At 62.9% G+C, this 57,317-nt stretch carries 49 protein-coding genes and 1 tRNA gene (1 of these 50 running past the window's edge); 15 read left to right on the forward strand and 35 right to left on the reverse strand.

What is annotated here, in order from left to right:
- A partial coding sequence (locus tag FFS21_RS12150; protein WP_137925098.1) for a polysaccharide biosynthesis protein occupies positions 1-1,541 on the forward strand: 1,541 nt, incomplete at its 5' end.
- Between the two features lie 37 nt (positions 1,542-1,578).
- Positions 1,579-2,754, forward strand: coding sequence for a hypothetical protein (locus FFS21_RS12155; RefSeq protein ID WP_137925099.1), 1,176 nt, complete (start codon positions 1,579-1,581; stop codon positions 2,752-2,754).
- A gap of 39 nt (positions 2,755-2,793) precedes the next feature.
- On the opposite strand, the gene FFS21_RS12160 is transcribed toward FFS21_RS12155, so the two are convergent.
- Genes FFS21_RS12160 through FFS21_RS12180 form a run of 5 tightly spaced genes read right to left on the reverse strand, consistent with a single transcriptional unit; the run spans position 2,794 to position 8,756 of the window.
- Positions 2,794-3,900 (reverse strand): glycosyltransferase family 4 protein, encoded by a 1,107-nt coding sequence (locus tag FFS21_RS12160; protein WP_137925100.1) that lies wholly within the window; start codon positions 3,898-3,900, stop codon positions 2,794-2,796.
- On the reverse strand, positions 3,897-5,147 hold the full coding sequence (locus FFS21_RS12165) for a lipopolysaccharide biosynthesis protein (protein WP_137925101.1): 1,251 nt from the start codon (positions 5,145-5,147) through the stop codon (positions 3,897-3,899). Before FFS21_RS12165 ends, FFS21_RS12160 begins: the two co-directional genes overlap by 4 nt.
- Positions 5,147-6,298, reverse strand: coding sequence for a glycosyltransferase (locus FFS21_RS12170; RefSeq protein WP_502705170.1), 1,152 nt, complete (start codon positions 6,296-6,298; stop codon positions 5,147-5,149). The genes FFS21_RS12165 and FFS21_RS12170 overlap by 1 nt, the downstream gene beginning before the upstream one ends.
- Positions 6,298-7,617, reverse strand: coding sequence for an exopolysaccharide biosynthesis polyprenyl glycosylphosphotransferase (locus tag FFS21_RS12175; protein WP_370459292.1), 1,320 nt, complete (start codon positions 7,615-7,617; stop codon positions 6,298-6,300). The genes FFS21_RS12170 and FFS21_RS12175 overlap by 1 nt, the downstream gene beginning before the upstream one ends.
- A complete protein-coding gene (locus tag FFS21_RS12180) occupies positions 7,614-8,756 on the reverse strand; it encodes a glycosyltransferase family 4 protein (RefSeq protein ID WP_137925103.1) in 1,143 nt (380 codons plus the stop codon). Before FFS21_RS12180 ends, FFS21_RS12175 begins: the two co-directional genes overlap by 4 nt.
- 293 nt (positions 8,757-9,049) lie before the next feature.
- On the opposite strand from FFS21_RS12180, the gene FFS21_RS12185 reads away from it, so the two are divergent.
- The 4 genes from FFS21_RS12185 (at position 9,050) to FFS21_RS12200 (ending at position 14,601) form a co-directional block, all read left to right on the forward strand.
- Positions 9,050-10,435 (forward strand): phosphomannomutase/phosphoglucomutase, encoded by a 1,386-nt coding sequence (locus FFS21_RS12185; RefSeq protein WP_137925104.1) that lies wholly within the window; start codon positions 9,050-9,052, stop codon positions 10,433-10,435.
- Positions 10,416-11,507 carry a lipopolysaccharide heptosyltransferase I gene (gene waaC / locus FFS21_RS12190; protein WP_137925105.1) on the forward strand — a complete coding sequence of 364 codons (1,092 nt, stop codon included), beginning with the start codon at positions 10,416-10,418 and terminating at the stop codon, positions 11,505-11,507. Before FFS21_RS12185 ends, waaC begins: the two co-directional genes overlap by 20 nt.
- On the forward strand, positions 11,507-12,781 hold the full coding sequence (gene waaA, locus FFS21_RS12195; protein ID WP_137925106.1) for a lipid IV(A) 3-deoxy-D-manno-octulosonic acid transferase: 1,275 nt from the start codon (positions 11,507-11,509) through the stop codon (positions 12,779-12,781). Before waaC ends, waaA begins: the two co-directional genes overlap by 1 nt.
- A gap of 77 nt (positions 12,782-12,858) precedes the next feature.
- The gene (locus FFS21_RS12200) at positions 12,859-14,601 is read left to right on the forward strand and encodes an alpha-L-rhamnosidase-related protein (RefSeq protein WP_137925107.1); all 1,743 of its coding nucleotides are present in this window, start codon (positions 12,859-12,861) and stop codon (positions 14,599-14,601) included.
- A 32-nt stretch (positions 14,602-14,633) separates the two neighbouring features.
- Here the strand turns inward: FFS21_RS12200 and FFS21_RS12205 are convergent, their stop codons facing one another.
- On the reverse strand, positions 14,634-16,616 hold the full coding sequence (locus FFS21_RS12205) for an acyltransferase family protein (protein ID WP_137925108.1): 1,983 nt from the start codon (positions 16,614-16,616) through the stop codon (positions 14,634-14,636).
- Between the two features lie 229 nt (positions 16,617-16,845).
- Between FFS21_RS12205 and FFS21_RS12210 the strand changes: the two genes are divergently transcribed.
- Both FFS21_RS12210 and FFS21_RS12215 read left to right on the forward strand, forming a co-directional pair.
- Entirely contained in the window at positions 16,846-17,667 is an 822-nt protein-coding gene (locus FFS21_RS12210) for an META and DUF4377 domain-containing protein (RefSeq protein WP_137925109.1), read from the forward strand.
- A 62-nt stretch (positions 17,668-17,729) separates the two neighbouring features.
- Positions 17,730-19,013 carry an O-antigen ligase family protein gene (locus tag FFS21_RS12215; protein ID WP_137925110.1) on the forward strand — a complete coding sequence of 428 codons (1,284 nt, stop codon included), beginning with the start codon at positions 17,730-17,732 and terminating at the stop codon, positions 19,011-19,013.
- A gap of 50 nt (positions 19,014-19,063) precedes the next feature.
- On the opposite strand, the gene FFS21_RS12220 is transcribed toward FFS21_RS12215, so the two are convergent.
- The 4 genes from FFS21_RS12220 to FFS21_RS12235 form a co-directional block, all read right to left on the reverse strand.
- Entirely contained in the window at positions 19,064-20,542 is a 1,479-nt protein-coding gene (locus FFS21_RS12220; protein ID WP_137925111.1) for a TolC family outer membrane protein, read from the reverse strand.
- Positions 20,543-20,662: 120 nt separating this feature from the next.
- Entirely contained in the window at positions 20,663-20,986 is a 324-nt protein-coding gene (locus tag FFS21_RS12225; protein ID WP_137925112.1) for a rhodanese-like domain-containing protein, read from the reverse strand.
- A 13-nt stretch (positions 20,987-20,999) separates the two neighbouring features.
- On the reverse strand, positions 21,000-21,653 hold the full coding sequence (locus tag FFS21_RS12230; RefSeq protein ID WP_137925113.1) for a protein-L-isoaspartate O-methyltransferase family protein: 654 nt from the start codon (positions 21,651-21,653) through the stop codon (positions 21,000-21,002).
- A 238-nt stretch (positions 21,654-21,891) separates the two neighbouring features.
- Positions 21,892-22,662, reverse strand: coding sequence for a TetR/AcrR family transcriptional regulator (locus FFS21_RS12235; RefSeq protein WP_137925114.1), 771 nt, complete (start codon positions 22,660-22,662; stop codon positions 21,892-21,894).
- Between the two features lie 209 nt (positions 22,663-22,871).
- On the opposite strand from FFS21_RS12235, the gene FFS21_RS32460 reads away from it, so the two are divergent.
- The 3 genes from FFS21_RS32460 (at position 22,872) to FFS21_RS12250 (ending at position 24,723) form a co-directional block, all read left to right on the forward strand.
- Positions 22,872-23,165: a YkgJ family cysteine cluster protein gene (locus FFS21_RS32460; protein ID WP_137925173.1), complete on the forward strand. Its 294-nt coding sequence runs from the start codon at positions 22,872-22,874 to the stop codon at positions 23,163-23,165.
- A gap of 13 nt (positions 23,166-23,178) precedes the next feature.
- On the forward strand, positions 23,179-23,745 hold the full coding sequence (locus FFS21_RS12245) for a DUF1439 domain-containing protein (protein ID WP_137925115.1): 567 nt from the start codon (positions 23,179-23,181) through the stop codon (positions 23,743-23,745).
- A gap of 96 nt (positions 23,746-23,841) precedes the next feature.
- Entirely contained in the window at positions 23,842-24,723 is an 882-nt protein-coding gene (locus FFS21_RS12250) for an undecaprenyl-diphosphate phosphatase (RefSeq protein WP_137925116.1), read from the forward strand.
- 68 nt (positions 24,724-24,791) lie between these two features.
- Here the strand turns inward: FFS21_RS12250 and trmB are convergent, their stop codons facing one another.
- Complete coding sequence (trmB, locus tag FFS21_RS12255) at positions 24,792-25,574, reverse strand: tRNA (guanosine(46)-N7)-methyltransferase TrmB (RefSeq protein ID WP_137925117.1); 783 nt, start codon at positions 25,572-25,574, stop codon at positions 24,792-24,794.
- 73 nt (positions 25,575-25,647) lie between these two features.
- Positions 25,648-25,722: transfer RNA gene (locus tag FFS21_RS12260), tRNA-Gly, on the reverse strand.
- Positions 25,723-25,875: 153 nt separating this feature from the next.
- Here FFS21_RS12260 and FFS21_RS12265 point away from each other — a divergent pair.
- A complete protein-coding gene (locus FFS21_RS12265; protein WP_137925174.1) occupies positions 25,876-26,265 on the forward strand; it encodes a DUF5594 family protein in 390 nt (129 codons plus the stop codon).
- A 27-nt stretch (positions 26,266-26,292) separates the two neighbouring features.
- Here the strand turns inward: FFS21_RS12265 and FFS21_RS12270 are convergent, their stop codons facing one another.
- A complete protein-coding gene (locus FFS21_RS12270; protein ID WP_249359342.1) occupies positions 26,293-27,207 on the reverse strand; it encodes an aldose epimerase family protein in 915 nt (304 codons plus the stop codon).
- Positions 27,208-27,415: 208 nt separating this feature from the next.
- Here FFS21_RS12270 and FFS21_RS12275 point away from each other — a divergent pair, with 208 nt between their 5' ends.
- A complete protein-coding gene (locus FFS21_RS12275) occupies positions 27,416-28,072 on the forward strand; it encodes a glutathione S-transferase family protein (RefSeq protein WP_137925118.1) in 657 nt (218 codons plus the stop codon).
- Between the two features lie 36 nt (positions 28,073-28,108).
- On the opposite strand, the gene FFS21_RS12280 is transcribed toward FFS21_RS12275, so the two are convergent.
- The gene (locus tag FFS21_RS12280; protein WP_137925119.1) at positions 28,109-30,118 is read right to left on the reverse strand and encodes an acetoacetate--CoA ligase; all 2,010 of its coding nucleotides are present in this window, start codon (positions 30,116-30,118) and stop codon (positions 28,109-28,111) included.
- A gap of 105 nt (positions 30,119-30,223) precedes the next feature.
- Positions 30,224-31,741 (reverse strand): 4-hydroxy-3-polyprenylbenzoate decarboxylase, encoded by a 1,518-nt coding sequence (gene ubiD / locus FFS21_RS12285; RefSeq protein ID WP_137925120.1) that lies wholly within the window; start codon positions 31,739-31,741, stop codon positions 30,224-30,226.
- 643 nt (positions 31,742-32,384) lie between these two features.
- Between ubiD and FFS21_RS12290 the strand changes: the two genes are divergently transcribed.
- Complete coding sequence (locus FFS21_RS12290) at positions 32,385-33,452, forward strand: lytic transglycosylase domain-containing protein (protein ID WP_137925121.1); 1,068 nt, start codon at positions 32,385-32,387, stop codon at positions 33,450-33,452.
- 77 nt (positions 33,453-33,529) lie between these two features.
- Here FFS21_RS12290 and FFS21_RS12295 read toward each other — a convergent pair whose 3' ends face one another.
- The 4 genes from FFS21_RS12295 to ribBA all read right to left on the reverse strand — a co-directional run bounded on the left by FFS21_RS12295 (position 33,530) and on the right by ribBA (position 37,058).
- The gene (locus tag FFS21_RS12295; RefSeq protein ID WP_137925122.1) at positions 33,530-34,711 is read right to left on the reverse strand and encodes a pyridoxal phosphate-dependent aminotransferase; all 1,182 of its coding nucleotides are present in this window, start codon (positions 34,709-34,711) and stop codon (positions 33,530-33,532) included.
- A 153-nt stretch (positions 34,712-34,864) separates the two neighbouring features.
- On the reverse strand, positions 34,865-35,362 hold the full coding sequence (gene nusB, locus FFS21_RS12300) for a transcription antitermination factor NusB (RefSeq protein WP_137925176.1): 498 nt from the start codon (positions 35,360-35,362) through the stop codon (positions 34,865-34,867).
- A complete protein-coding gene (gene ribH, locus FFS21_RS12305) occupies positions 35,355-35,855 on the reverse strand; it encodes a 6,7-dimethyl-8-ribityllumazine synthase (protein ID WP_137925123.1) in 501 nt (166 codons plus the stop codon). The genes nusB and ribH overlap by 8 nt, the downstream gene beginning before the upstream one ends.
- Before the next feature lie 87 nt (positions 35,856-35,942).
- Positions 35,943-37,058, reverse strand: coding sequence for a bifunctional 3,4-dihydroxy-2-butanone-4-phosphate synthase/GTP cyclohydrolase II (gene ribBA, locus FFS21_RS12310; RefSeq protein WP_137925124.1), 1,116 nt, complete (start codon positions 37,056-37,058; stop codon positions 35,943-35,945).
- A 209-nt stretch (positions 37,059-37,267) separates the two neighbouring features.
- Here ribBA and FFS21_RS12315 point away from each other — a divergent pair, with 209 nt between their 5' ends.
- Complete coding sequence (locus tag FFS21_RS12315) at positions 37,268-38,299, forward strand: CaiB/BaiF CoA transferase family protein (protein WP_137925125.1); 1,032 nt, start codon at positions 37,268-37,270, stop codon at positions 38,297-38,299.
- 9 nt (positions 38,300-38,308) lie between these two features.
- Here the strand turns inward: FFS21_RS12315 and FFS21_RS12320 are convergent, their stop codons facing one another.
- From FFS21_RS12320 to FFS21_RS12395, 16 genes are all read right to left on the reverse strand, one after another.
- Entirely contained in the window at positions 38,309-38,935 is a 627-nt protein-coding gene (locus tag FFS21_RS12320) for a riboflavin synthase (RefSeq protein WP_137925126.1), read from the reverse strand.
- 34 nt (positions 38,936-38,969) lie between these two features.
- Positions 38,970-40,091 (reverse strand): bifunctional diaminohydroxyphosphoribosylaminopyrimidine deaminase/5-amino-6-(5-phosphoribosylamino)uracil reductase RibD, encoded by a 1,122-nt coding sequence (gene ribD, locus FFS21_RS12325; protein ID WP_137925127.1) that lies wholly within the window; start codon positions 40,089-40,091, stop codon positions 38,970-38,972.
- Between the two features lie 37 nt (positions 40,092-40,128).
- Positions 40,129-40,710 (reverse strand): pilus assembly FimT family protein, encoded by a 582-nt coding sequence (locus FFS21_RS12330; protein ID WP_137925128.1) that lies wholly within the window; start codon positions 40,708-40,710, stop codon positions 40,129-40,131.
- A 1-nt stretch (position 40,711) separates the two neighbouring features.
- Positions 40,712-41,188, reverse strand: coding sequence for a type IV pilin protein (locus tag FFS21_RS12335; RefSeq protein WP_249359344.1), 477 nt, complete (start codon positions 41,186-41,188; stop codon positions 40,712-40,714).
- Positions 41,185-43,023 carry a pilus assembly protein gene (locus FFS21_RS12340; protein WP_137925129.1) on the reverse strand — a complete coding sequence of 613 codons (1,839 nt, stop codon included), beginning with the start codon at positions 43,021-43,023 and terminating at the stop codon, positions 41,185-41,187. Before FFS21_RS12340 ends, FFS21_RS12335 begins: the two co-directional genes overlap by 4 nt.
- Positions 43,020-43,586 carry a pilus assembly PilX family protein gene (locus tag FFS21_RS12345; protein ID WP_137925130.1) on the reverse strand — a complete coding sequence of 189 codons (567 nt, stop codon included), beginning with the start codon at positions 43,584-43,586 and terminating at the stop codon, positions 43,020-43,022. Before FFS21_RS12345 ends, FFS21_RS12340 begins: the two co-directional genes overlap by 4 nt.
- Positions 43,580-44,512, reverse strand: a complete 933-nt coding sequence (locus tag FFS21_RS12350; RefSeq protein WP_249359346.1) for a PilW family protein — start codon at positions 44,510-44,512, stop codon at positions 43,580-43,582. The genes FFS21_RS12345 and FFS21_RS12350 overlap by 7 nt, the downstream gene beginning before the upstream one ends.
- Positions 44,509-44,916, reverse strand: coding sequence for a type II secretion system protein (locus FFS21_RS12355; protein ID WP_137925131.1), 408 nt, complete (start codon positions 44,914-44,916; stop codon positions 44,509-44,511). The genes FFS21_RS12350 and FFS21_RS12355 overlap by 4 nt, the downstream gene beginning before the upstream one ends.
- A 132-nt stretch (positions 44,917-45,048) precedes the next feature.
- Positions 45,049-45,591 (reverse strand): GspH/FimT family pseudopilin, encoded by a 543-nt coding sequence (locus tag FFS21_RS12360; protein ID WP_137925179.1) that lies wholly within the window; start codon positions 45,589-45,591, stop codon positions 45,049-45,051.
- 5 nt (positions 45,592-45,596) lie between these two features.
- Positions 45,597-46,049, reverse strand: coding sequence for a type IV pilin protein (locus FFS21_RS12365; protein WP_137925132.1), 453 nt, complete (start codon positions 46,047-46,049; stop codon positions 45,597-45,599).
- Positions 46,050-46,066: 17 nt separating this feature from the next.
- Complete coding sequence (locus tag FFS21_RS12370) at positions 46,067-49,930, reverse strand: pilus assembly protein (protein WP_137925133.1); 3,864 nt, start codon at positions 49,928-49,930, stop codon at positions 46,067-46,069.
- Between the two features lie 51 nt (positions 49,931-49,981).
- Complete coding sequence (locus tag FFS21_RS12375) at positions 49,982-50,632, reverse strand: pilus assembly PilX family protein (RefSeq protein ID WP_137925134.1); 651 nt, start codon at positions 50,630-50,632, stop codon at positions 49,982-49,984.
- Positions 50,623-51,561 carry a PilW family protein gene (locus tag FFS21_RS12380; protein ID WP_137925135.1) on the reverse strand — a complete coding sequence of 313 codons (939 nt, stop codon included), beginning with the start codon at positions 51,559-51,561 and terminating at the stop codon, positions 50,623-50,625. Before FFS21_RS12380 ends, FFS21_RS12375 begins: the two co-directional genes overlap by 10 nt.
- Positions 51,562-52,164, reverse strand: a complete 603-nt coding sequence (gene pilV, locus FFS21_RS12385) for a type IV pilus modification protein PilV (protein WP_137925136.1) — start codon at positions 52,162-52,164, stop codon at positions 51,562-51,564. It lies immediately after the preceding gene.
- 444 nt (positions 52,165-52,608) lie between these two features.
- The gene (locus FFS21_RS12390; protein WP_160473290.1) at positions 52,609-53,085 is read right to left on the reverse strand and encodes a type IV pilin protein; all 477 of its coding nucleotides are present in this window, start codon (positions 53,083-53,085) and stop codon (positions 52,609-52,611) included.
- Positions 53,086-53,116: 31 nt separating this feature from the next.
- A protein-coding gene (locus FFS21_RS12395; RefSeq protein ID WP_137925138.1) for a pilus assembly protein crosses the window boundary here: on the reverse strand, positions 53,117-57,317 show its 3' portion. Its footprint extends 587 nt past the window's final position; 4,201 of the gene's 4,788 nt are visible here — the last part of the coding sequence; its start codon lies off the right edge, out of view — the gene reads right to left on this strand; the stop codon is at positions 53,117-53,119.

Below are 57,317 nucleotides of genomic sequence, written 5' to 3' on the forward strand. Positions count from 1 at the left end.
TTGGCGAGGGACGCATGCTGATTTACGGGGCGGGTGAGGCGGGCGTGCAAACCGCGTCCGCACTGGCCGTGTCGAGGCAGTTTGTATTGTTCGGCTTCATCGATGATGACCGTGCGAAGATTGGCGGGACGATCAATGGCCTGGACATCATGGGCCCCGAGGATGTGGAGAGTGCGGTGGAGCGGATGGGCATCACCGACATCCTGCTGGCTATTCCGTCGATGGATCGTGGCGGGCGCAACGCGATCATCGGACGCCTGCGCGATTTGCCAGTGCATGTCCGTACGCTGCCCGGCATGGCCGATCTGGCATCCGGACGGACTACGGTGCATGATTTCCAGGAACTCGATGTCGAGGATCTGCTGGGCCGGGCACCCGTCGCGCCAAATCCGCATCTGCTGGCCCGCAATCTCGCTGGCAAGGTGGTGCTCGTCACGGGCGCAGGCGGCAGCATCGGCAGCGAATTGTGTCGTCAGATCGTGCTGGAGCGTCCGTGCCAGTTGGTGCTGGTGGAACACAATGAATTCGGGCTGTACGCGATTCATCACGAACTCGTCACACTGTGTGCGGACCATGGGCTGGAAGTGGAACTGTTGCCGCTACTCGCCAGCGTCGGCAACCATGGGCGCATGCGTGAGATTTGCGAGCTGTATCGGCCAGCCACCGTTTATCATGCGGCAGCCTACAAGCACGTACCGCTCGTGGAGTGCAATCCGTCGGAAGGCGTGATGAACAACGTCTTCGGCACGCTGACTGCCGCACGGGTGGCCATGGAGACGGGGGTGTCCCTGTTCGTCCTAGTGTCTACAGACAAGGCGGTACGCCCTACCAATGTAATGGGAGCCACCAAGCGCGTTGCGGAAATGGTGCTCCAGGCAATGTCGGACAGTCCGGTCGTGGCGTTTCCGATACCGGGGGAGGCAAGCGAGCAGGAAGTGTCGAACCAGACGCTGTTCGCCATGGTGCGTTTCGGCAATGTGCTGGGGAGCAGCGGCAGCGTAGTTCCGCTGTTCCGCAAACAGATCCGTCTGGGAGGCCCGGTCACGGTGACGCACAAGGAAGTCACGCGTTATTTCATGACGATTCCGGAGGCTGCCCAACTCGTGCTGCAGGCCGGCGCGATGGCGCACGGCGGCGATGTCTTCGTGCTGGACATGGGGTCACCTGTCAAGATCGTGGACCTGGCGCGCCGCATGGTAAAGCTGTCCGGCCTTACCGTTCGGGACGAGTCCAATCCGGACGGCGATATCGAAATCAGCGTGACGGGTTTGCGCCCGGGCGAAAAGCTCTACGAGGAACTGCTGATCGGCAATAGTCCGGGCGGTACGGAGCACGAGCGGATCATGAAGGCGCACGAGGATTTTGTACCTTGGGCGAAGCTGATGCCGATACTGGCCGAGATGCGCCAGGCGGCGCTGGACAACAATCAGGAAAAAATGAAAAGCCTGCTGCGCACCCTTGTGCAGGGCTACGCTCCGGAGCTTGCAGGTGTGCCGGCCAACGTAGTACCCATCGAGTCCCGCAAGGCGGGGCGCGTGTAAGCAGGTAATGGGTCGACAGTATTAGTGGAGAGCAGGCATGCAGGTGAGCAAGAAGCTGATCGCGGTGTTGGTGACGACGGCGGTTGGAGCCGCCATCGGCGCCGCATTGGGCTATGGGCCGTTGATCAAGTACAAGTCGGTGGGTGTCATTCACGTGGAGATGACTACCGGCGAATACAAGCGGATCGCCGAGCTGGCGAGTGACGCCGAGACGCTGCGCGAATTCGCCTCGGTGGTGCCCCCGAAAGATGTGACAGGCTACGATCGGGAAAAGCTGGTGCGATCGGTGGTCACCAGCGATTGGCAGACGCCGGTGCCGAAGATCAGCAAGATCGATTCGCGTGAACTGCCCGATCTGATTATCCAGATGGAGCAGGAGCGTTCGCGACAGCGCCAGCGACAGCGAGACAATCCCGATCAGGAACAGGAAGATAAGATTGTAGTCCCGACCTCCTACCTCGGTGTTCGACTTGCCGCGTTGGGTCCGACTCCGACGGAAGCCGCTGCCATTGCAAACTGGCTGGGCAGCTATTTTAAGGATATCGCCACGCGAGAGGCTGTGCGTGACCAAGTGTATCGTTGGTCGGCTCAGAGCCAGGAGTTTTCCGAGCGGGCCGCCGAGCGCGCACTGCAATTCGAATTTGCGATCGAACAGGCGAAGGTGCGTGCCGCTGCGCTGAAGCGAGTGGTTGCCGAGTATCCGGAAGCCGCGCGCCGTGAAGGGTCACAGGTCGTACAGTTGCGACGCGAGAATGAGAAGTTCATTTCTCCGCTTGCACAACTGGTGGGTGCTGAGTCGGAGATCATCGACTATCAGGCCAAACTCAAGGCCCTGGATCGGGAGCAGCAGCAGCAGGCGTTCTTCCGGACGATGTTGAGTGACGTGCAGAGTTCCATTGCTTCGGCGGCCAGTGGCGCCGATAGCGTCGTCAAGCTGTCGGCAGTGCTTGCTGCCCATGCGAAGAACGCGAAGACCGACGCCGAGCGTGAGAAAGCCGCAGCGCTCTCTGCGGATATTTCGCATATCGTGGCGCGCTTCCAGTCGCAGGCACAGTTCCTCGCAAAGCCTTCGATCCCCGGGCGTCCGGAAATGCCGACGCCGCCTCTGGTTTCGTTCGCCTTCGCGGTCTTATTCGGCCTGGTCGGCGCTGCATTCTTCTGGCGCAGAGAAGTCGTTCGATTTATCTCGTCTGGAAGTTTCCGGAAAGACTGACGCATGGTGACCGCATTGCATGCATGCGTGCGGTCACTCTCATAGCTCAAGCAGTGAAAGCCACGATTCGCGAATCCGTTCCAGCGTGAAGGCCGCGGCCGTCTGATGCGCTTTTGCCGACAAGTTCTGCCGCAACGGCTGCGCGTCGGGGCTGGAGAGTTTGATTAGCGCCGTGGCCAGGGCTGTGGTGTCTTCCACGGGCACCACCCAGGAATTTTCCTGATCGCACAGCAGCACTTTCGGCCCGGTTTCACAGTTGGTTGAAATGACGGGCAGGCCGTAGGCCATGGCCTCGATCAACACCAGTCCGAATCCCTCGTATCTAGAGCTCAGGCAGAAAAGCGATGCGGCCTCGTACTCGCGGGGCATGTCATCCGTGGTGCCGGGGAAGATCACCGAACCGTCGGTGATGCCGAGTTCTGCAGCAAGCGCTTCAAGAGCGTGCCGACATTCTCCTTCGCCAACGATCCGCAACTGCCACCCGGGCATGGAACGGCGGGCACTCGCCCATGCGCGCAACAGGACATCGAAGCCTTTGGACGAAGTCAGCCGTCCAACTGCCAGTACAATGCGGCTGTCACCCCCGGGGTCCGGCAACCGAGGGGGCGGCAGCGGAAAAGGCAACGGATTCGGTATGGCCACGAGACTCGCGCGAATCCGGCCGAGGCCGGCTTGCCAGAGCGCCTTGTCCCGTTCGGTGAGCACCACGACTGCCTGCGCCGACATGCCTGCCAGGCGGCGCGCAAATCGTCGTGCCGGCTTGCCAAGATCCTCATTGAAATGACAGTGCTCCCACGCAATCCTCCGCACGTTCAGTCCGAGCGTTGCGGGTAACGTGAACAGTGTCAGCATGGTGTCTACCTCTACCAGAACATCGACGTCGAGCTGCCGAAGAAATCGTCGAATCTGCGTGACGGTGGTCAGGTAGTGTCGCTTGAACGATGGTCGGATATCGAACACGGAGTGATGCACGATATCGGGATGCAATGGAAACACGCTCGCTCGGTCCCACAGGCTCAGTATCAGCACGCGATACCCCCGTTCCGCCAGCGCATTCGCAATGACTGCCGTCATGCGCTCAGCACCGGCGAAGGCGTTCAGCGTGCCGGTCAGGAAGCAGACGGTAGGGTGGCCGGATGCTTTCATGCCGATGCCATTTCACGAGCGGGGCGGTAGCGCCACCAGAATGCCGCACCGAATATCACTGCTACGGCGTTGCCGAGTGCATAGCCGGCGATGGCGCCCCAGCTTCCCATGCGCGGGATCATCATCAGGTCCCATGCGAGGATTGTTGCCAGCACGAGCGCCCACTTGATGGCTACCCAGCGAGGCTTGCGCAAATGCACGAACAGCAGGGTCAGTGCCACATCCGCAAAGACAAGCGCGGACGCCAATGCCGCGACGCGCAGCAACCCCACCGTGGCGCCAAAGGCATGTCCGTACAGCAGCGTAACGATCCACGGTGCGCAAGCGGCGATGGCGAGTCCGCCGGCCAAGCCCAGTCCGCCCAACGCCAATGCGATGCGTCCGATGTTTGCGTGCGCATCGTCCAACCGCTGCTGCGCATAGACATAGCTCGGCGCGATACCCGCCGCGAGAATCGTTGCCAGCATCGTGAAGTTGTCGAGAATCTGCATGCATGCCGCGTAGGCGCCGAACTCGGCGGCGGGTACGGCGGGCTGCAGGATCAATTGGTCCACGCGTCGCGCGCCCATCATGACGATAAAGCTAACCCAGAATAGTGCGCCGGCGCCGAATAGTTGCCTTGCCAGTTGCGGCTCCCATTGGGCGGCGGTGGCGGGTGTCTGCCGGAGATAGTAGCCGGCGAGCAGCGCGGCGAGCACGACCGCTTCCACCGCGAATGCCACCGCGTAGCCGTCTGCGGCTGTGACGTGCATGGCGAACAATGTGCCCACGAGCACCGCCTTGATGGCCAACGCGCCTAGGCTGAACAGAGTGCCGGGCCGATTGTTCGTATGGGCCTGCATCCAGGCGGTGAACACGCCGAAGGGCTCGCGCAGAAGGACGGCGATGCCAAGCCACAGAGCAACATGCCAGCTCTCCGCCACAGGCCCGGTGACCGCGAGGTATGCGCACATCAACATGTAGCCCGCGATGCCACCGGCAAGCCGCAGCACGAATGCGTGCCACAACAGCTGATGCTGCGCAGCGGGGGCGGGTGATGCCACAAGGCGGGGGACGATCACTTCGGCACTGCAGACGAGTGCAAACGATGCGGCAACCAGCACGATCGATTGCGCGTACTGGAAGTGCGCGAAGCCTTCCGGCCCCAGGGCTCGCGCAAGCATGGCCACGACGCCGATACCGACGCTCACCTGCAGGCCGCGCTCGGCCAGCATCCAGAGCAGATTGCCTGCCACGCGCTGGCGCATCAGGCGGTCTCCGTTGCCGGCACTACGGCACCCGAAGGCAGCCGCGCGTAAAGTGCCAGCCAGCGTTGTGCAACCGTGTCGATCGAGAACGTTAAAAGAACGCGGTCCCGGCGCGCGGCTTGCTCGGCATGTGTGCCGCGGCCGTCGCGTAGCGTCTTCGCCAAGGACATGGCCAGCGCTCGTACGTCGCCACGCGGCACCACGGTTCCGAGTTCGCCGACGACTTCGGCTACGCCGGGTGCGTTTGTCGAAACGACAGGGCATCCGCAGGCCAGCGCCTCCACGAGCACCATGGGCAGCCCCTCGACGTTGGATGACAGCGCGAAGGCGTCAGCAGCGTTGAGCAGCGCGGAGATGTCATCGCGCCGCCCCAGCAGGGTCACGCTCGACGCGAGACCGAGCGATGTCACCAGTTCGGATAGCGGCTGCCGCAGCGCGCCGTCGCCGGCGATGAACAGTCTGGCGCGGACAGCGGGATCGATCTGCGCAAACGCGCGGATCAACGTCTCCTGCGACTTCTCCGGCGCCAGCCGGCCAACATTGAGAAGGAGGCGGGTGTTGCCATCGATGCCGAGTTGTGCGCGTGTCGCGTGCCGCAGCGCCGGGTCCGGTTGGAAATGATAGGTGTCGATGCCATTGGGCATCACGACGATGCGCTGCGCGGGCACGGCGCCTGTCGCGATCATGCCCTGACGGCCATCGCTGCTGACATGGGTCGTCAGGCGGGTCCAGCGATCTGTGGCGCGGTACGCCAACATGCGCAGGCGGCCGCCCTCCCGGAAGCTGTGTCCGGTGCAGACCAGTGGCGGACATCGCGTGATGCGGGTCAGCGCACGGGCGAACAGATTTGCATGCACCATGTGGGCGTGCATGACATCGGGCCGCCAGTTGTGGATCAGCGCACGTGCCTGACCCAGGGCCCGGACCATGCCGGCCGGCGTCTTGCGCATGTTGAGTTCCACGACATGCGCATCGACTGGTGGCTCGATCTCACGTCCCGGAGACAAGCTGAGAATGGCAACAGTATGGCCGAGCCGCAGGAACTCGCGGGCCAGCGCCACGACCTGATGCTCGGCGCCACCCACTTTCAATCCGGTGACAACCAGGAGGATGCGCATGGGTGAGTTTGACGAGTGCGGAACGGCTGCCATCAACGCGCGCCGTAGCCGGTCAGCAACGTCCGTACGGTCTTCACTGCGATCAGCAGATCGAGCGCGAACGAGCAATGCTTGACGTAGTACAGGTCATAGCTGAGCTTGGTGACCGTTTCTTCATGCGTGCCGACGTAGCCTTGCTGGACCTGCGCCCAACCAGACAGGCCGGGGCGGACCAGGTGCCGATAGGGGTAGTAGGAAATCGACTCGGTGAACGATTCCACCAACGGTACTTGCTCGGGACGCGGGCCAATGAAGCTCATGTCGCCAACCAGCACGTTCCATAGTTGCGGAATTTCGTCTAGTCGGTACTTGCGGATGACGCGGCCTACACGGGTCACGCGTGGATCCTGCCGTGCGGCGAACTGGGCTGGTCCATGCTTGTCCACGCCCATGCTGCGGAACTTCAGCATGGTGAACGGCTTGCCAAACAGGCCAGTGCGGCGTTGGCGGAACAGTGCGCCGCCATGGCTCTCCATACTTACGGCCACTGCCACCGCAAGGCCCACTGGCACGGCCATCGGCGCAAGCAGCAGGACGGCTACGATGTCGATCAGCCGTTTGACGTTGTCGAACAGGTAATGGTCGGCGTAGTCGTCGAAGAAGTTCTCGTCGATATGGTCCAGCCCAACGCGGCCCGTCAGCATCTCGCCGATCCGCTCCACGGAATACATCCGAAGATGACCCAGGCGATATTCGGTGAGCAGCCGTGTACGCGCGGGATCGGCGGTCATGCCGCGCTCCACCAGGATGCCGTCGCAGTGCATCGCATCCTCGATCGAGCCGATCTGTTCGAAGCGAGTCTTGGTGGGCGGTGTGGCACCGGGCATTGCGATGATGCGATTCAGGTGCTGCAGGGTTTCAGGATCGAGGTAGCCGAACACTGGCACATATTGCTGAACGAAACGGCGATAGCCGAACCAGATCCACGCCAGTGTGGTGAGGTATCCCACCAGCACGGCTCCGCGTGAATACTCGATGTGAAAACCCGCGTAGACGATCAGCAGCACCGCAAAGGGCAGGCTGGTGGCCATGCCAACGATGCTGGTGCCTTCCATGGACGGAAGATGAAGCGCGCGATGCAACAGCAGGAAGGCCGCGAGGTAAGGCAGGATCGACCACAGCAGTGTACGCGGGAACACATATGTGACAAGGCCTGCCTGATGCGCGGCTTCGGACAAGGCCGCGTTGATGCCGAACAGCACCAGCCCAATGGCAGCCCAGCCCAGCATGCGGCTGGCGCGCCGGATCGTCTCCGAGCGCGCAGGGGTGCCTGAACCATGGCGCCGCAAGGATCTGCCGTGCAGGGTATTCATGATGCGGAAACGCGAGGATCGGCACGGCGGATTCCCGCCAGCACGTGTTGATAGACGGCCCAGGTCGCGTCAGCCATGCGCTCCAGGCCATACGCTTGTTCCCACCTGCGCCGGCTGGCCTCACCCGCGACGGCGCGTGCCGACGCATTGCCGGCTGTCTGGAGAATCGCGTCGGCAAAGCCGCGCCGATCGTTGCCCTTCACAAGCACCCCGCACAACCCGTCGCCAACCTGTTCGCGAATACCCGGAAGGTCGCTGGCGATGACAGGGAGACCGGCGCGCATGGCTTCCAGGATCGAAATGGGAAATCCCTCGTGGTCGGAAGCCAACAGGAAAAGCTGCGCACTGGCGAGCAGGGCGGGGATGTTGTCGACGCCGCCCGCAAAACGCACACGCCCCGGCGCCAGTTGGCTGGCGAGTCGCTCAAGGCTGGCGCGCTGCGGTCCATCGCCAGCGATTACCAGTTCGCAGTCGGGCAATTGCGCCGCGGCAAATGCTTCGATCAGGATGTCGGGTCGCTTCGGAGATGCCAATCGCATGACGGTCACCATACGGCGAAGCGGATCGGCCGGATGCGCGCGTTCCGCCACATCGGCAATGCCATTGGGGATCACGCTGATGCGGTCTTCGCGGATCGGCAACCGGTTTGCCATGGCCCGTTCCGCCTCCGCCACGCAGATGAAGTGGCTGGTCAGGGGCGCAAGCAGCCATTCGGCAACGTGCGCGATGGTGCGCTGCTTCCATGGTGCAGCGGGCTTGAAGGCGAAGCCGTGCACCGTATAGACGACGGGTATGCCGAGGAGCCTGCCGGCGATGCGTCCCAGGGCGCTGGCCTTGGCGCTGTGCGTATGCATGAGGTCCGGGGCTGCATCGCGCAGCGCACGCACGAGTTCCCGCAGGGCAGCAACGGCCTTGACCGGCGACAGCGCATTGTCCATGGTCGCCAGCCGGATGGCAGGAATGCCCAACTCGCCAGCCAGATCGAAAAGGGGGCCGTCACCGCCCGCCAGCAGCGTGATATCGGCCTGCCCGCGCAGGGCGCGCAGCAGGTCGGCAACATGGCTCTGGGCGCCGCCAGTCTCGGAATTGGTGATCAGACAGGCGATGCGTGGCCGTTCAGTCGGCGCAATCAAGGGCAAGGGTGGAGGTCTCTGACAGGGGGCATGCGCGGCCGATGCGACGTTCGCCTTCAGCCGCCACGTGACTGGATCGGTTGTTCCGAAGTTGTCCGAAGAAACGTGCGCAGGCGGACCGAAAACCGCTTGAATGGGACGAAAAATTCCTCCAGTAGGGCGGCTGACGGCGATTATAGCGCCTGCGCCACGCGCAATCCGGCACAATACGGTTTTTTGGCGCCCTGCCCGCGCCCCGTCCCGTATTTTTCTTGCTGCGGACGGTATCGCACGATGAACTCTGTCCTCGGGAAGCCACAATGCAAATTGAACCCTCGATCTTCAAGGCCTATGACATTCGCGGCATTGTCGGCAAGACGCTGACGCCGGAAGTGGCCCGTTTCATTGGCCTGTCATTTGGCTCGGCCGCCGTAGAACTTGGCGAAAAGGCCGTCGTGGTCGGCCGCGATGGCCGGCTGTCCGGCCCCGACCTGCTGGGCGGACTGGTGGAGGGCCTGCGGGCCGCCGGGCTGGACGTGATCGATGTTGGCATGGTTGCCACGCCGATGGTGTATTTCGGCACCAACATCGAGCTCGATGGCCGTCGCGCCACATCGGGGATCATGGTCACCGGTAGCCACAATCCACCCGACTACAACGGTTTCAAGATGGTGCTTGGTGGCAAGGCCATCTATGGCGACCAGATCCAGGCACTGCGCCAGCGCATCGAGGCCGGCAATTTCACGAAGGGTGGCGGCAGCTACAAGCTCGTCGATATCCGCCAGCAGTATCTCGACCGTATCCTCGGCGACATCAAGCTGGCCCGTCCCATGAAGATCGCCCTCGATGCCGGTAACGGCGTGGCGGGTGCCTTCGTGGGCGACCTGTTCCGGGGTCTCGGTTGCGAGGTGGTGGAGTTGTTCTGCGATGTCGATGGTCATTTCCCGAACCACCATCCGGACCCGGCGCATGTGGAGAATCTGCAGGATTTGATGCAGAGCCTGCGCGAGACTGACTGCGAGCTTGGGCTGGCCTTCGATGGCGATGGCGACCGGCTGGGCGTGGTGACCAAGGATGGCCAGGTCATTTTCCCCGATCGTCAGTTGATGCTGTTCGCCGAGGAGATCCTTTCTCGCAATCCCGGTCAGCAGGTCATCTACGACGTGAAATGCACGGGCAAGCTGGCACCGTGGATTCGCGAGCATGGCGGCGAGCCGCTGATGTGGAAGACGGGCCATTCGCTGGTCAAGGCCAAGCTCAAGGAAACTGGCGCGCCAATCGCCGGCGAGATGAGCGGCCACGTGTTCTTCAAGGACCGCTGGTACGGTTTCGATGATGGCCTGTACACGGGCGCGCGCCTGCTGGAAATTCTCTCGCGCCACGCCGATCCGAGCGCTGTGCTCAATGCGCTGCCGAACTCGAACTGCACGCCTGAGTTGCAATTGAAGGTGGCCGAGGGCGAGGCGTTCACGCTGCTCGACAAGATCCGCGCCAATGCCAAGTTCGACGGTGCGAAGGAAGTCATCACCATCGATGGCGTGCGCGTGGAATATCCCGATGGCTTCGGCCTGGCCCGACCCTCCAACACAACGCCCGTGGTGGTTATGCGCTTCGAGGCGGACAACGATGCCGCGCTGGCCCGTATCCAGGCCGAATTCAAGCGCGTAATCCTTGCAGAAAAACCGGATGCAAAGCTCCCGTTCTGAGTCCGTGGGACAGACTTCGGTGACGTCGCCGGCGCCAGTGGCGCCGGTTTCGTCATTTGCCTTGCCCGCACGGCCGCGCATCCTGATCGTCAAGGTCTCGTCGCTGGGCGATGTCGTGCACAACATGCCGCTCGTGCATGACCTGCGCGCACGCTGGCCCGAGGCCGAGATCGACTGGGTGGTGGAAGAGGGCTACGTCGATCTCGTGAAGCTGTTGCCCGAAGTGCGCCGCGTGATTCCGTTCGCGCTGCGCCGCTGGCGCAAGGGTTTCTGGAAGGGTGAGACCTGGGCGGAAGTTGGTGCGATGCGCGCGGCCATTCGCGAACACGCTTATGACGCCGTGCTCGAAACCCAGGGTTTGCTGAAGACCGCCATCGTTGCGCGCAGTGCGTCGCGCACGCGTAGCGCGCCGATCGTCGGTTTGGGCAATGCGACGCAAGGCTCCGGTTACGAGCCTGCCGCGCGGCTGTTCTATACCGCCCCGGTCAAGGTTCCGCGCCAGACGCATTCCGTGCAGCGCTCGCGTTTGCTCGGCGCGGCCCTGACCGGTGCCACGCCCGCCGAACCGCCCGCGTTCTTCGGACCATCGGCGCAAACGCTGCATGTCGATGATCCGCTGTGGGCCGATCTGCCTGCGCGATTCGCGGTCTGCTTTCATGCCACGGCGGGCGCGAAGAAGCGCTGGCCCGTCGCGCATTGGCATGACCTCGGCAAAAAGCTTCACGCCGAAGGACTGACCGTGCTGCTGCCGTGGGGCAGCGAATCGGAGCGGCGCGATGCCGAGGCACTGGCCGCAGGCATGCCCGGCGCGCAGGTGCTGCCGCGTTTCTCGGTGATGCAGGGATTCGGGCTGATCAATCGGGCCGAGGTCGTAATCGGCGTGGATACGGGTCTCGTGCATATCGCGGCTGCGCTCTGCCGGCCGACCGTCGAAATCTACACCGCCACCTGGCGATGGAAGACCGAAGGCTACTGGTCCGACCGCATTGCCAATGTGGGCGACGACGGTCAGGTGCCGTCAGTCGATGATGTCTACGCCGCTGCGCGGCGCGTGCGCGGAGCGAGTGTTTGATGTTGCGCTGGATTTATACATTGCTGTGGCTGGTCATCCTGCCCGTGGCGCTGCTGCGTCTGGTCTGGCGCTCGCGCAAGGAACCCGGTTACGTGCATCACGTGGGCGAGCGGCTGGGGCAGTACGAAGGCATCCCTGCTGCAGGACCGTGGCTCTGGGTGCATGCGGTATCCGTCGGCGAGACGCGCGCCGCGCAACCGCTGATCGATTCGCTGCTGGCCGCCTATCCGGGCCACCGTCTGCTGCTCACACACATGACGCCGACGGGCCGCCAGACCGGCGCGCAACTCTATGGCGACAATCCACGCGTGCAGCAGTGCTACCTGCCTTATGACATGCCGTGGCTGGTGCGCCGTTTCCTGTCCTACTTCCGGCCCGAAGCGGGGATGATCATGGAGACCGAGGTGTGGCCGAACCTCGTTCACGTGACCCGTCGCGCTGGTGTGCCGTTGTTTCTGGTCAATGCCCGGTTGTCGCCGCGCAGCTATCGACGGACGGCCCGTTTCGGCGGCGCGGCGGCGGCGTTGTATAACGATTTCTCGATGGTGCTGGCGCAGACCGCAAGCGATGCCGAGCGGTATCGCGCGCTCGGCGTCAGGTCCGTGCAGATCACGGGCAACCTGAAGTTCGACATGCAGCCGCCGGACACCGGCATCGCGCGTGGCCAAGCGTTGCGACAGGCGCTGGGTGGCCGTCAGGTGCTCGCGGCAGCGAGTACGCGAGAGGGCGATGAACCGTTGATTCTCGAAGCGTTCTCGCGCTGGCCCGGCAAGCAGCGGCCGCTGTTGTTGCTGATACCGCGCCATCCGCAACGGTTCGATGAAGTGGCTGGCATGGCAACGCGCTCGGGCTTCTCCGTGCAGCGACGCAGCGCCCTCCACATCGACAGCGCCGGGGCAGAAGTCAATGCAGACGTGCTGCTGGGCGACTCCATGGGCGAGATGGCGATGTACTACGCGGCATCTGACATTGCCTACATCGGCGGTAGCCTGATTCCGCTCGGCGGACAGAATTTGATTGAAGCTTGCGCCATTGGCACCCCCGTGTTGATGGGGCTGCATACGTTCAACTTCGCACAAGCTACCGAGGATGCCATTGCGGCCGGCGCCTGCCTGCGCGTGGCCAATGCCGACGAACTCATGGCCGCTGCGGCCGGCGTGCTGGACGACCCATCGCGCCTCGCGGAGATGCGCGCCAATGCCCTGACATTCGCTGGTCTGCACCGCGGTGCGACGGCCAGGACACTTGGGATGCTCGCGCGAGTGTTGCGCTAAGACCCGCTAAGTCCCGGACACATTGAGTCGATCCGCTACAATTGCCGGTCGGTGTAAATGCATCAAACATAAGACAAATGAAAATGATGGGCGGAAAGACGCTTCGTAAGCTGGTATTGACTTCCCTTTCGTTGGCGATGCTCGGCGGAGCCGAGGCAGGTGTCGGGCTCGTTAATGTCGAGCCTGCCTCGATCCGGCAAAACGGCAGCCGCGTCAGCATCGATCTGGGCAAGGTATGGTTTGGCAATATCGAGATCAATGCGGGGATCTCGAATGCGGGGCGTTCCGTGTCGCTGATCATGAAGGAAAGCAGTCAGCCGGGACCGCTTCCGAGCACCGGCCCAGAAGCCATTGGCGTGCGTTTCTTCAAGTCCGACCTTACGCTGCGTGAGGGGACGAACAAGCCAGTGCTGCGTGAAGAGGACAAGCGCCTCATGCCGCCGGAAGTGGGCGCGGTCATGCCGTTCCGGTATATCGAGATCGACGGGTGGCAGGGTGCTTTCTCGAAGGCGAATATCCAGGTCAAGGCAGCCGTAGCAGACACGTGGCAGGAACGTGGCAGGATGGTCTTTTCAGGAAGCGCCGACGCCTACTGGCTGAACCGGATCTGGAGCCTTTCGTCCCACACGATGGCGGCCACGAGTTTTGCGGACATCTTTGTCGATGGAGACCGTGAGCGCCTTCCCTACGAGGCGGATGGCTACATCAATCAGCTTGGCTGGTATGCCACTGCCGGGGAATCATCGGTGCCCCGACGTACATTCGAATGGTTGATCGAGAATCCCAACTGGCCGACCGAATGGCAGTCCCACATGATCTTCATGGCCTGGGCGGACTACATGCACACGGGGGACATCGCATTCCTCCGAAAGCACTACGACCGTCTGGGTTTTCTGACGCTGCACGACCTCATCGGCCCGAACGATCTGATCAGCACGAAGAATATTACCGAGCGCTTCAAGAAGGAGTCGCGTCTGACTTATCCGATGGGCGATATCGTCGACTGGCCCAAGAACCAGCGCGACGGTTATGTCATGGGGGACGTGAACGCGGCTACAAATGCCATGGCGTATCAGGGCTTCGTGCTCATGGCGAAAATTGCGAAGGTGCTTGATAAGTCCGAAGATGAGCAACGCTGGCAAGCCGATGCGAAGCGAATCCGAACTGGATTGGAAAGATTGAGGCTTGCAAACGGATTTTATGCGGATAGTCCGGGTACGCAGCATACCTCCGCGCATAGCATTTTCTTGCCGCTGGCCTACGGTCTCGTCGAGGGAGCAGACAAGGCGCGGTATATCCGTAGACTCAACACAGTGATCAACGGGAAATTTCGCGGTGGTTTTCCCGGTTCGGTCTATACGGCGCCATATCTCCTGGAAGCACTGTTCGAAAACGGCCAGGATGACCTGGCAGTGGCGCTCATTCTGAACAACTCGGATCGCGGATGGCGGAACATGCTCCAGAAGTACGAGGCAACCGTGGCTCACGAAGCATGGGATGTGAAATTCAAGGATAACGAAGACTGGACGCATGCCTGGGGTGCCGCGCCAGCGTACATCCTTCCGCGGTATTTGCTTGGCGTTCAGCAACTGGTGCCGGGATGGGCGCGGTGGCGCATTCGTCCGTCCAAGGCGCTCAATGCGAGCGTGGAAGCGTGGCTGCCACTGCCCCAGGGCACGGCGTACGTGAAGCTCGACAAGAACAACGGCACGGCTACTGTGCGGGTGCCTGCGGGAACGGTTGCGGAATTCGTCGACGGTGGCGAGACCCGGAACCTTACGGCAGGTGAGCACGAGGTCCGCTGGAAATCGTATCGCTGAGATTAGCACGGCGCCACGGCCATGCATCGGACTCAGTGGTTGGTGCCGCTTACCAAATCACCAGAAATCTGGGACATGACGAGGCGGGCGCCACTCACACTCAGGTGATCGGCATCGAAATACATGGAGGTTCCGCCGATCACCGCGTTGCATTCCTTCGGGTCGCAGAGGATTGCAGCGGGATCGATGAGCGTCAGGTCGCTGCCCCATGGCAGCTGCCTCAAGTGGTCGAGCACATAGCGATTGCGCTGCTCGTACCATTGGCGCGTGACGCCTGCAAAATTGCCGGTGGTCGCCATACGCGGCGAGGCCGCGATCTCCTGCTGTAGCGGGCGAGGTATTTCGGGAATTGGCGCCAGGACGAATACGTGTTTCCCCGACTTTTGCAGTTCCGTGATGGTGGCGACGAGGTCGTCCCACATCAGTTGGCGCGACTGTGCCGTGTCCAGTCCGCCAATATGCAGTGGCCGGTCTGGAATGGCTGGGTAGCCGGGCAGATGGTCACCGAACAGATGCATGCTGTAGCGGAACGCGACAAGCACGTTCTTGATATGGGGAGATTGCTCGATGCGCGTTATCGCTTCACGTTGCCACTTCGAGCATCCGGGCGCGGGACTTTCGTAACGCGCCGCAGGCGCGCACGCGCTGAAGGTCAGATGCAGCAAGCCCTGGTCACGCATCGCCAGGGCTTCAGCCAGTGCGTAGGCCGGCTCGACGGCGTGGCTGTCGCCAATGACGGCCCAAGTGACGTTGTCTTTGAAGTACGTGCATGCCGCGGAAGGTGACTTGAAGTCCTTGCCCCAGGTATGGCATGCATCGCGCTTGCTACTGAACACGGCAGTTTCCAGGAGTTTTTGCCTGGCTGCATCGAACCGGTTCGGAAAGCCGTTTGCCACGATCGTGACTGCCCCCACTGCGACCATTGTCGCAGTGCCAATCGACGTCAGCGTGACGATCCCTTTCCTGGCTACCTGACGGGAATTCCGGAAATAGGTCTCGATGTATCGCCATGTCGGATATGCGAGCACGAATGACAGAAGCACCAGCATCCAGGACATGGAATGCGCGAGTTCGGTGGTCTGGAAATGCAAGCGTGCAAATGCAAAGATCGGCTGGTGCCACAGATAGGCGCTGTACGACATCAGCCCAATGACGATCAGGACTCTATTCGACAGTATCCGCGTCACTGCGGTTTGCGAGCTCGCAAATGCCAGAATCAATCCAGCGCCGACGGTGGGCAGCAAGGCCGCTACACCGGGAAACCGGGCGTCGTGCAGGCCGAATATTGAAATAAATATCAGCAGAAGGCCGACTGCCGAAAGCATCTGTTCATGCCGGCCGATCCAGCGAGGAACATCTCCCTGAAGTTTCATGCTGGCCACTATCGCGCCCACAAGCAACTCCCAGCTTCGGGTCAGTGGTGAATAGAATGCGGATTGGGGGCTGCTATGCAACGCCCATTCGGCGTAGATCAGGGAAATTACGCCGAGAGCGAGAAATATTTCGGTTTGCCGGGATTTTCCGTAGCGCCAGATCAATGCAATGACCAGTGGGCAGACGAGATAGAACTGTTCCTCCACGCCAAGACTCCAGGTATGTACCAGGGGCTTTTCGTCTGTCGTGGAATCGAAATAACTGGTGGTCAGTCCAAAGTATATATTCGAGGAAAAAGTCGCGGCTGCCATCACGCTTTTTCCAAATGCCAGAAATTCTGCGGGCGCCATCGAGATCCACGCCAGCGGCACTGTCCCTAGTACCACCAGGAACAATGCGGGAAGGATGCGTCGGGCACGGCGTTCGTAAAATTCCCGGATACTGAAAGTACCGTTCGCTCGTGCCTCGACCATCATGTAGGTAACCAAATAACCGCTGATCACGAAAAAGATATCCACACCAGAAAAACCACCGCCGATCCATTTGAAGCCCGCATGAAACAGAATGACGGAAACAACTGCGATTGCGCGTAGACCGTCAATCTCAGGGCGATACTTCAGGTGTTTTATCTGGTTGTTCATATCGCCGACGGCTGGTACCAGTCACTTTGCGAAACGGTGTTCAAAGGCTGGTAATCATAACATAGCCCTTACGCAATACCGTCGGCGCTGGCCTCGCAACGATTAATTGTCAAGCGGCGGGCGTCCTATATTTCAGTCAGGAAGGAAACGAATTGCGTCTAAACGTTTACTTGCAAATTGAAACGTGTAAATTGAGGGGAATGATGGTTCGAATCGAAGGAAATCCGGCATGTCGAGATATCGCTTGTCCCGTCTCCTCGCAGCCTCGCTGGGCGCGGTTGCAATCACCGTAGCCACAGCTTGCGCCACGGGGCCTACCTCCGACAGCCCCTCGGCGGGCGCGAGCTTGGCCGAGACGCGTTCAAGCGGCCCGAGCCGCTGGGAGCTGACGCGCTGGCAGCGGGCCGATGGTTCGTTGCGCGACATACCGCACGGTGACAATTGGGAACCGATTGTGTTCAATTTCAGCGACGGGATCGATTCGTCTCAAGGCACTGTGAGTGGTACGACCGGCTGCAACCGTTTTACTGGGGGCTACGGAAAGACAAGTACCGGTATCCGGTTCGAGAGGGTCGCCGGCACGCGGATGGCATGTCCGGGTGCCCACATGGAGTCGGCCCTGCTCACGGCAATGCAGGCGCCGTTCACTACGGTGGGAACCAAGCCTTCGGCGGACAGCCTCGGGCGCCAGATTATCTGGAAGACCGGAAGCGGCGAATTGCTGCAGTTTGCGGAGCGTGAAGGGGTGGGTCGTCGTGGCGACAAGGTGGACCCGGCGACAGGTAACGTGCCTGGTCGTGAGAAGGTGGTCTATATCGATTCAAAGCGGGTGGAATGTACCGCAGTTGGGAAAATGCAGTGCTACCGATGGCGCGAGTCGCCAGGCGCTCCCTGGCAACTCTGGTATGGACCGATCGAGGGGTTGGACTACGAACCTGGTGTTACCTATCAGCTACGTGTACGTGAGTATCGTGTGCCTGATGCGCCCGCTGACACTGGGGCGGTTCGTTGGCAATTGATGAATGTGGAGTCTCGGTCGCGGGACAATTAGGATGATCAGCTAATATGTCGGGATGATCGTCGCCAGTTTGGCGAAGGTGCGCTCCTCTTACTATGAATCGCAGCACGTTACAACTTTCGCGGGCCGCTGACGCCTTGCTTTTTGCCTTCCCCATCCTGGTTCTCTGTGTTCCACGTGGGGCCGGCGTCTTCCTCGCGGGCGTTGGAATTCTCGCAATCGTGGGCTGGCGCAGGATGGAGAGCGCATGGCGCGACCATTCCACGATTCTCCGGCCCCTTACGCTGACAGTGGTGGCCTTCCTTGCTGTCTTCTTCTTTTCCAAGTTTGTTCACCAAACACCCTGGGATGTTATCGACAACCCCTCGCGCGTCCTGCTTGCGGTGCTGACCTGCTGGGTGGTGGTGCGTGCGCGGCCCGATTCCGCATGGCTATGGCGCGGTATCAGCGTGGCATTGTTTGTGGCACTGTTCATCGTCGCGTATCAGAAAGTGATGCTGAACGAGCCGCGCCCGGGAGCATGGATTCAGGCGATTGCCTTTGCCAACATGGTGGCGGCCCTGTCGCTGATCGGGTTTGCCCGACCTGGAGATACAAGGGAAGTGCATGGCCAGGCGTGGCTGAACATTCTCTGCGGCGCGGCCATCCTGATGCTCAACGGAACGCGTGGTGCCATGGTGGCGATGATGTTGACGCTCGTGCCGATGTTGATGATTCGCTATCGACGCGTTGGGTTCAGAATGTTTGCGGCCGCGGTGGCGGGCACAATCGTTCTTGCTGCGGCTGCTTATCTTGCGCCAGGTAGTCCGGTCTCGAACCGAGTGGACCAGGCGATTAGCGAAATCCAGCAGTTCAAACAAGGGAATTACGAGACCTCGGTCGGCGTTCGCCTGAGGATCTGGGAGATAGGGACCGACTATCTGAGGGAACACCCGTGGACCGGTATCGGTGTGGGGCAGTTCGCACGCATCCTGCACGCAACACCATACTGTCATGAGCGCCCGCACTCAGCGGTCTGCGTTCTTGAGCATGCGCACAACGATATCGTCGAGGTTGCCGCGACCACCGGAGTGTTTGGACTGACCGCCTTCCTCGCGCTGTTTTTTGTGCCTGCAGTCTTGTTCTTGCGTGCGATGTTGCAGGCGAGTTCCGTTGGCAGCGCACAGGGCATCAGCCTGGGCGGCGGCGGTCTTGGTTTTGTGTTGGCCTCGTTGATTTGCGGTCTGACGCAGGTCACGATGGCACACCAGGCCAATGTGGTGTTCTACGCTGGCGTCACAGGTTTGTTGCTGGGACTCGCAAGCTGCGAATCGCTTGCAGGGCGCAAAGTCGAGCAGGGTGCGAATCCGCGTTCCGCGCCTGCCGCGAGTACGGCTTGAGCTTTTGCTCGACTCGCAATCGTTATTGCGCGGCGTCTAACACGTCGCGATCAACTGCGCGGCGTGTTGGCAGTCACCGCACTCTCGCGCCGGCCGCCTGTGCTGCGGGCCGGCGCCACTGGCGCTACGCCCATCCGCGCCTTCTCCGGCAACCGATACATCGCCCCGCTCTGCTCCGTCAGCAGCGTATTGATCCGCACCACATCTTCTTCCGACAGCACGCCCGTCGATGCTTTCAGTCGCATGCCATTCATGATCGTGTCGTACCGCGCTTTGGCCAGGTCGCGGCGTGTCGAGAACAGTTGGGCTTCGGCGTTCAGTACGTCGATGTTGATGCGCACGCCTACCTCGTAGCCGAGCTGGTTCGATTCCACCGCACTCTGGGCCGAGCGTTCGGCGGCTTCGAGGGCCTTCACCTGGGCCAGGCCGTTGAACACGCCCGAGTAGGTCTGCCGTGCCTGCTGCGCGGCAGTGCGGCGTGCGTATTCGAGATCGCTACCGGCCTTGTCGGCGAGCGCGATGGTCTCGCGTACGCGTGACTGGATCTGGCCGCCGGCGAAGATCGGAATATTCAACTGCACGCCCACCACGCCGGAGTTATAGCGGCTGCCCACATTGCTGAGCTGGGTCGCCGTGCCCTGCGCGTTGGTGTAACCGTAGGAGGCCACGAGATCGACCGACGGCAGGTGGCCGGCCTTCGCCTTGTTGGTCTCGCGCTGGGCGATCTCGAAGTTGTATCCGGCCAGGCCCACCTGCGGATTGCTCTGCTCGGCCTGTGCGGCCCAGGCATTTACATCGGCTGGCATGGGGCCGGGGATCGTCGCTGCGGGGCGCAGGCCCATCAGTTCGTCCACCGGCTTGCCGGTAATCTGCTGCAGCGTGGCGCGCACCACCTCGAGCGCGCTCTGAGCGGCAATCTCGGTGGAGGTGGCGAGGTCGTAGCGTGCCTGCGCGTCGTTGGCATCCGTGATCGTTGCCGTGCCGACCTCGAAATTGCGTTTGGCCTGTTCGAGCTGCTCGCCGATGGCCTTCTTCTGTGCACCGGCCAGGTACAGGTTGTCTTGCGCGGCAAGTACGTCGAAGTAAGCCTGCGAGGCGCGCGTGATCAGGTCGAGTTGGGCCTGCTGGAAGGTGACATCCCCGGCCAGCGTGGCCAGTTCGCCCTGCTTGTAGGTTTCCCAACGGTCCCAACGGAACAGCGGTTGCGTCAGTTGCAGGTTCCAGGTGTTCGCGTTGAAGTAGCGGGTGGTATCGACCGGCGAGCTGTAGTCGGCCATGGTGCGCTGGGCGCCCGCCGTGCCTGCCACCTGGGGCAGCAACCCCGCGCGTGCCTGCGGCAAGCGCTCGCGCGTGGCCAGCAACTGTGCACGGGCGCTGGCGAACTGGGCGTCATTGGCTTGCGCGTCGTGATAGACCTGCAACAGGTCCGCCGCCGTGGCAAACGGCATGTGGAACCAGCTCAGCAAGGCAACCGCGAGCGCCAGGGGTTTCCTGGCCCCGGCGGGGACGGCGGACAGCGCAAAACTCATGACATCTCCAGCACGGCGGCACGTTCAGCGCCAATGTTCGGTTACGGCGACAAGCGATACGGCGGGGGCGAGGTACGGCGGGTCTTACACTGCGTCGGTTTTGTGACCGGGTACTGCAGCCTAGTATTGCGGAACGGACGGATCGACCTGGGTCGACCAGGCGTGGATGCCGCCGGTCAGGTTGTAAACCCTGGCGTAACCCTGGCGCTCCAGGAAGTTCGCCACCTGCATGCTGCGCGCACCGTGGTGGCAGATGCAGACGATCTCGGCTTCCTCGTCGATGTCGTTCAGGCGGGCCGGAATCTGACCCATGGGGATATGCGTGATGCCGGGCATGGCAGCGGTGCGGATCTCGAGATCCTCGCGGACGTCCAGCAGCACCGGCTTGGCGCGGCTGGCGTCGGCCAGCCATTGCGCCAGTTCGGGGGCAGTGATTACCTGCATGGCTGGCTCCGGTTCAGAACTTGAAGCGCGACGGCTGGGCAGCGCCTTGCAGCGGGCGGGCCAGCGTCTCGAACAGGTTCACTACCTTGTATTCGGTTTCGGAGACGCGCGTCACAAGGCGGGCTGCCATGACCGGGGCGGTGCCGACGATGGCGACGATACGGCCCCCCACCTTGACTTGCGACAGGATCGAGGACGGCAGCTCCGGCACCGAACCCGAGACACAGATCACATCGTAGGGTGCGGCCACGGCCCAGCCTTCGGCGGCGTTGCCTTCGGCGACTTCCACATTGGTCACGCCCGCGGCGGACAGGTTCTGGCGAGCCAGTTCCACCAGTTCGGGACGGATGTCGACGGTCAGGACGTGGCGGGCGCGATGGGCCAGCAGTGCGGCCATGTAACCCGAACCAGCACCGATTTCGAGAACATTCTCATGCTTGCGGACGTTCAGTTCCTGCAGCAGGCGGGCTTCCACGCGCGGGGGCAGCATGTTCTCGCCGCCGGGCAGCGGAATCTCCATGTCGACGAAAGCCAGTGCAGCGTAGGCTTTCGGTACGAACTGCTCACGCTTGACCACGGCCAGCAGGTCCAGGATTTCCTGGTCCAGCACGTCCCATGGGCGGATTTGCTGTTCGATCATGTTGAATCGGGCTTTTTCGAGATCCATCTTGCCTTTCCTTCCAGATACTTGCGGGGGTGCGATGCCGGGCGAGATTTGCCTCGCCGTCAGCGCTGTCATGTCGGTCGGTACCAGTTGCACGCCGTCCCGGGCGTGGCAGAGGCCGCCGTCTGCCGGGACGTTGCACAAAAGCCCGCTATTTTACTCCGGCGCACCGCGTCGGCTTGTTTACAGAATATTGGCGTTGCATCGGGACACATCCAACCGCTGACGGCGCCATGTGCGGTCATGGCGCGGCACCGTCCGCATCGTCCTGTGAGGCTTGCGCCGCACGTTGGGCCATGAGTTCGTCGCGGATACCTTCCCAGACCCAGGGGCCTTGCTGCACCGGCAGGGGCGTATCGCGCGCCGGGCCAGTGGTCAGGCCGAATAACAGCATGTGCAGTAGCTGGTCGACATAGGCGTCGGGATCGATGGCCGGCACGTTCAACTGACTGAACGACTGGCGCCACAGCATGAGGAACATCAGCGGCGCGCAGAATAGCGTGGTGGTCGGGTTGGCGGGAACGCTGCGGAATTCGCCGCGCTCCACGCCGCGCGCCAATACCCGGGCGAACAAGGCGTCGCCGGGTCCCATGACTTCGTCCTGGTAAAACTGTGCAATATCCGGAAAATTGCCGGATTCGGCGATGATCAGCTTGGTCAGGCCCGCTACCTGCGTGGCACCGATCAAGCCCCACCAGCCGAGCAGCAACTCGCGGAGCAGTGCGGGGGTGGAACCCTCGTAGGTATCGACGAGGTCTGTACCACGGGCCAGTGCGGGCACCAGATTCTCGCGCACCACCGATTTGAACAGTTCTTCCTTGTTGGCGAAATACAGGTACACCGTGCCCTTGGACACCCCGGCTGCCGTCGCCACGTCCTCCAGCCGCGTGGCGGCATAGCCGCGCTCCACGAACAGGTCCAGCGCAGCCGCTACCAGTTCCTGGGGACGGGCGGCCTTGCGCCGGCTCCATCGCCGGGTGTCGGGTTCAGTCTTGGGTGAGGCAGGGGTCACGGGATGACGGATTGCCGCCGCCAGGCAGCGACGTAATTAATAACTGGTCGGTCAGTAATGTAGAGGACTGCCTGCACGCGGTCAAGCCGCGTCCGGTGCGGCGCCAGGTTGCGCTTTGTTTCAGGTCGATCATCCGTGCTGAGGCACAATGAGCGCCTGCTTTTGGCAGTCGTGCCGTGAATGTCGGCATTCGATGATGAACCTTGATGATGTCCTGCGAGTCTGAACTCACTTGTCGGGCCGGATGTGGCGCCTGCTGCATCGCCCCGTCGATCACTTCCCCATTGCCGGGCATGCCCCAAGGCAAGGCGGCCGGCGAGCGTTGCGCCCAGTTGCTGCCCGATATGCGATGTGGCGTGTTCGGGCAGCCGGCGCGGCCGGGCTTTTGCGGCGGATTGCGGCCGTCGGCCGAGATGTGCGGCGATTCGCGCGAGGTGGCGTTGGCCTGGCTGACGCGTCTTGAGATCGCCACAGCGCCTGCTCCCCGTGTGACCGTTGTTTGATGGAGATTCACGCATGATCGCTTTGACGCGCCGGCGCTGGCTGGCCGTGGCCGCGGCAACGACTGCGGCTGCCGGGCTGGGCCTGGCGGGCTGCAGCGTATTCCGCAGTGAATATACGTTTTCCCAGGATCAGCTCCAGTCGGCGCTCGAGCGGAAGTTTCCGTTCAACAAGCGGTATATGGAACTGTTCGATATCCAGTTGGCCAATCCACGGCTGGCGCTCGATTCCGCGCGCAATCGCGTGACGGTGACGTTCGATGCCACGGTGGATAACCGGCTGTTTTTCCGGCAGCCGCTGACGGGTCAGTTCGCATTGGACAGCGCGCTTCGCTACGATCCGCCAAGCCATTCGCTGGTGCTGCAAGATCCTGAAGTGAAACAATTCGAGGTGAAGGGCGTGCCTGCCCAGTTTGCGCGGCAACTCAATGCACTGGGCGGCATTCTCTCCGAGCAACTGCTGCAGAATTATCCGCTATATACATTCAAGCCCGAGCAGCTTCGGCTGGCTGGCAGCAGCGTCGAACCCGGTACAATCACGGTCCTGTCCGACGGTATCAACGTCAAGATCAATCGCCCGTAAATTCAGACGAACAATAATGCCGATGCGCCAATGACGCATGGCTTGCGGATCCGACATTCCGCCTTTTCGCCTCCGTGCCTACTTTTTTGAGTCCATATGGATATTGCACTCGCCCTCAAGGCTGTCATTCTCGGGATTGTTGAAGGACTGACCGAATTCCTGCCCATCTCCAGTACCGGTCACCTGATTCTTGCGGGCCAGTTACTGGATTTCAACGACGAGAAGGGCAAGATTTTCGAGATCGTGATCCAGTTCGGCGCGATCCTGGCCGTTTGCTGGGAATTCCGCAAGCGGATTGCCGCTGCGCTGGGCGGACTGGCGTCAGACCCCACGCAACAACGTTTTGCCGTCAACGTTGTGGTCGCCACCTTGCCGGCCATCGTTCTCGCGTTCGTGTTCGGCAAATGGATCAAGGCACACCTGTTCAATCCGATCACCGTGGCGATGGCATTCATCATCGGCGGCGTGGTGATCCTGCTGGCCGAATGGCGCGAGGCGCGTCGCGGCACGGTCTCGCATCCGCAAGGCAATGCGCTGCTGGAAGCGGCCAAGGCCGGTGCGCCGCGTGTCGAATCGATCGACGACCTGAACTGGCGCGATGCCCTCAAGGTCGGGTTTGCCCAGTGTTTCGCGCTCGTCCCGGGCACATCGCGCTCGGGCGCCACGATTATTGGCGGCATGCTGTTCGGGCTGTCGCGTCAGGTGGCCACCGAGTTCTCGTTCTTCCTGGCCATCCCCGTGATTTTCGGGGCGACGGTGTACGAACTCTACAAGGCGCGTGCGCTGCTGTCGGTCGATGACATCGGCATTTTCGGCATCGGATTTGTCTTTGCGTTCCTGTCGGCGTTCCTGTGCGTGCGCTGGCTGCTGCGATTCGTTGCGACGCATGATTTCAAGCCGTTCGCCTGGTACCGCATTGTTTTCGGCGTGATCGTGCTGCTGACGGCTTGGACCGGCATGGTGGCGTGGCACGCTTGATTTCCTGAGCGGTAAAAGAAGAAGGGGGCAGAATCGGCCCCCTTTTTTATGCTTGCGATGCTTTGCGCTTACTGCTTGCGGAATATCACATCCCAGACGCCATGGCCGAGACGCAATCCGCGCTTCTCGAACTTGGTGACCGGACGATAATCGGGCCGCTCCGCAAAGCCGCCTTCGGCTTGCGACGTGTTTTTCAGGGTCGATTCACCGGAGAGCACCTCGACCATCTGGTGTGCGTATTCTTCCCAGTCGGTCGCGCAGTGCATATAGCCGCCTGGCTTCAAACGGCTCGCCAGCAGTTTCACCAGCGGCGGTTGCACCAGGCGGCGCTTGTTATGGCGCTTCTTGTGCCACGGATCCGGGAAGAAGATATGCACGCCGTCCAGCGAATCTTCAGTCAGCATGTGCGCAATGACTTCGACGGCGTCGTGATTCATGATCCGCACGTTCTGCAGGTCGCGTTCGCCGATCAGCTTGAGCAACGCGCCGACGCCCGGTTCATGGACCTCGCAACCCAGGAAATTGTCCTGTGGACGCACGCCGGCGATGTGTGCCGTGGTTTCGCCCATCCCGAAGCCGATCTCCAGAATGGCGGGCGCCTCGCGCCCGAACGTCGCCGCCCAGTCGAGCGGCTGCGGCGCGTAAGGCACGATGAAGTGCGGCCCCAGATCGTCGATGGCGCGCTGCTGGCCAGTGGAGGTGCGGCCCGCACGCCGCACGAACGAACGGATGCGGCGCGGATGTGCAACGTCGGCAGGGGCCGTCGCTGACGTCGCGTCGGAAGGCTGTTGCGGGTCGCCATCGGCGTCATCGCCCGGCAGCGTGTCGGTTTGGGTGTCTTGGGGAAGCATGGCAACAAAAAACCGCCCGGCGATTGCCGGTCATCGTTCGACCGGGTGCCAAAGGCGGCTTGTCAATGAAACGTGGAGCGGGCGATGGGAATCGAACCCACGTCTTTAGCTTGGGAAGCTAAGGTAATGGCCATTATACGACGCCCGCTATGGCTTACTGGGGGCGGATTGTAGCATGGGTGCGGCGGATGCCTCCGGCGTCGCTCCCAGCCTGCTGCGGCATTTTTCCAACCGCATCTGCCCTCTCGGGTCGGTGCCGAGGGCACAATATCGCTTGCCCCATTTCACGCCCGTCGCCCCCGTGCATCCCAATCCTGCCCAACGCTTCACTGCCGAACTGCTACCGCGCATCATCGAGCGTTTGCACCGGCTGTCTCACGGCACGCTGCACGGCGAAGTTTTGCCACCCGAAATTCCCGACGAACCTGGGCGGCTGCGAGTCTGGGCGCCCGCGCGGGCCAATGCCGGGCGATTTGCCTATCCGCTCGACATCACGCTGTCGTGGGATAGCTGGGAGGTCGATCGGCTGTTTGCGACCGGAGGCGAGACGCGCTTTGCGGAGTATCTCGACGCGCTGGCAGGCAAACTCGATGCCTGGCAGGAGCCCCGGCAGTTCGATATCAACACCCGCACGCAGGCCGATCCCACCGTGCTGATCGGTGGCCTCGATTTCGAGCATCTGATGCGCTAGGGAGGGACAGGCGTTGGCGTTATGGCGTTACCGGATGGTCAGCGTGCAGACTGCCGACTCCTCCGATCCCGCTGCGATCCATCGCAATCCCTGTCGATGGTCTATGGCATTGGGCAATCCGAGCCACGGCTCGACGCAGTAGAAATCCGAATCCTCGCGCTCGGTCCATGTTGTCACCGCATACCAGGGCACCGAGTGTGCCGCGTCGGGCGCGGTGATCTCGATCGTGCGGGCAGGGAGCGTCACGGTGACTTCGCCCGGCGCTTTCAGCACATGGAAGGTGTCCTGCAGCCGGGGATCGTCGAGCGCATAGTCGGCCTCGCCCGGCTCGGCATCGGTCAGGCTTCCGTCCTGGCGTTGCCGCATACGTGAGGCAGCCGGCAGCGTAATGTGGCTGCGTGAGCGGTCGCCATGGGGCAGGGCGAAGTAGAAGTGATGTCCGGCGTAGTAAGGCAGCGGCCGGGTGCCGGTGTTGGCGGTGCGCAGCGTGACCTCGAGCCCTGCGGCCACCAGTCGGTACGTCACCGTGAAGACGAATTCGAACGGATAGCCGGCCCGCGTGGCATCGGAGGAGGCCAGTGACAGACTCACTGCATCGTCCGAAATGTCCGAGATCAGGAAGGACAGGTCGCGTGCGAAGCCGTGCTGGGGCAGGGCGTGGACCACGCTTTCCTCGTCTTGCCACTTGCCCACCTCGCCGTCCACGAAATGCCGGCCGATGAACGGAAACAGAAGTGGATTGCCGCCGCGCACCTTTGACAGACGCGACCAGTCGGCTGACGCCGGCCAGTACAGGATGTCCTCGCCCCGGTGGACCCAGCGCACCAGCCGCCCGCCATGTTCGGGAGCCAGTAGCAGATAGTCATCGTTCTGACCGATCTTGAGCAGATCCTGGTCCTGAAAGCGCTGTGTCGTGGTCATCGTGGCGAGGGTATCGGGCATGGACGTTGGGAGGCCACAGCGTAGCGCAAGTTGGCATGGCGCTTGCGAACTTGCGATGACGTGCGAGCCGGATGTGCCGGACGCGCCGCGATGCACCTTGAAGGTGCGCCGCGCGGCGCAAACTGGCGAAATGCGGCGTCGCCACCGATACTGCAAGCGAACGACTCCATCCAAACATTGCGCCCGCCACTGGCGGAGGGAGGCACGTGTGGCCGAGACGACCCTGACCATCAGCAGCAAGACTTACTCCTCGTGGTCGTTGCGCGGCTGGCTTCTGACGCGCTTTGCGGGACTCGAATTCCGGGAGGTGCTCGTGCCGCCTGACGATCCCGCAGTGCGCGCGGAAATCCTGTTGCTCTCGCCCTCTTTCCTGGTGCCTTGCCTGCGTCATGAAGGCGTGACCGTCTGGGATACGCTCGCTATCGGCGAGTATCTCAACGAGATCCGGCCGCAGGCCGGCTTGCTGCCAGCCGATCTGGTGGCGCGTGCGCACTGCCGCGCCATCTGTGGCGAGATGCATTCCGGCTTCGCCGCCATGCGGGCGGCCTTGCCAATGAACCTGAAAGGACATTTCCCGGGCCTCAAGGTGTGGTCCCGTGCGCAGGCCGACATCGACCGGATCGCCACGATCTGGCGCGATTGCCTGGATCGTTACGGCGGCCCTTACCTGTTCGGCGCGCACCGCACGATGGCCGATGCGATGTATGCGCCCGTGGTTACGCGCTTCATCACCTACGGCGTGAAGCTCGATCCGCAGTTGATGGACTTCTGCAAGACCATCCTCGCCATTCCCGAGTTGCAGGAATGGATTCGCGCGGCGCGCGACGAGCGCGACGAGATCAACGAACTCGATGTCGATGCCTGAGCGGCGTGCGTAATCGTCCCCTTCATCGCGCACGTCTCAGGCCACGCGTGACTGACGCGCCAGATAGCTGGTGGCGTAGGCGAAGTACCAGTCCAGGCAGCCTGGGTTGGCCATGGCATCGGGATTGGCAATCTTGTCCGGTGCATGGCCCAGCAACAGCTTCTTGATCGGCACCTCCATCTTCTTGCCCGAGAGCGTGCGTGGCACGCCGGGCACCTGCACGATCTCGTTGGGCACGTGGCGCGAAGAAAGCCCCGAGCGAATGCGTGCGCGCATCGTGTCACGCAGTGCCTCGTCCAGTTGCAGGCCCTCTCGCAACACCACGAACAGCGGCATATAGGATTCGCGGCCAAGGTATTCGAGATCGACCACCATGCTGTCGAGCACTTCAGGCAGTTCTTCCACCACGCGATACAACTCGCTCGTGCCCATGCGGATGCCGTGCCGGTTGATCGTGGCATCCGAGCGGCCGTAGATGACCGCACCGCCGCGTGGCGTGATGCGTATCCAGTCTCCGTGGCGCCACGCGTGGGGATACACGTCGAAATAGCTGTCGCGATAGCGCTTGCCGTCAGCGTCGCCCCAAAGGAACAGCGGCATCGACGGCATTGGCTCGGTGCAGACCAGTTCGCCCACTTCGTCGATCAGCGCGTGGCCGCTATCGTCGAATGCCTCCACCTTGGCGCCGAGGCATCGGCATTGCATTTCGCCCGCATGCACGGGGAGCAGCGGACAGCCTGCGACGAACGAGCCAGCGAAGTCGGTGCCACCCGACATCGGCGCGAGCCATACATCGTGTCGCACGTGTTCGTAGATCCACGCATAGGCTTCCTCGGGCAACGGCGAACCGGTGGAGCCGATGCCGCGCAGGCGGGACACATCCGCGATCTGCGCCGGCTCCACGCCGGCCTTCATCGCATTGGTGAAGAATGCGGCGCCGGCGCCGAACATCGTGACCTTTGCCTCGTCGACGAAGCGCCAGAGCACACCGGCATCCGGCCAGGCAGGGTTGCCGTCGTAAATCGCAATCGTGGTGCCCAGTAGCAACCCGGCGATCTGCGCGTTCCACATGATCCAGCCGCTGCTGCTGTACCAGTGGAAGACATCGTCGCGGCCCAGGTTGTTGTGGAAGGCCATGAGCTTGAGTTGCTCGATCACGATGCCGCCGTGGCCATGCACGATTGGCTTCGGCATACCCGTGGTGCCCGAGGAATAGACGATCCACAGCGGATGGTCGAACGGCACAGGCTCCATGCGCAGCGGCACGTCATGTGCCAGTACATCGGCCCATGCATGCCGACGCACGCGTGCATCGATCTTGATGTCGGCATCAGTGTCGCCTGACGGCACGATGACGACATCGGTCAGCGAGGGCAGGGCGGCCACCAGATCGGCAATGACTGGTGCCCGGTCGTAAGCCTTGCCGCCGTAGCGATAGCCATCCACGGCGATCAGCACCTTGGGTTCGATCTGGCGGAATCGATCGATGACTGCCACTTGCCCCATGTCCGGCGCACATCCGGACCACACCGCTCCAAGGCTGGCCGTGGCGAGGAATGCAATGACCGTGGCCGGGATGTTGGGGAGATAGCCAGCCACGCGGTCGCCACGTGCCACGCCCATCTCGCGCAAGGCGTGCGCCATGGAAGCCACCCGACGTTCGAGATCACCCCAGGTGATGTCGGCCAGCGGCAGGCTCTCGCCAGCGTGACGAATGGCCGTGCGCTGCGCGGCATCCTGCTCGCGGGCGTGGCGAAAGACCTGTTGCACGTAGTTCAGCGTGGCGCCCTCGAACCATCGCGCGCCCGGCATGGTGCGCTCGGACAGTACCGAGGCAGGCGGCGTGTCGAAGCGGACATCGAAGTAATCGACGATGGACTGCCAGAACGCTTCGATCTCGGTGACGGACCACTGCCAGAGGCTGCCGTAGTCCGGGAAATCGAGCCCGCGCTCGCGGCGCAGCCAGTCCATGTAGGCGGCCAGCTGGCTCGCCTGGGCGAACGCCGGCGAAGGCGTCCACATCAGCTTCCCTGCTTCGAGGGTCATGTTGTCTCCTCCGAGGCCCGTCTGACGCGGGCCATGAGAGTGATGGCGTGATGGATGGTCGACAGATGATAGCCGACCGTCCTCCAGCCTGCCGGCCTCGGCCTCCTACCGGCCGGCTTCGAACAGCGTGCCCCAGATCTCGTCGACGCGCGTCTTGATGGCCGGATCCATCTTGATCGGCGTACCCCACTCGCGTGTGGTCTCGCCGGGCCATTTGTCGGTGGCGTCAATGCCCATCTTCGAGCCCAGGCCCGAGACCGGCGAAGCAAAGTCGAGATAGTCGATGGGGGTGTTGTCGACCATCACGGTGTCGCGGGTCGGGTCCACGCGCGTGGTGATGGCCCAGATCACTTCCTTCCAGTCGCGGGCGTCGATATCGTCGTCCACCACGATGATGAACTTCGTATACATGAACTGCCGCAGGAAGCTCCAGACGCCAAACATCACGCGCTTGGCGTGCCCGGCGTACTGCTTCTTCATGCGGACCACCGCCATGCGGTAGCTGCACCCCTCGGGCGGCAGGTAAAAGTCAGTAATTTCGGGGAACTGCTTCTGCAGCAGCGGCACGAAGACCTCGTTCAGCGCCACGCCCAGCACGGCCGGTTCATCGGGCGGCTTGCCGGTGTAGGTGGAGTGGTAGATCGGATCACGGCGCATGCTTATGCGGTCGATCGTAAAGACCGGGAACCAGTCCTGCTCGTTGTAGTAACCGGTGTGGTCGCCATAGGGTCCTTCCAGCGCATGCTCGTAGCCCGAAGGGTGTTCGGGGTCCGGCTGGATATGGCCCTCCAGTACGAACTCCGCCGAAGCCGGCACGGAAAGCTCCGACAGGCTGGGCGTGATGCATCCCGCCAGCGCCGTGCGGCTGCCGCGCAACAGGCCCGCAAACTGGTATTCCGAGAGCGTGTCGGGTACCGGCGTCACCGCGCCGAGGATCGTGGCGGGATCGGCGCCCAGCGCCACGGCGATCGGGAAGGGCTTGCCCGGATTGGCCAGTGCGTGCTCCCGGAAGTCGAGTGCGCCGCCCCGATGCGCGAGCCAGCGCATGATGACCTTGTTGCGGCCGATGACCTGCTGGCGATAGATGCCGAGGTTCTGGCGCTTCTTGTGCGGCCCCTTGGTGATGACCAATCCCCAGGTGATCAACGGCGCCGCATCGCCCGGCCAACAGGTCTGGATCGGCAGCCGAGCCAGATCCACATCGTTGCCTTCCCAGACTACTTCCTGGCACGCCGGGCTGCTGACCCGCTTGGGTGCCATGTCCCAGACGGACTTGACCAGTGTGAACAGCTTGCCGGCTTCGCGCAGTCCCCGCGGTGGTTCCGGCTCCTTGAGCGCGGATAGCACGTGCCCGATATCGCGCAGATCCGACAGCGACGATGCGCCCATGCCGAGCGCCACTCTTTGTGTCGTCCCGAACAGATTTGCCAGCACTGGCACTTTATAAATATCGCCATCGTCGCGTCGCGGCTGTTCGAACAGCATGGCCGGCCCCTCGGCGCGCAGGACGCGATCGCAGATCTCGGTCATCTCGAGGTTGGGCGACACCGGCACGTGGACGCGCTTGAGGTCTCCGCGCTGTTCCAGTTGTCCGATGAAGTCGCGTAAGTCTTTGTATTGCATGGTGAAATCCGGTCAGAATGTGGCGCCGCGCCAATCTCCGGCGAGTCGTCGCGGTGTGTGTGACGATACACATGACCCCTCATCGGCGCAAAAAAATCGTGGCAGTCCAAGCATCAAATTGTAAAGAAATTACGAATTGGCCCGAAGGGGTGGCGGCACGCGAGACTAGGCAGGGTATGCGTTTCGAGGTTCTTGGACCCCATATAAGTGTCGTAAAAAGCCTAGTTACAAATAGCTAAAAGTAGTAGGTTTTTGATTCATTATTCTTGACGGGTTATAAAAGCGTTCCTACAATCCGGTCTGCTCTGTGGGGTGTTGCGCTGCACCATGGCTTCCCTGTCTCTGTCAAGAGGCGGAAACGAAAAAAGCAGCGTCGATACTTCCACACTGATCGTCACCACGGATTCCCGGGAGGAGTCCGGTGCGGTCCCCTGGCGGGATGCCAGGTAATAGGAGTTCTTAGTGGCAGGGTGCAGCTCCCCAGGCTTGTATCCTGCTTCCCGTTGGGCGCATGGGGAGCGCCCGCCAACAGATGCTTGGACACCCCTGCTAGGTGGTCGCAGCATCCTTACTTGAGTACGTTGAGATCGGGCACGCGCAGCAAGTCTGGGCGCGCGCAACGGGGCAGCGGATGGAGGTAAGTATGAGCGGTTGGAAAACCCTTCATCTTCCCGGCATCGGGCGGGCATTGCAGGTCCGCGTCAGACAGCCGGTACCCGGTGTGAGCCGCGCACTCCAAGTGCGACTGGCTCATCCGGTGGCAGGTCGCGCCTTGTTGCGCGGCGGCCGTACGACCTTGAAGTACACCCTGAATGCACTCGGGGTGCTGTCCGTGGCCGCAGCGGTCACGCTCACGCTCAGCCCGCAGTGGCGGACGTCCCTTGCCGGTGCGCTGGCGGGAACCGAAGCGCCTGCCGTGCTGGTCGATGCTGCCGTCAGCAACGCCGTGGCCGAAGAGGCCAGCCTTGTTGGCGCGGCCGTGCCCGCCGTGTCGGCGGATGTGGCGGCAGCGCGTCTGCTGGCTACTGTGTCGACGTCGGGCAAGGGTCTGCCGACCGTGTCGGGCGTGGACGAGTGGAGCCACACGCCGGCCGGCAAGGTGCCGTCCGTGGCCCATCTGGCCGCACAGATTCCGGTGCAGCGGGTGGCGATGGATGCGCGCTATACCAGTGCGCTGGGTTCTGCGCGTGAACAGGCTGCCGTGGCCGACTACATCGCCCGCAAGTACCGCGTGGCGACGCAGGCGACGGCACAACTGGTCAAGGCTGCATACATGACGGGCCGCGAGGTCGGTATCGACCCGCTGCTGATCCTGGGCGTGATCGCCATCGAGTCGAGCTTCAATCCGTACGCCGAGAGCGGCGTCGGTGCGCAGGGCTTGATGCAGGTGATGACCAAGGTGCATTCGGACAAGTACGAAGCAGTGGGCGGCGTGGCCGCGGCGCTGAATCCGTATGCCAACATCAAGATCGGTGCGCTGGTGCTCAAGGACTGCATCGCCCGCGCCGGTACGATCGAAGGCGGCCTGAAGTACTACGTGGGCGCCACGACACAGACCGATGGCGGCTACGGCGCCAAGGTGCTGGCCGAACGCGGACGCCTGCGTGCGCTGCTGGGCCTCACCGGCACGGAAACCATCAAGGCTCCGGTGGACCGTCACCAGAACGGCGAGAAGCTGGAAGCTGCAAGCGGTACCGCGCAGGCGGCTTGAACGTCAACGCTGGTCAAACAGAAAGGGCACCCCGAGGGGTGCCCTTTCTGTTTTGGTGATAACCGGCTGGCGGTCCTTCAGCGCAGGAAGTGATGCATCCGGTCCATCGCTTCCTCGATATTTGCCATCGAGGTGGCGTACGAGATGCGGATGTAGTCGCGCGCGGTATGGGGGCCAAAATCGGTGCCCGGTACCATGACCACGCCGGCGTCATGCAGGATGGCCTGTGTCAGCTTGTCCGCGTCGCCTGCGGCAGGATGGTTGACGTGGCGGCAATCGGCGTAGACATAGAACGCGCCGTCGGGCTTTACCGGCACCCGCAGCCCCAGCGCCTCCAGGGCGGGCAGGATCGCGTCGCGGCGGCGATGGAATTCCGCCTTGCGCTCGTCGTAGATGGCTAGCGCCTCCTTCGAGAAGCACGCCACGGCTGCATGCTGTGCCACGGCCGATGCGCAGATGAAGAGGTTCTGCGCCACCTTCTCGAACGCCGGCACCAGCGAATCTGGCACCACCAGCCATCCCAGCCGCCAGCCCGTCATGTTGAAGTACTTCGAGAAGCTGTTTACGGTCACCACGTTGTCGTCGAGGGACAGTGCCGACACGGGCGGCGCGTCATACGACAGGCCCTGGTAGATCTCGTCGACGATCGCAAAACCCTGGCGCTTGCGGACTTCGTCCAGAATCGACTTCAGTTCATCGGGCAGGATCGAAGTGCCGGTTGGGTTCGACGGCGTGGCAAGCAGTACGCCGCGCGTCTTCTCATTCCAGTGCTGCACCACCTGAGCGGCGGTCAGCTGGAAACGCTCGGCCGGGCCGCTCGGGATCATCTTCGCCTGCCCGTCGAAGGCCGCCACGAAATGCCGGTTGCAGGGGTAGCTCGGGTCAGGCATCAACACTTCGGCGCCGATATCGACCAGCACGGCACAGGCCAGCAGCAGTGCACCCGAGGCGCCCGCGGTGACGATGACGCGACGCTCCGGGATATCGAGGCCGTATGCCGTCTTGTAGTGGCCCGCAATGGCCTCGCGCAGCGCGTGGATGCCCAGGGCGCCAGTGTATTGCGTGACGCCACGCCGCATGGCGGCCTCCGCAGCATGTACCACCGGGGCGGCCGCCGTGAAGTCGGGCTCACCGATTCCCATATGGATGATGTGCCGTCCGGCACGTTCGAGCTCGGCCGCCTGCTTGGCCAGCTCCATGACGTGGAAGGCTTCGATATTGGCCAGGCGGGACGCGGTGGCGATGTGCTGGAGGTTCATGGCAGATTAGGCAGGCCGTCGGGAAAGAAACCGGTGCAACATTGGGTGAGTGCGCCTCGACATGATAGTCGGCATGAAAAAACCCGCCGAAGCGGGTGTCGTGGTCCAGGCTGGCCGCCGCACGAAGTGGCGCGTCGGCAGTGGGCGCCAGGATCAGCGGCGTGCGGCCACTTCCGGTGCCCGCACCTGCGCGGCCAGCTTGTCGAGTACGCCGTTGACGTACTTGTAGCCTTCCACGCCGCCGAACGTCTTGGTCAGTTCCACGGCTTCGTTGATCACGACCTTGTACGGGATGTCCAGGCAGTGCACGAGCTCGTAGCTGCCCACCAGCAGCGCGGCACGCTCAACTGGCGACAGCTCGTCGACTTTCCGGTCGAGGAACGGCTCGAACGCTGCCGTCAGGCGCGCTTCCTCTCGCACGGCGCCGTTCAGCAGGGCGTTGAAGTGTTCGGTGTCCGCCTTGTTGAAGCCCTGCGCGTCATGCAGGTGCGCCTGGATCGTGCCGATGTCGTTGCGGTTCAGCAGCCATTGGTAGAGCCCTTGCAGCGCCAGCTCGCGCGAACGGCGGCGCGCACTCTTCGGCGGCGCCTTCGGCTCGGTACGCGGCTTGGCGCCCGACGGCTTATCACCGGTGTCGTTCACATCACTCATCATCTTCACCGTCGCCAGCTTCGTTCTCGCGCAGCGAATCCAGCGCGACCACCAGGTTTGCCATTTCCACGGCGGTACGGGCGCAATCGCGACCCTTCTCGCGCGTGCGGGCGTGGGCTTGCTCGTCCGTATCCACGGTCAGGATGCCGTTGGCGACGGGAACGTTGAAGTCCAGGCCCACGCGGGTGATACCGGCGCCCGACTCGTTCGAGACCAGCTCGAAGTGGTACGTCTCGCCGCGCACGACGGCACCCAGTGCCACCAGTGCGTCGAACTGGCCGCTTTCGGCCATCTTTTGCAGGGCCAGCGGTACTTCCAGCGCGCCGGGTACGGTCACCAGCAGCGTGTCTTCACCTTCGACGCCGAGTTTTTCCAGTTCGGCCATGCAAGCCTCGCGCAGCTCGTTGCAGACGGGCTCGTTGAAGCGGGCTTGCACAATCCCGATACGCAGGCCTTCGCCGTCGAGGTTCTTCTCGTAGAAGCCGTGATCCATTGTCAATTCTCCGTAGATTCGTTCAGGCACTGGCAGGCGCCAATGCCCATGATTTCTGTGTGCCTGCTATCCGGACAGGCCCAACCGTCAGTCGCAGTTGGCTTCGCCTTCCATGGCATGGCAGCCGACGATTTCGAGGTCATAGCCCGTCATGCTCGGCATCTTTTGCGGCGAACCCAGCACGCGCATCTTGCCCACGCCCACATCGCGGAGGATCTGCGCCCCCATGCCATAGGTGCGCAAGTCGGGCTTGCGGCGCGGACGGTCGTTCGGGGCGTCCAGCGCCGCAAACTGCGTGAACAACTGGTCGGGCGAGTCGTCGCAGTTCAGCAGCACCATGACACCGGTATCGGCGCCGTGCAGCGCTTCCAGCGCAGCGGGCACGCTCCACGAGTGCGTGGTGCGGCCGGCTTCCAGCACGTCCAGCACCGACAGCGGCTCGTGCACGCGTACCAGCGTGGCGCGATCCGGATGCGGCTGGCCCTTGATCAGCGCCAGGTGCGCGCGGCCTGTCGGCTTGTCGCGGTACATCACGCTGCGGAACGTGCCCCACGGCGTCTGCATGTCGCGCTCGCCCACACGTTCGATGATGCTCTCGGTGCGGCTGCGGTAGTGGATCAGGTCGGCGATGGTGCCGATCTTGAGATCGTGCTCACGCGCGAACTCCACCAGATCGGGCAGGCGAGCCATCGTGCCGTCGTCCTTCATGATCTCGCAGATCACGGCGGCGGGCGTCAGTCCGGCCAGCGCGCCGAGGTCGCAGCCGGCTTCGGTGTGGCCGGCGCGGATCAGCACGCCGCCGGGCTGGGCGGTCAGCGGGAAGATGTGTCCCGGCTGGACCAGGTCGGCAGCGCGGGCGTCCTTGGCTACCGCGGCCTGCACGGTGCGGGAACGGTCGGCGGCGGAGATTCCGGTGGTGACACCTTCGGCGGCTTCGATCGAAACCGTGAAGTTGGTGCCATGCACGGTGCCGTTGCGTGACACCATCGGATACAGCTCAAGCTGCCGGCAGCGCTCGGCCGTCAGGGTCAGGCAGATCAGGCCACGGCCAAACTTGGCCATGAAGTTGATGGCTTCCGGCGTCACGAAATCGGCTGCCAGGACGAGATCGCCTTCGTTCTCGCGGTCTTCCTCATCGACGAGGATAACCATGCGGCCGGCGCGAATGTCGGCAATGATGTCTTCGGTACGGGCGATAGTCATGGCTGGGGCGACGTTTGATGACGGGCGGGTGCGGATGGCGGGCAGGGCCGGTACCTTGGGGTTACCGGCGAAATCAAGGCCGCTATTGTACGCCAAGGCGTGTGCCAGCGCCCTCGGCGGTGGGCCGCAGCCATCGGGTTCTTCCCGGTTGCGCGCAAGTGCGGCGCACGGCATATCCATGACAGATGGCATTGATCGGAGAGAAGCGCATGACTGCACCGCTGCATGGAATTCGTATCGTGGAATTCGAAGGACTCGGGCCGGGACCGCTGGCGGGCCGGATGCTGGCCGACATGGGCGCCGAGGTGACCGTCATTGCCCGCCGGCAACGCGGGGCGGTGGCCGAACTGCTGGGTGGCGACAAGCCGAGCCCGTTGCGGCGCGGCAAGCGCATCGTGCCGCTCGACCTCAAACAGGACGCCGACCACGCCGAAGCCTTGCGCCTCGTAGCGGATGCCGATGCCTTGATCGAAGGCAATCGCCCTGGCGTGATGGAGCGGCTGGGGCTTGGGCCCGTTGACTGCGCCGCGCGCAATCCCCGGCTGGTCTATGGCCGCATGACCGGCTGGGGCCAGACAGGACCCTTGTCGCAATCGGCGGGGCATGATCTCAACTACGTGGCGCTGAGCGGTATGTTGTCGCTGTCGGCGCGCCCCGGCGAAACGCCGATGATTCCGCCCACGCTGCTGGGCGATGCGGGCGGCGCGCTGGGATTGGCCTTCGGCATGGCGTGCGCCATGCTCGAGGCGCGGATCACGGGCCGTGGCCGGGTAGTCGATGCGGCAATTGTCGACGTGGTGACCATGCTCGGCGGCATTGCGCTCTGGGTTCGCAACAACGGCCAGCTCGACGGCGCCGAGCCCAGCCCGTTCCATGCATCGCCGTTCTACGATGTCTACGCGTGCGCCGATGGCGGATACATCACCATCGGTGCCCTGGAGCCGCAGTTCTATGCGTTGCTGCTTGGCAAGCTGGGACTGCACGACATCGATCCCGCCCGGCAGTACGACACCGCGACCTGGCCGGCGTTGAAGCAACGATTCGCCGCGCTGTTCCTGAGCCAGCCGCGCGAGCACTGGGATGCGCTGCTCGGGGGCACCGACGTCTGCTATGCGCCGGTCCTCAGCATTGCCGAGGCCGCCCGGCATCCGCACAACGTGGCACGCGGGTTGTTCGTCGAGCATCCCGACGGGACGCTCGATGCGGCGGGCGCGCCGAAGTTCGGTCCTGCCGGAGACTGAGCGGCAGGGTCAGCCGAGCGTCGCCTCGCCGGAAGCCGACAGCATCCGCTCGACGTATCGCGCGATCAGGTCGATTTCCAGGTTCACGCGCTTGCCCGCCGCGAGTTCGTTGAGCGTGGTGACTTCCACCGTGTGCGGGATCAGGTTGATCGAGAACACGCAGCCGTCGGCTTCGTCGCTGACCGTGTTGACGGTCAGCGATACGCCATTCACGACCACCGAGCCCTTGTAAGCCAGATAGCGGCCAAGTTCGCGCGGCGCGCGGATGCGCAACTCGTGCGACTCGCCCACCGGGGCAAAACGGACCACCTCACCCAGGCCATCGACATGGCCCGACACCAGATGGCCGCCGAGACGGTCCGCCAGGCGCAGCGCCTTTTCCAGGTTGACGCGACCCGGCTGTGCCAGACCGACGGTCTTGTCCAGCGATTCGCGCGAGACATCCACGTCGAAATGGCCGGCTTCCAGCGTGACCACGGTCATGCAGGCGCCCTGGATGGCGATGCTGTCGCCGATGCCCACGTCCGAGAGGTCCAGGCCGCCAGCGGCCACGCGCAGGCGCACGCCCGCAGTGCTATCGCCGAGCGGGGAAACGGATTCGATGCGGCCCACTGCCGCCACAATGCCAGTAAACATATTTGCCTCTGTCTGAATACGATGAAGTCGGTCGTTAGTCCTTGCTGTCGGCGCGACGTGCGATCAGGCGCAGGTCGTCGCCGATCTGCCGCACTTCGTGCCAGCGGAATGCGGTGGCGTCTTCCAGTTTGGTCAACGGCGGCAGGTTGAACATGCCCTGCGCGTCGCCCAACAGGCGGGGCGCCAGATAGACCAGCAGTTCATCGGCACACCCTTCGCGGATCAGCGAACCGTTGAGCTTGAAGCCGGCTTCTACGTGGAGTTCGTTGATGCCGCGCTGTCCGAGCGCTTCGAGCATGCGGCGCAGTTCGACCTTGCCATGGCGGTTGGGCAGGACCACGACCTCCACGCCGCGCGCTTCGAGCGCACGCTGGCGGGCCGGATCCTCCACCGCGCAGAAGACCAGCACCGGCTTGGCGAAATCACCACTGTCACGGTTCAGGATCTGGGCGTCGAGCGGCACTTCCAGCCGGGAATCGACCAGTACACGTTGCGGCTGTCGCGGTGTGTCGATAGCGCGGACGGTCAGCGCCGGGTTGTCGTCGCGGACGGTACCGATGCCGGTCAGGATGGCGCAGGCGCGCGCGCGCCACGCATGGCCATCATCGCGCGCCGCCTGGCCGGTGATCCATTGACTTGTGCCGTCATGGAGCGCCGTGCCGCCATCGAGCGAGGCCGCCACCTTGACGCGAACCCAGGGCAGGCCACGCGTCATGCGCGACACAAAGCCGATATTGAGATCGCGCGCCTCTTTTTCCAGCAGTCCGCAGCGCACGTCGATACCGGCCTCGCGCAGCCGTTGCAGGCCGCGCCCGGACACCGAAGGGTTGGGGTCCTCCATCGCCGCCACCACGCGGGCGATACGCGCACGCACCAGCGCATCCGCGCACGGTGGGGTCCGGCCGAAGTGGCTGCACGGCTCCAGCGTGACATAGGCGGTGGCGCCAGCGGGATCGTGCCCGCGCGCGATGGCATCCTTCATTGCCTGGATCTCGGCGTGATCGTGCCCGGCCGGCTGTGTGAATCCCTGTCCGATGACCTGACCGTCCTTCATCAGGACGCAGCCGACGCGCGGGTTTGGCGTGGTGGTGAACATGCCACGGGCGGCGAGCGCCAGGGCCTGCTCCATGGCGGTGTGATCGGATGCGGAGAACATGGCTGGTGAGTCGGATCCTGAGGAGGCGTCGGGGCAGTCAGCGTGCAGCGGACGGGGCCGGATTCGTAGATTCCAGTGGGTCGCAATCGATATCGACACCGGGTCGGCAAGTCCGGATACGCCCTTGCGCGCCAAGCCTGACCTGACGCTGTGCGGCATGGCAACGCAAGTGGAACGTAGCAGCGAAGAAGCCACCACGCTCAGATCGTGAGTATCCCACAGCTGTCAAGCGCAGGCTTTGTGCGCCTCCGGCTCCCGCCGTGCCATGCAACGCGACGGTCAGGCACCGCTCGCCCAGCCGGACCATGGAGAAGGGGGGCTGCGAGCGATGCGCCTCGGTTGGGCGGGTAGCCACGGTGGACAGTTGCCAGCCACGGTCGAGTGTCCTGGCGTTGGCCGCAGGACTCAACATCACCTCGGTCCGGCGTGCTGCCGCCGTGGTACGCGCCAGCGCCAGCGAGGCCGCCAGCCGGTCCGCCGCCCGCGCGACGTGATACTCCGCCACCAAATCGCTTAGCGATGGCAGGGCCGCCAGCATGAGGATCGCAGAGACCGCCAGTGTGACCAGCATTTCGACGAGCGTCACGCCCCGTACGTCCCTGCCCGGTGTCTTCGGCATATCAGCAAGCCTCCGGCAGTGGAATGGGAATATCGTCGGTGGTGAGCATTGAAAGCCACTCGCCGTTGCTGCGCAAAATCACGATGCCGCAGGATGCGTCGGGATAGGTCGGTGTCGCGCGGATCTCGACGCAATGAGACAGGTCGGCGCCGGCACAACTCGTTGCGGTCAACCAGTGCCGGGTGCGCGCAGGCGGCGCGGGCACCGGCGATGGCCAGTCGCCCGCCGGGTTGGCGCCATCCGCTCCCTTTGCGAACGACGTGGTAATGAGCGCATGACGCTCCAGCGTCAGCATCGCCGAGATCAACGAGGCGCGCGCCTGGAGCCGCCAGGCCCGCTCCGCGTGTCGCTGCCAGGCGGGCAAGGCCAATACGGTGAGTAGCGCCGCGATGACCGCCACCACCAAGAGCTCGACCAGGCTGAAGCCGGCGCACCGCTGAGTTCGATGAGGCTCGTTCATGGCGTTCATGGCGTTCATTGCGGTGTCCTGATCAGTTCGCGCCAGCCTAGCCGTCCGCGTTGGCGATGCCATCGGGCCTCTTGCATCGGAAGCGCGGTATCGCCTTCGATGCGCCACCACGCAAGGTCGAAGGTCTCGCGCGTGGAGGTTGCGGGCGCCCGCGGCTGCTCCAGTGTGCTGGTCGAGGTGGGAGTCGAGGTAATGATCGGCATGGCAGTCTGCCCATCCCATGGCAGGCCAGTCGCCGCTGGCACTGGCGCGCCGTTCTCGTCCTTCACGGTCACCGACACCCCGCGTGCCGCATCCACCAGATAGCTGCGCTGCTGTCCATCGGGCGTGACGGTCGTGAAAGCGAGATGCACGGGACTGACGGCGTGGAGGGTGTCGATCCGTTCGTCGGTACGCGGCATTCGCATCGTCCAGCCGGCGTCTCCCGGCAAGCCCCTGGGGTTTGCGGGCTGCAGCACGACGCCATCTCCCGTCGCCACCGCTTTGATACGGGAAGGCTCGCGACGTGTGCCGGATCGGTCGGGGATCGCCGAGAGTTCGCTACCGCTGCTGTAGACGACCATCGGTCCCGTACCTGTCTGGATGACGACCGGAGGTTCTGCGGTATCCGTCGAACTGGATGCATGGCGATGCATGCAGATCGGCGCGCGGACATCGGTGTCACGCGACAGGTGGTCGAGCCCAAATCGCCAGAGCCGCCCCCGGTCATCGCTGGCATAGGCGGCACGTGCAACGCCGCTGGCATCGCGCCGGACCGTGGTAGCCAATAGCCGGGCCGCCGGTGCCGAGACACCGCAGCCCGATGCGGGCAGGGAGAAGCGTCGCACCTTTCCTGTTTCGTGCCAGGCGCTGACCGGCCGGTCGAGGGGGAGTAGTGCCAACGCGGCGGGCGTGTTCGATCCAGGCTCGGGTGCGAGGATTGTTATAGCGGCCCATCGACGCACACCGTATTCCATCCACATGGCAGCGCGCACTGGCCCGCTGCCTGATAACGGCAACTGCGCATTGGCGCCAATCTCCCAGAGCAAGCCAATGGGCGTGGCGGCATCGGGGTCCGATACATCGAGCACGAATACCGCGCCGGCCTGGAGAGACGAGTTCGTCCTGTTGGCGGGAATGGCGCAGAGCAGTAACGTTCGCCACGTTCCAGCGGGATCGGCGTCGATGCTCTCCGGCCGGGGGCACGGCGCAGGGGGAAGCGGGTGGCCAGGCGTAGCGACCGATGCCGCGTCGCGGAGTAATGTGCGTGGCAGGTACGCAGCCAGTTCCTGTCCGGTGACTGCATCGAACCCATGTAGCAGGCCGTCGCGCGTGCCAAGCCAGACCGTGGTGCGACGCTGCGCGTACCGATTGCGAAAGGGCGTGTGGCCCGGCTGCATCGGCAGCCATCGGGGCGGCGGCACGACATGAACGCGCGCGCCTGTGGCGCTGGCCAGCCGGGTATCGCGCGGGCGATGAGCCGCGTCGGCACCGCTGCCGCGCAGCCACGACATGCGCGATTGGCCCGTGCCGCCGGGTTCCACGGCATCGAGCATGACCTGGGTGTCGACATCGAGAGCGAACCAGCGCAGGGGATCGAGTCTGCCTCCGCCAAGGTAAAGCCGACGTTCGTCGATATCCTGCCGATCCAATACATCGCCGGCCTCCCATTGGGAGAGGACCGCCTGCGAAGACAGCGACGTTGTACGGAACGCCAGCGCTTCCAGCCGTCCTGTCCATGGATGTCCACCCGCCGAGATCCTGTAGCCGAGCGGCAATTGCCCGGGGGTGGCAAGGGCAGAAGGTTGCAAGCCGCAGAGCAGCGCACCCATGAGCCAAGCGATCATCGTCGAACTGCTGCTCATGGCTGGAACTCCGTCTGGAGCACGACGCGGATGCTCGGATCGCGCCCGATACCCAGGGCAACGATGGCCATGCGCGGCCACATGCCTGCGGCAGGACTGTCAGGATCGTCGCTGAGTTCTATGAGATAGCGGGGCAGGGTGGTGGCGCCGATGACATCGGCCGGGAGTTCCGGCAGTGTGGCGCCGGTGATCGAACCCAAAGGAATTCCCGCACTATCCGATGCGGCGCCATCGAGCCAGGATTGCCATGCCCGGCCATCGCCGTCTGCGCGGCAGATACCCGCCTGAGGGCCGCTGCCACAGGTACCGGGCGCGGGCCAGGCAGATAGTCGGTCGCTGGAAGACGCCGTCGCGGCGATCAGGTCGGCTTCGGCATCGCGCAGCGCGGCTTCGGCGGCGCGGAACGCAATCTCTCGATCCAGTTGGTGGCTCGCCAATTGCCGCCCTGTCAGCAGAAAATGCACTGACGCTGTGCCGATGCCAGCGATCAGCAACATCAGCGTGGCGACGAATGTCATCAGCGCGGCGCCACGATGCCTGCGGCGATTGCGACGCGTTAGCATAGGCCCTCCATGCAGTGCGATGGATTGCGCAGTCGGAGCGTGCTGACGAACGTGCGGCGTCGCAGTGCAGGTTTCGCTTTGGGAGTGAATGTGTCGTCATCGACGACATCTTCCCCCGCCACTACAGGCAGCAGCGAGAGCCGCTGTCTCCACGCGTACAAGACGGTCGGACGCTCTCCGCGAATCACCACGGCAATCTGCACGGCTCGCACGCGATGCCACGTATCGGCACCGAGGGCATCCACACCTTGTGCCGACAGGAAGCGCTCCACCGCACCGTCACCATTCGTGTCGATGCCATAGCGCAATTGCAGTGTTTCCACACCGCGCACCAATGTGCCTGACGTGTAGCGCGTAGCCCGCACGCGGGTGCCTTGGCGGCTCGGATATCGGCATAGCAACTGCGGCACGCCATCGCTGGCGATGCCGATGTAGAACAGGTTGGTCGCGGCGTGGTGGGGCAACGGGGCGCCATCCGGCGGAAAGGCGCGCGCCGGCAACGCACACCCACCGCAGTCGCTCATCGTCCCATCGGGCAAGGTCGGGTCCGTTGCACGTCCACTGCCTGAAACGCGAACGAGCAGCGCATCGCTGCGTAGCACGCCGGCGCGTGCACAGTTGAGGCTGGCATCGATCGATGGCATCGCGCAGTTATCGCGCCCTTCGATCGGCGGGACGGGCGCGGGGTGCGACGGGGAAAACGCGACCTGCCCGGGTATCCATCCGGCCTGCCGCACCGCATGCCCGATGATGGCTAGCGCGCGCTGGCCGCGTTCCTCGATCTCCATGCTGTCCGCCACGCTCGCATAGGCGTCGCGCGCAGCCCAGAAGGACAGCAGGACCGCTACGGTCACCAGCATGCCCAATGCCAAGCCAACCATCATGTCGACGAGCGCGAAGCCCTGGCTGTGCAATCGCCTCTTCATGGCGAAACCCACAGCGCAATGCGCGTCGGCATGACAGTGTCTCGTTCCACCCGGGACGTTGCCTCGGCAGGCAACATGGCTACAGCGAGGCGAGAACCGGGCAGGCATCCACCACCAGGCGATGCGGTCTCGCAGAGCGCCACGCGCGACGCATCGCCACCGACGATCGGCCAGGCGTCGTCTCCCACCTCGGCTTGCTCCGCAGCCAGACGAAGCGTCGCCACCAGCCGCTCGTGCTCGCCACTCCAACGCAACCACCCAGTCGACAGTCCGGCCAGCGGAACGGCCGCAAGGCCAACGATGGCGATGCAGAGCAGCGATTCGAAAAGGGTATAGCCGCCGCGATGCCTACGGCGCGTCAGGCAGGATGAGGACGGAGCGTGGGAAGAAAGGGTCGGAAACATCGGGCATTCGTTCGGAAGAAACGGATGCCCACGATAGCGGCGGAGAGGACGCTAAAACGTGTCCGGTTGTTGTGGATCTGTGGAATTTTGTGTCCGAGGGGGAGTCGGAAAGCTCGGACGTTTCGCTGAACCTTAGGGCATCGCGCAGGTCGCTGGCGCGGTATCGGGATTGCAGATGCGGGATCGGCCCAGCAGGCTGATGTCGACCACACGTTTCGAGGTGCCGATCTGGAAGCCTGCCTTCATCGACATCTGTGCTTTGCCTGTCGTCTGGGAGTAGCCGGCGGGTGAGAAGGTGATGTACGACAGGCCAGCAGGGGTGGTGGACGTTGTGATTGTGACGTCCGAAGGCAATTCGTTGCTCTCGGCGATGAGGCTGTCGCTTCCCGTATATTCCCCGTCGGGCGACACATGCTCGTTGAAGACCTGCCAACCCTTGCGCCAATCGCCTTCAATCGGCGCGATGGTCACATAGCTGTTCGAAGCCGCGGCAATCGTTCGCGCCTTTGATACCGCCGAGTGGAAATCACCCGCTACGGTGACGGCGCGTTGGCTCCGCATGAACTGGGTCATGCTGGGGACGGCGAACCCGACCAGCACGATGCCCACCGCCATTGTGGTGATGAGTTCCAGCAGCGTGAAACCGCCCGTGCTGGGTGATAGTGACCTTGGCATGATGTTCACCAGCAGTTCGGGGTTTGCGAAGGCGTGCTGCCATTGGGCATATTGTCCCGCTTGCCCGTGGTTTGCAGGACCAGCGTGCCGCACGTGGCGTCGGCGCGATTCGGAATGGCTTGTAGCTCAATGCATTGCCCGGCCACGGAGCCGGCGCAAGTGACTGCCTGAATACGGTACGCGCTGCCGCCCGATGTATCGCCGGAGTACTTCTTGTATCCCTCCCAGGGGGAGGGATCCGTGTTTGAGGTCGCGTACGTATTGAACTGCGAGTAGTGCCGCTCGAACAGCTGCATGTTCGTCATGAGCGCGGACTTTGCCTCCGTACGCCGACCCTTCAGGATGAACTCGTTGTAAGACGGATAGGCGAAGGCGGCCAGGATGCCGATGATTGCCACTGTGACCATCAGTTCGGCGAGCGTGAACCCTTGTTGGTGGCATCGGTCGAGACGATTCATGGCGACGGCCCTCATGGTCAGTTCGGAATCTTGAAGTTGCGGACCTCGCGCCAGCTCACGCGACCTGGGCGCTCGCTGCTGATGGGGGAGGCGGTGGATGTCAGCGTGCCGCCAGCGCCGAATCCATACACGGTCGTCTTGGTCTGCTGCTTGACGCCACCGATCGAATCGCGGTCGCCCACCGTGACATTTGTCACGATGATGGCCGGCGCACCCAGCAGGCCATTGGTCGAGAGGTAGCCCGAAATGCCCTGGTATGGCAGACCCGTCAGCGTATTGAGACCGTAGCTCCGGCTGCCCCCTGAGGTGCCGCACGTTCCGGTGGCCGTATAGATCGAGTTGAAGTACACCATGCCGCCTGACACGGCAGCGGACGTTACCTGACGCTCGCTGGAGTCGAGGAAGTCCATGACCCAGCCGGGCTTGCGGGGCGCGACGTAGCCGGGCGCTGCGGCGGTTCCCGAATACTGGATGGACTTGCCGCCGTCGTAGGAGGTCAGCGTCAACTGGTTGAGCTTGCTGCGATCGCTCACGTAGTTCGTGCCACCACCATCGTATATGCCGTAGAACGAATTGAACTCGGTGGTGGGCGTGCTCGTGTCGGCCAGTTCGTAATACTTGCCCGTACCGAACAGCACCATGTAGCCGCCCGGCGCATAGACGATCTCCGGTTGCATCGTGATCGGCTGGCGCGTGCCAGTGCGGGCCGATGTGGCGACGAACAGCGGCTTGCGCGAAGTGCCGCCGTATTCAGGCAATGCGCCATCGCTGCCACCATTCCACGTCGACGGCAGTCCCGAGACATCGAACTTCCACAGGTTGCCTTGCAGGTCCCCGGCGTAGAGTGCCAGGCCGATGCCGCTGACCTGCGATACCAGCGCTGGCGTGCTCAGGCCGTTGGCCGTGGCGGTCGTCGAAGGAGAGGGCGTGACGATCTTCCAGTAGTTACCGTTCAGAGACCATGCAGCGCTGGGCGTCTTGTCGAGCGACAGGATGAACAGCACGCTCGGGGCATCGGTGTTTGCGTAACCATCCGCCTGGTTCGAGTTCAGTCCATTGCCGACGATGGCGTACCACTTGTAGACGGGTGCCTTGTTGCTGTCGTAGCCGCTGAGCAGCTTGGTAATGACCGGGGTGCCCATGACGTTGCCCATATCGGCATCGTCCTTGTCCGTGAACTCCCACATCACGTTACTGCCGCTGAACGGCGTGCCAACGGGATCGGTTACGTCCAGGGCGTACACGCCCTGCGCACCGCCGCCGAAGCCACCGACCAGTACTGACTTCCAGGCATCGTTCACTTGCGCTTCTTCAACCACCGGCGTCGCATCCACATAGGCGCGATGCTTGTAGCCAGTGGTGGTGAGCTGGTTCAGGCTGCCGATGACAGCGCTCGGGACGTAGGCAAAGACTTCCGAACCGTCCGACGCCTTGAAGCCGTGCAACATGCCATCGTTCGCGCCAACATAGACCATGGGCTGGCGAGCAATGTACCTCGCGCGGAAGGTCCCGTAGTTTTCTCCGGTGCGCGACGCAGAGGGCGCACCGACATACGTCGGTCCAGAGTTAATGATGTCGCCGAACACCGTCTTGCGGCCACGAAACACGCCGCCATTGCCAAGGCTGTCGGCTTCGAGGCTCCGGTCACCGCGCAGATAGTCCACTCGCTGCTGTCCGCGACCGTCGGCAACGTTGGTGCCGGGATTGAGGTTTAGTGCATCCTGCTGCGTCTTGCCGAGATTGGCCCACTGGAATGCCGCACCCGCGCCGGCCGCTGTGCTCAGTGTGTAGATCGAGCGGCTCGCAAAGCTACGTTTGGACAACAGATCGCCCGCTTCCCAGGCCGGTGTGGAGGAGACGGTCACAAGGCCGTCGGTGCCCTTCGTCATCTTGTACGCGGTGAGCTTGCCGTTCCATTGCTGGTCGAAGCCGGGCGTATAGACAAAAGCGTCGGTCATGATCCGGTTGGCACTCAGTGCGATGCCCGACAGCGTACCGGCGGAACTCGTGATCTGTGTGAACACCTGCTTGATAGCGCTGATCATCTGCGCCGGCTGGCTGGCGAGGAACCAGTTCGACGGCAGGTTGGAGCCCGTTGGTGCCGCTTCCCATTCCGTGTTGTTTGTGACGACGGTACCGCCTGCACCGAGGGTCTTGAACGGGTTGCCATCCTTGTTGCCGCCATCCGTCGTTTCTTCCTTGAAGCCGCCGTACTTGGCAGCCAGGTAGATCTGGCTCTGCCGCTGTGAATCGCCAACGGTGCCGTTGCCGTTCTCATTGACGTCGATGCCGAAGGTCGTCACGCGAGCTTCAGGCATGGTGGGCCGGAATGCCGAGGTGTGCGCCCAATAGGCCACGCCAGCCATGTAGTAGCTGGACCAGCTCGATGTCGGGTGATTCTTCGTGCCGAGGTTCGTGAACGACGAGTCGAGCGGATTGCTGTTGCCCGCTGCTGGCCGGTTGGTTTCCAGTGCGCCGACCTTATTGGTCCACTCCACCACATTGAACTTGCTCCAGCTGTCCGTGGCACGCGAGGGATCGCCCTGGCCGGTGACGGAGTTGCCGGGAATGTAGTGGTCCTGGTGGGTGTTGATGTCGCCGATGGTCAGCACGTAGTTGCGCTGGCAACTGTTCAGCAATGGATCGGTCCAGGTCTTGTAGTACGGGAAGTTGTCGGCGTAGGCGGTGGTGACGCCACTGACCGCCTCGGGCGTAGGGCCATCGGGGTGGTTCTGCAGGTAGCGAATGCTCTCGTAATAGAGCTCGCCGAGCGGATCGTACGTCTTGTAGTTGCCAACTGGATTGTCAGTGGGCTTGCCCAGGTCCGTGACCATCGTGCGGCCGAACTTGTTCAGGTAGTTGATGACGCCGCTGTTGCCCGTGGCATCGTTCAGCGGATTTGCCAGCAGCACGCCGTAGGCATCCCATTCCTTGGCCGGGTTGGTGATCGAGTTGAGCGAGGTATTGACCGCGTTGTCACCAACGTACTTCATCGGCGCGCGCAGCACGCCACCGTATCGCTCGTTCTGTGTCAGACCGGAGTTGTTTGTGGGATCGTTGAGGTAGCCAAAGGCGGCGAATCGCACGCGATCGGCATTGCGCTGCATTTCGCCGACGGGCTTGTAGTTGGTTCCGTCATAGCTGTAGCAAAGATCGGTACGCGTCGTGGCCTCGTTGCTGTCGCAGACCTGTACCTGCACGCGGAAGCCACGCCGTTCGGTAACTGTACCCCGGCTATTGGTCACGTCGGCATAACTCTTAAGATTGGTGCAGCCGGCGCTGGTGTCGTTGCTGTCGGAGAAATAGATATGGTTTCCGCACGATGCCATGTACAACGTGCTGTACTTGAATGGCGTGACCTTGTTAGGCGCGCTCGTCGTACCGTTTCCGTTGATGCTCTTGGAGGGGAAGTAGCTGCCGCTCCGGAAGAAGTCCGCTCGCAGCATTGCGCGTTGCAACACCGTTTGCGTGCGCGTGTCGATCACTCGGTCGCCGCCCGTCATAGCAAGTCGCAACTCATCGATTGCCGAGGCGGCAGCCCAGTTCATGAAGTTCCCACTGAATGCAGACGAACATTCGTGGTTGGCATCGGCGCCACCCGAGATGGTGAAGTAGCCGTTCGTCGCGTCGTAGGCGTAACACTTGGTGTTGTTGAAATACCCAAGGTAGTTCTGGGACTTGTCGTAGGTGCCCCGATACGCAGCGCCTGTGGTCGGAAATTCCACCGACAGCGTCAGCATCAGATTTGGATGGATGTTCTGCGACTGGCCGTAAAGCGGCGTGCTGGAAATTGCAACGGTCGGCACGGTCGTCGGCGCAGCGGACAGCAGCGCGCACCAGAGCATGGCACATGCTGCGAAAAGGCGAGGTAAGTTCTTCATGAATGCGGTCCCGGTCGATGGGTGGCAGTCGATGGCAAGAGGGAAGTCGTTTCAGTGCGCTGCGTCAGCGGCGTCTTCTTTTCGATAGACCATTTGCAGCACGGCGCGCGTGCTGTCGTTTGGCCCGAATCCCATGGCGGTGACCCGATACATGTAGGACGCGTTGACTGCTTCGCCCGATGCCTTGTAGGAAACCAGCTCGATCAGGTATCGCGGCTTTCGGGATGGCGAGAGCCCCGAGCCAGTGGGAAAGGTCCGGCCGGTAAAGGTGCCGTACTCCACGGTCCGGTTATCCGAGGTCGCGGTCCAGTCGATGGTGTCCCATATCGGAGCCCCGGCGGCGCTGAACGTATCGCACAGGCCCAGGTAGGCCGAGGGCATCTTCGTTCCGGTATTGCATGCGCCGCCCTCGAATCCTGTCAACGAGTCCTTGGCAAAGAGGCTGGAGCGCGATTGCGGCGCGGCTGCGCTCTTGATGTCGATCTCGGCGTCGTACAGCGCTGCCTCGGCAGCCTGGTACGCAATCTCGAAATCCCGTTGGTTGCGGGAAGAGCGTTTGGTATCGATCGCAATGCGTGCGCCCGCCAGTGCCAGCAGCGTGATGACGAGCAGCATGATCACGGCGGTGATCAGCGCGATGCCGCGTGCGCCGGGACGATCGGCCAGACGAGCGCGCAATGCAGGTTGGGCGTTCACATGCATGTCGATTCTCCGCATGTCTGGTAGTTGCGGACCTGAACCGTGGCGGAATACAGCTTTCTCACGGATTTCGTGTCGGTCGTCGGCGTGTAGCTTGCGTTGTCGCCGGTGTAGAGCGGGCCGAACAGCGAGATGGCGGCGGGCGCTTGCGCATCGGCGCTGGCGTTGTCGGCACGCACGACGAGTGCAATCTTCACCGTCTTGACGTTGACCCAGTCTGTCAATGCCATGGCGCTGGCCGTGGCGTATTTGTCCGGCACATCGTCATCGTTGGTGCTTACGCCGTAGAGCAGTTGCATGGTCTCCACGCCCGAAACCAGCTCCTGGGTCACGAAGGTGGTCTTGCTCTCGGTGCCGGAGCCGTCACGCTCGCGGTACTTGCACATGAGGGCCGGCTTGCCATCGGCGCCGTTGCCGATATAGAGGATGGAGAGTCCCCGATCGGCGCTGGCGGTATCGGAGTTGCTGGCGCCCGCCACGCCCTGGCCCGAGCAGTCCACCACGGACTCGTCAGGGCTGGGATCATCCTTCGACTTGCTGAGCCCGTAGTACCGGATCATGACAGCATCGCTGGCATTCAACGACCCGCCAGGGCCGCATGCCATCGTCTCGCTGTCGTTGGGATTCGAGCATGCGTCGATGCCGCGCAGGTTGTCGTCATACACGGGCATCATTCCGCCGGATTTGTTATCGCTGACGGGCACGTAACCCGTCTGGCGCATGAGACGGGTCATGACGGATAGCGCAAAGGCGCCGCGTTCCTCCAGTGCGGCGCTATCGTCGATGGCGACATAGCTGCTGCGGCTCATGATGTAGAACGCCGTGGCCGCCATCAGCACCAGCAGGCTGATCACCAGCGTGACCATCAGTTCGATCAGCGTGAAGCCTCGGGCGCGGCCGAGGCGGGAGAGGGGTTGTGCAGGGCGGGCCATTTAACTGGATACCCCCGGCGTGACCACCACGACGATCTGAACCGTGGCCGAGCCATCGGCTTTGGTGCCGTCAGGCGTGCCGGCATCGCCGCTGTCATTGAAGCGAGATATCCAGCCGATCTTGATGACCAGCGGCGCATTGGTCGGATTCGCAGCAGGCGAGCAGTTCCACTCATAGCCGGTCGTCGCGGACCACGTGCCGATGTCACGGCAGATGATGGCCCGGCCGCCCGGCAAGGTGGTGGTCACACGGCGGGACCATTCGGCCATGTCGAAAGCGGCGGATACGGGCTGGCACACGGTGGACGCCCCAAGACATGCCGTCTTGTAGAGGTTGTCTGCGTCGGAGACCTGTGGCGTGCCGAGCTTGGTATCGAGATTGAAGGCGCCGCCATCCACCAGCAATTGATGCGCCCGCATCCGGTCCGCCATATCGTTGGCCAGTTGCAGGGCGACTACGTCATAAGACGATTGCTGGGCGAAGCGGAAGGACTTGATGAGCAGGTTGGCCACGCCGAGCACGCCGAAGGCGAGCACGACGATGGCTACCAATGCTTCAAGCATGGTGAAGCCGGCTGCCTTACGGCAGCGGAATTGACCCATTTTGACTCCCGTCCAATAACGACAGTTCTTTTTGTTCTGTGCGCAGCGCGCTGGAATTCTGTTGGCGTCCGAGCCTCTTCGGGACCGGTTACCGCCGGGCTGTTGTCGCCCTTATGCTGCCTGGCTGCGTGAAAAACGCGCGCTTGTACGCCAGCCTCCTACCCGAAGGAGGTTGGTGCAGATTAGACGGCTTTTTTGAAGAAATGGCTACCCCTTTGGTGGGGTGAGAATCGCAATTTCCTTAAGAGCGTCGCGGAATTCAGACACATACCTGACGCTGCAGTGACCGGCCCAAAAGGCATGTTTCCGGGGGTTACCAGGATTTTCGCCTTTTTTCCCAGTGCCAGAGTAGTCACTCTATGCGAGTGTTCGCTTCGTCGAGGGACTCGGCGGAGACTGAGATTGCCACAATTGATTCAGGCAACGTTCCTCTGTCGCAGAGGGTTACCAGCAGGTGCCAGGCGTGTCGCTGTCGGTGCCGCTCGCTTTCTTCTCGTTGAGATTGTTGACGGACAGGACGCCGCACGTCGGGTCCGAGCGATCGCCCGCTGGCGTGGCGGTTAGTACAAAGCCGGTCTTGATGGAGCCACCGGCCGGTGCGGCGATGGTGATGATGTAGTTGCTGGATTCGCAGGTATCACCGGATGGCGTTGTCGTGTCGCTGCATGGCGTGAGTTTCAACTGCCGGGGATTGGTCGTGTACCCGTTATTGATCGTAAAGTAGCGCTCCAGCGCACCCTGCACGCGCGCCAGGCCACTCTTGGCCTCCGCGCGGCGTGTCTTGGTCACGAACTGCTGGTATTGCGGAATGGCGATCGCCGCCAGGACGCCGATGATCATCACGGTGATCATCAATTCGATCAGCGTGAAGCCACTGGCCCGCGAGGTGTGTCGGCTGTGCGTGATTACCGTTTTCATCATGGTGCTGGTTTCCTGGTTGCCTGTCCCGTGGTTATTGCAGGATCTGTCGCCACGACACACGGCCGGGCGCGGCATCGGTATTGAATTTGGTGTGGGTGGGCTCCTCCTTGTTGCCGCTCAGGTAGGCGTGGTTGCCGAGCACCGCCGCATTTGTCACCAGTTCGTTCGACTTCTTGCCGCTCACCGCTTGACCAGTGGTACCGCCGCTGCCGCCTAAACGATCGGAAGCATCCAATCGTCCATCGCGGTTCACGTCGAACATGGAAACTGTCTGGGCCCCCGTCAGGGCATCCATCACCATTTGCCAACCGGTGCCGCCGCCAGAGCACAGGTCGGACGATGGGGTCAGCGTGGAGAACATCAAACGCGTGCCTTGCATCTGCGGGTCGTACACCACGCGCTCGCCTTGCGCGGCCGTGCCCGGCGAGGTCAGGTTCAGGTACCAGCCCATCGCACCCGTCGCATAGTTGACCGGGTTTTTGCTCAAGACGCGGTAGAAATCGCCGGTACTGGCCTGGGTCTCCATGGTGATGGTCTGCTGCACGAGTTGCGAGCGGGTGATCGTCGGCTGGGCGTGGCTGCCCTTGTCCCAGATGCCATACACGGCCTGCGTGCTCATGTTGCCGGGGTCACTGACTTCGACATATCGGCCGGTGCCGAACATCACGATGTGGCCACCTCGACGATGTCGCATGCCGGCGAATCCGGTGGTGATCGGTTGCGCATTGCCGGCCGCATCTGTGGCGGTGAACAGTAACTGCCGCGTGGCCTGGTAGTCGGTCGCTACCTTTCCGCTCACGTCGAACTTCCAGACGTTGCCGTGCAGGTCGCCTGCGTAGATGGCGTCGGCCACGAAGTCGCCGTTGGCATCGGCGATGTAGACCTGCATGATGCCGTTGGACCGGGTCCGGGCCGCTGCGGCGTCGTTCACCGTCAGCTTCACGTAGTCCGTGCCGAGCCGCCAGCTCTTGTTGCCAGGTGTGCGATCCAGGAAGACGATGAAGATCGAACCACGCGCTTCCGTGCTGTTCAACCCGTTGCCGAAGACGGCAGCCCACTTGCCGTTGCCGAGCCGTACGATGGCCGGCTTGCCATAGGTATAGCCCAGGTCCGGGTCATCATTGCTGGTGAACTCCCAGAGTACAGTCGACCCGGCGGTCGATTCGTTGATGGCGGTGGGATTGGTTACATCCAGCGCGTAGATGCCTTTCCCACCACCGCCCAGTCCGCCCACGAGCACGGTCTTCCAACTGTTGTTGATATGGACATCGCCCACCGTCGGCGTGCCGTCGACGAAGTAGTTGTGGACGTAACTACTGGACGTCAGGTTGGCCAGCTTGCTGTAGAGCGGTGACGGCACATAGGCGAACATTTCCTTGCCTCCATCGCCGTTGGCGCTCATGTCAGCCGAGAACGCGTGAAGCATGCCGTCGTTGGCACCCACGTAGATCATGGGTTTGCGGCTACGCTGCGAGACGACGAAGTTCGCGTAGCCGGGTTCGACATAGCCTGCGGCCGGACTGCCCACATATTGCGGGCTCGAATTTGCGATGTCGCCCAGCACGGTGACTGGCCGCTGGCGGAATTGGGACTCGCCACCGCCCTCGTTGACCTGATGGCCGCGCAGCCACAGCAGTCGCTTGCTACCCTGCGAGTCGCTGCCATTCAAGGCTGTCCGATATGCCAACGGTAGTCTGGCCCAACGGAATGGAATGCCGCCGCTGGTGTTGTCCGCGGTGTTGTAGGTCAGGATCTTGCGATCGGTCTGGCGCACACCCTTGAAGCTGTTGGCCGCATCCCATCGTGGTGGTGTGACGACGTCGCCGTTCTTGTCCAATGCATAGGCCAGCAGCTGGCCGGACCAGTCCGCACTGTTGAAGCGCGCCTGAAAGATGCTGGTATCGGTCTGCAGCGATGACGTGCTCGCCGCCACGGCTGCGGAGGACGATGTCTTCAGGATCGAGAGGAAGGCACGTTCCAGCGCCGCTGCCAGTGCGCCGGGATTCGTGGCGTAGAAGTAGTTGTCGGGCAGGCCGTCCGAGCCGCTGGAGCCATCGGCCTTCCGCACGTCCCATTCGGAAGCGAGGTCAGGGATGCCATTGCCGTTGAGATCTTTGAAACCGCCCCATTTGGCCGCGTACAGCAATGGGTCGTGGAACTGCGAAGCGGCCTTGCCGTTGGCGGTATAGGTGACGCTGGTTTCGGGATCGCCGAAATTACATCGGGCGCAGCCGCCGGAGTTGTTGATGGGTGCGTTTCGCGGCATCACCGCAATAGGAACGGGATCGTTGTACCGGAAATCGTAGATGCCTGAGTGGAAGTGCGGGCCGTCCTGCGTGGTGCCCGAGATCGTGTAGCCGAAGCCCTGTCCGTTGGACGATGAAGCCGACACCACACGGGTAGACACCGTGATGTTGTCACCGCTCACGCGATAGCTCAGGATGCCCCAGTTGTCCTGGTCATAGTCGCCACCGGCCACCGAGTCTTCCCAGGCCACATAGAACTTGCCGTGGGTGGCCGTTTGCGAGATGACCTTGAAATCCACCAGCGTGCCCGTGCTGGCGGGCGCGGTGATGCTGTTCGGATACTGCGGGTGCAGCCGGTGTGCCGGCATGATCGTCACCAGCTTGCCGTTCACGTCGACGTTGATCTTCGGTGTGTTGGTGGCGAGCTGCACCGCATAGGTGTTCATTCTCAGCGAGGTCGTGTCCCGGTCAGGGACGCCGAGCGCGGCGGCGGCAGCAGGCGATCGCAGGCGGTTGGTCCTGGCGAAGTATGCGGCGCCCGCAATCTGGAACGTTCCTCTTTGCGATGGCCCTTCCGGGCAGATGCCGAGCACGTCGCTGAAGTTGTTGACCGCCTTGGCCGAGCACAGATTGTCGATCGTGCTGCCGCGGACGCCTCCCGCGAACCACCTGCCGCCGGAGATCCCTTCGCCAATGCCTACCCGGTTCGTGTAGGTGCTGATATCCGGAGATCCATTGAGATCTCTGAAGCCGCCCAGCTGGTCGTTGTCGTAAGAGGACACGCTGGAGTTGAAGACCAGTGCGTTGAGCGGCGTGCAGTAAGGCGCCCGGTTCGGATGCGATGGCGGCAGGTCCATCGGGTTGGTCCACGCGGGTTGCGTCAGCCCCAGCGTGGCATCCTTGCCGTAGCGGGATGGCAGGAATGCGCTGGTCGGTTGCTTGCCGCCAAAGTAACGCAATGTCTCGACGAAGATTTCCGAGATCGGGTTGCCCCACGTGGAGCAGTTGCCCTCCGAAGCCGTCCTGATCGGATTGCCGTAACTGCCGCGTTCAATGCTCGCCTGCTGGTAGCTACACTGGTCCGCATTGACGTAGCTGCCTTCTCTGTAGCTGTAGCCGTAGGGGCGCAGCCTGTCGATATTCCAGACAATGCCTCTGACAGCATCGCTTGACCTGCCATAGGAAAACTCACCGGTGCCCGGGTGGATCTCCGACGCAAAGTTGGTCACATTTCGCCGCAATACGCCGCCGGAAACGTTCCGGTCGTAGCTGCCGGTCATCAGGCCGAACAGCATCTGGCCCGATTCCCCATACTTCTGCAGCAGCCCGAATGGCTTGTAGCTGGAGCCGTACTGCTTGCAGTTCTCGGAACCGATCAGGCCGGGCACGCACACTTGCACGCGCGCGTTGAATACACCGGTCCCCTGCCCGAAGCCAAGGCCGCGCATGGACTGAGATGGATTCTCTGCCGATGAATTCATGCCCGATATCGCCGCGCGATTGCCGTTCGACGAACCCCAGATGGTGACGCCGTCGATGGTGGGCAGGAAGTTGCGCTGCGTGCTACTGGCTTCCGAGGACCAACTGCACTGCCGGTGCTCGGAAGCGCCCCACGTTGCATAGTTTCCCGCGGCCACTCGGATCTGAGGTGGCTGGTGGTTGTACTGCGAGTTGCTGCTCTGCTGGTCCCTCGGCGTGACGTTGCACAGTGTCAAGCCACCCCGCGTCAGGTTTGTCACGATCCAGGACGAGAACCTTGCCCTCGTGTTGGTGGGGTTCGAGATGTCGCCGGCGTAGAACACCACGGAGACGTTGCCGGGATTCCGCCGCATGACCCAGCCCGTCATCGACGTGCCCGCTGCTGCGCCCGAGGCCGGCTCGAACCGTAACTGATCGCCTGGCTCTACCTGGCTCATGTCGTCGATCACAACCTTGGCCACTGCGGAGGACAGTGTCATGGGCGTCCTGGATCTCAGCGTGCCAATA

The organism is Cupriavidus sp. 2SB (genome assembly GCF_005503625.1).
Taxonomy (GTDB): domain Bacteria; phylum Pseudomonadota; class Gammaproteobacteria; order Burkholderiales; family Burkholderiaceae; genus Cupriavidus.

What these genes read in the sequence shown, in the direction of transcription:
- FFS21_RS12155 (WP_137925099.1), top strand. Translation starts at nt 1,579, where the DNA reads ATGCAGGTGAGCAAGAAGCTGATCGCGGTGTTGGTGACGACGGCGGTT.
- FFS21_RS12160 (WP_137925100.1), bottom strand. Translation starts at nt 3,900, where the DNA reads ATGAAAGCATCCGGCCACCCTACCGTCTGCTTCCTGACCGGCACGCTG.
- FFS21_RS12165 (WP_137925101.1), bottom strand. Translation starts at nt 5,147, where the DNA reads ATGCGCCAGCGCGTGGCAGGCAATCTGCTCTGGATGCTGGCCGAGCGC.
- FFS21_RS12170 (WP_502705170.1), bottom strand. Translation starts at nt 6,298, where the DNA reads ATGGCAGCCGTTCCGCACTCGTCAAACTCACCCATGCGCATCCTCCTG.
- FFS21_RS12175 (WP_370459292.1), bottom strand. Translation starts at nt 7,617, where the DNA reads ATGAATACCCTGCACGGCAGATCCTTGCGGCGCCATGGTTCAGGCACC.
- FFS21_RS12185 (WP_137925104.1), top strand. Translation starts at nt 9,050, where the DNA reads ATGCAAATTGAACCCTCGATCTTCAAGGCCTATGACATTCGCGGCATT.
- waaC (WP_137925105.1), top strand. Translation starts at nt 10,416, where the DNA reads ATGCAAAGCTCCCGTTCTGAGTCCGTGGGACAGACTTCGGTGACGTCG.
- waaA (WP_137925106.1), top strand. Translation starts at nt 11,507, where the DNA reads ATGTTGCGCTGGATTTATACATTGCTGTGGCTGGTCATCCTGCCCGTG.
- FFS21_RS12200 (WP_137925107.1), top strand. Translation starts at nt 12,859, where the DNA reads ATGAAAATGATGGGCGGAAAGACGCTTCGTAAGCTGGTATTGACTTCC.
- FFS21_RS12205 (WP_137925108.1), bottom strand. Translation starts at nt 16,616, where the DNA reads ATGAACAACCAGATAAAACACCTGAAGTATCGCCCTGAGATTGACGGT.
- FFS21_RS12210 (WP_137925109.1), top strand. Translation starts at nt 16,846, where the DNA reads ATGTCGAGATATCGCTTGTCCCGTCTCCTCGCAGCCTCGCTGGGCGCG.
- FFS21_RS12215 (WP_137925110.1), top strand. Translation starts at nt 17,730, where the DNA reads ATGAATCGCAGCACGTTACAACTTTCGCGGGCCGCTGACGCCTTGCTT.
- FFS21_RS12220 (WP_137925111.1), bottom strand. Translation starts at nt 20,542, where the DNA reads ATGAGTTTTGCGCTGTCCGCCGTCCCCGCCGGGGCCAGGAAACCCCTG.
- FFS21_RS12225 (WP_137925112.1), bottom strand. Translation starts at nt 20,986, where the DNA reads ATGCAGGTAATCACTGCCCCCGAACTGGCGCAATGGCTGGCCGACGCC.
- FFS21_RS12230 (WP_137925113.1), bottom strand. Translation starts at nt 21,653, where the DNA reads ATGGATCTCGAAAAAGCCCGATTCAACATGATCGAACAGCAAATCCGC.
- FFS21_RS32460 (WP_137925173.1), top strand. Translation starts at nt 22,872, where the DNA reads ATGTCCTGCGAGTCTGAACTCACTTGTCGGGCCGGATGTGGCGCCTGC.
- FFS21_RS12245 (WP_137925115.1), top strand. Translation starts at nt 23,179, where the DNA reads ATGATCGCTTTGACGCGCCGGCGCTGGCTGGCCGTGGCCGCGGCAACG.
- FFS21_RS12250 (WP_137925116.1), top strand. Translation starts at nt 23,842, where the DNA reads ATGGATATTGCACTCGCCCTCAAGGCTGTCATTCTCGGGATTGTTGAA.
- trmB (WP_137925117.1), bottom strand. Translation starts at nt 25,574, where the DNA reads ATGCTTCCCCAAGACACCCAAACCGACACGCTGCCGGGCGATGACGCC.
- FFS21_RS12270 (WP_249359342.1), bottom strand. Translation starts at nt 27,207, where the DNA reads ATGCCCGATACCCTCGCCACGATGACCACGACACAGCGCTTTCAGGAC.
- FFS21_RS12280 (WP_137925119.1), bottom strand. Translation starts at nt 30,118, where the DNA reads ATGACCCTCGAAGCAGGGAAGCTGATGTGGACGCCTTCGCCGGCGTTC.
- ubiD (WP_137925120.1), bottom strand. Translation starts at nt 31,741, where the DNA reads ATGCAATACAAAGACTTACGCGACTTCATCGGACAACTGGAACAGCGC.
- FFS21_RS12290 (WP_137925121.1), top strand. Translation starts at nt 32,385, where the DNA reads ATGAGCGGTTGGAAAACCCTTCATCTTCCCGGCATCGGGCGGGCATTG.
- FFS21_RS12295 (WP_137925122.1), bottom strand. Translation starts at nt 34,711, where the DNA reads ATGAACCTCCAGCACATCGCCACCGCGTCCCGCCTGGCCAATATCGAA.
- nusB (WP_137925176.1), bottom strand. Translation starts at nt 35,362, where the DNA reads ATGAGTGATGTGAACGACACCGGTGATAAGCCGTCGGGCGCCAAGCCG.
- ribH (WP_137925123.1), bottom strand. Translation starts at nt 35,855, where the DNA reads ATGGATCACGGCTTCTACGAGAAGAACCTCGACGGCGAAGGCCTGCGT.
- ribBA (WP_137925124.1), bottom strand. Translation starts at nt 37,058, where the DNA reads ATGACTATCGCCCGTACCGAAGACATCATTGCCGACATTCGCGCCGGC.
- FFS21_RS12315 (WP_137925125.1), top strand. Translation starts at nt 37,268, where the DNA reads ATGACTGCACCGCTGCATGGAATTCGTATCGTGGAATTCGAAGGACTC.
- FFS21_RS12320 (WP_137925126.1), bottom strand. Translation starts at nt 38,935, where the DNA reads ATGTTTACTGGCATTGTGGCGGCAGTGGGCCGCATCGAATCCGTTTCC.
- ribD (WP_137925127.1), bottom strand. Translation starts at nt 40,091, where the DNA reads ATGTTCTCCGCATCCGATCACACCGCCATGGAGCAGGCCCTGGCGCTC.
- FFS21_RS12330 (WP_137925128.1), bottom strand. Translation starts at nt 40,710, where the DNA reads ATGCCGAAGACACCGGGCAGGGACGTACGGGGCGTGACGCTCGTCGAA.
- FFS21_RS12335 (WP_249359344.1), bottom strand. Translation starts at nt 41,188, where the DNA reads ATGAACGCCATGAACGCCATGAACGAGCCTCATCGAACTCAGCGGTGC.
- FFS21_RS12340 (WP_137925129.1), bottom strand. Translation starts at nt 43,023, where the DNA reads ATGAGCAGCAGTTCGACGATGATCGCTTGGCTCATGGGTGCGCTGCTC.
- FFS21_RS12345 (WP_137925130.1), bottom strand. Translation starts at nt 43,586, where the DNA reads ATGCTAACGCGTCGCAATCGCCGCAGGCATCGTGGCGCCGCGCTGATG.
- FFS21_RS12350 (WP_249359346.1), bottom strand. Translation starts at nt 44,512, where the DNA reads ATGAAGAGGCGATTGCACAGCCAGGGCTTCGCGCTCGTCGACATGATG.
- FFS21_RS12355 (WP_137925131.1), bottom strand. Translation starts at nt 44,916, where the DNA reads ATGTTTCCGACCCTTTCTTCCCACGCTCCGTCCTCATCCTGCCTGACG.
- FFS21_RS12360 (WP_137925179.1), bottom strand. Translation starts at nt 45,591, where the DNA reads ATGCCAAGGTCACTATCACCCAGCACGGGCGGTTTCACGCTGCTGGAA.
- FFS21_RS12365 (WP_137925132.1), bottom strand. Translation starts at nt 46,049, where the DNA reads ATGAATCGTCTCGACCGATGCCACCAACAAGGGTTCACGCTCGCCGAA.
- FFS21_RS12370 (WP_137925133.1), bottom strand. Translation starts at nt 49,930, where the DNA reads ATGAAGAACTTACCTCGCCTTTTCGCAGCATGTGCCATGCTCTGGTGC.
- FFS21_RS12375 (WP_137925134.1), bottom strand. Translation starts at nt 50,632, where the DNA reads ATGCATGTGAACGCCCAACCTGCATTGCGCGCTCGTCTGGCCGATCGT.
- FFS21_RS12380 (WP_137925135.1), bottom strand. Translation starts at nt 51,561, where the DNA reads ATGGCCCGCCCTGCACAACCCCTCTCCCGCCTCGGCCGCGCCCGAGGC.
- pilV (WP_137925136.1), bottom strand. Translation starts at nt 52,164, where the DNA reads ATGGGTCAATTCCGCTGCCGTAAGGCAGCCGGCTTCACCATGCTTGAA.
- FFS21_RS12390 (WP_160473290.1), bottom strand. Translation starts at nt 53,085, where the DNA reads ATGATGAAAACGGTAATCACGCACAGCCGACACACCTCGCGGGCCAGT.